At 70.2% G+C, this 57,671-nt stretch carries 47 protein-coding genes and 2 pseudogenes (2 of these 49 cut by a window edge); 21 read left to right on the plus strand and 28 right to left on the minus strand.

Annotation, left to right across the window (positions count from 1 at the left end):
* The 3 genes from ACGF5O_RS07910 to ACGF5O_RS07920 all read right to left on the minus strand — a co-directional run.
* Positions 1-363 carry the 5' portion of a carbohydrate ABC transporter permease gene (locus ACGF5O_RS07910; protein WP_393809041.1) on the minus strand. It extends 114 nt beyond the left edge of the window, so 363 of the gene's 477 nt are visible here — the first part of the coding sequence; the start codon lies at positions 361-363; its stop codon lies off the left edge, out of view.
* A 54-nt stretch (positions 364-417) separates the two neighbouring features.
* Complete coding sequence (locus ACGF5O_RS07915; RefSeq protein ID WP_393809042.1) at positions 418-1,716, minus strand: ABC transporter substrate-binding protein; 1,299 nt, start codon at positions 1,714-1,716, stop codon at positions 418-420.
* 306 nt (positions 1,717-2,022) lie between these two features.
* On the minus strand, positions 2,023-3,021 hold the full coding sequence (locus tag ACGF5O_RS07920) for a LacI family DNA-binding transcriptional regulator (protein ID WP_393809043.1): 999 nt from the start codon (positions 3,019-3,021) through the stop codon (positions 2,023-2,025).
* Between the two features lie 586 nt (positions 3,022-3,607).
* On the opposite strand from ACGF5O_RS07920, the gene ACGF5O_RS07925 reads away from it, so the two are divergent.
* Positions 3,608-5,608: an RICIN domain-containing protein gene (locus ACGF5O_RS07925; protein WP_393809044.1), complete on the plus strand. Its 2,001-nt coding sequence runs from the start codon at positions 3,608-3,610 to the stop codon at positions 5,606-5,608.
* Between the two features lie 264 nt (positions 5,609-5,872).
* On the opposite strand, the gene ACGF5O_RS07930 is transcribed toward ACGF5O_RS07925, so the two are convergent.
* The 3 genes from ACGF5O_RS07930 to ACGF5O_RS07940 all read right to left on the minus strand — a co-directional run bounded on the left by ACGF5O_RS07930 (position 5,873) and on the right by ACGF5O_RS07940 (position 10,022).
* Positions 5,873-6,550 (minus strand): response regulator, encoded by a 678-nt coding sequence (locus ACGF5O_RS07930; RefSeq protein ID WP_393809045.1) that lies wholly within the window; start codon positions 6,548-6,550, stop codon positions 5,873-5,875.
* Positions 6,551-6,575: 25 nt separating this feature from the next.
* Positions 6,576-7,739: a sensor histidine kinase gene (locus tag ACGF5O_RS07935; RefSeq protein ID WP_393809046.1), complete on the minus strand. Its 1,164-nt coding sequence runs from the start codon at positions 7,737-7,739 to the stop codon at positions 6,576-6,578.
* A gap of 102 nt (positions 7,740-7,841) precedes the next feature.
* The gene (locus tag ACGF5O_RS07940) at positions 7,842-10,022 is read right to left on the minus strand and encodes an MMPL family transporter (RefSeq protein WP_393809047.1); all 2,181 of its coding nucleotides are present in this window, start codon (positions 10,020-10,022) and stop codon (positions 7,842-7,844) included.
* Between the two features lie 277 nt (positions 10,023-10,299).
* On the opposite strand from ACGF5O_RS07940, the gene ACGF5O_RS07945 reads away from it, so the two are divergent.
* A complete protein-coding gene (locus tag ACGF5O_RS07945) occupies positions 10,300-11,514 on the plus strand; it encodes a lactonase family protein (RefSeq protein ID WP_393809048.1) in 1,215 nt (404 codons plus the stop codon).
* 115 nt (positions 11,515-11,629) lie between these two features.
* On the opposite strand, the gene ACGF5O_RS07950 is transcribed toward ACGF5O_RS07945, so the two are convergent.
* Positions 11,630-13,255, minus strand: a complete 1,626-nt coding sequence (locus ACGF5O_RS07950; RefSeq protein ID WP_393809049.1) for a hypothetical protein — start codon at positions 13,253-13,255, stop codon at positions 11,630-11,632.
* Between the two features lie 1,640 nt (positions 13,256-14,895).
* Entirely contained in the window at positions 14,896-15,552 is a 657-nt protein-coding gene (locus tag ACGF5O_RS07955) for a hypothetical protein (RefSeq protein ID WP_393809050.1), read from the minus strand.
* Between the two features lie 94 nt (positions 15,553-15,646).
* Between ACGF5O_RS07955 and ACGF5O_RS07960 the strand changes: the two are divergent.
* A pseudogene (locus tag ACGF5O_RS07960) lies at positions 15,647-15,811 on the plus strand (pirin family protein); the annotation flags it as partial.
* Between the two features lie 175 nt (positions 15,812-15,986).
* Here the strand turns inward: ACGF5O_RS07960 and ACGF5O_RS07965 are convergent.
* From ACGF5O_RS07965 to ACGF5O_RS07995, 7 genes are all read right to left on the minus strand, one after another.
* Positions 15,987-16,562 (minus strand): hypothetical protein, encoded by a 576-nt coding sequence (locus ACGF5O_RS07965; protein ID WP_393809051.1) that lies wholly within the window; start codon positions 16,560-16,562, stop codon positions 15,987-15,989.
* On the minus strand, positions 16,559-17,953 hold the full coding sequence (locus ACGF5O_RS07970) for a hypothetical protein (RefSeq protein ID WP_393809052.1): 1,395 nt from the start codon (positions 17,951-17,953) through the stop codon (positions 16,559-16,561). Before ACGF5O_RS07970 ends, ACGF5O_RS07965 begins: the two co-directional genes overlap by 4 nt.
* Positions 17,950-18,759 (minus strand): ABC transporter ATP-binding protein, encoded by an 810-nt coding sequence (locus tag ACGF5O_RS07975; RefSeq protein ID WP_393809053.1) that lies wholly within the window; start codon positions 18,757-18,759, stop codon positions 17,950-17,952. Before ACGF5O_RS07975 ends, ACGF5O_RS07970 begins: the two co-directional genes overlap by 4 nt.
* 32 nt (positions 18,760-18,791) lie before the next feature.
* The gene (locus ACGF5O_RS07980; RefSeq protein WP_393809054.1) at positions 18,792-19,610 is read right to left on the minus strand and encodes a zf-HC2 domain-containing protein; all 819 of its coding nucleotides are present in this window, start codon (positions 19,608-19,610) and stop codon (positions 18,792-18,794) included.
* On the minus strand, positions 19,607-20,110 hold the full coding sequence (locus ACGF5O_RS07985) for an RNA polymerase sigma factor (RefSeq protein WP_393809556.1): 504 nt from the start codon (positions 20,108-20,110) through the stop codon (positions 19,607-19,609). Before ACGF5O_RS07985 ends, ACGF5O_RS07980 begins: the two co-directional genes overlap by 4 nt.
* A gap of 682 nt (positions 20,111-20,792) precedes the next feature.
* Positions 20,793-21,626 carry an oxidoreductase gene (locus ACGF5O_RS07990; protein ID WP_393809055.1) on the minus strand — a complete coding sequence of 278 codons (834 nt, stop codon included), beginning with the start codon at positions 21,624-21,626 and terminating at the stop codon, positions 20,793-20,795.
* 73 nt (positions 21,627-21,699) lie between these two features.
* Positions 21,700-22,515, minus strand: a complete 816-nt coding sequence (locus tag ACGF5O_RS07995; protein ID WP_393809056.1) for an SDR family oxidoreductase — start codon at positions 22,513-22,515, stop codon at positions 21,700-21,702.
* A gap of 198 nt (positions 22,516-22,713) precedes the next feature.
* Between ACGF5O_RS07995 and ACGF5O_RS08000 the strand changes: the two genes are divergently transcribed.
* The 3 genes from ACGF5O_RS08000 (at position 22,714) to ACGF5O_RS08010 (ending at position 26,121) form a co-directional block, all read left to right on the plus strand.
* Positions 22,714-23,718 (plus strand): AraC family transcriptional regulator ligand-binding domain-containing protein, encoded by a 1,005-nt coding sequence (locus ACGF5O_RS08000; protein ID WP_393809057.1) that lies wholly within the window; start codon positions 22,714-22,716, stop codon positions 23,716-23,718.
* 165 nt (positions 23,719-23,883) lie between these two features.
* Positions 23,884-24,006 carry a hypothetical protein gene (locus ACGF5O_RS08005; RefSeq protein ID WP_393809058.1) on the plus strand — a complete coding sequence of 41 codons (123 nt, stop codon included), beginning with the start codon at positions 23,884-23,886 and terminating at the stop codon, positions 24,004-24,006.
* Positions 24,007-26,121 (plus strand): hypothetical protein, encoded by a 2,115-nt coding sequence (locus ACGF5O_RS08010; protein ID WP_393809059.1) that lies wholly within the window; start codon positions 24,007-24,009, stop codon positions 26,119-26,121.
* A gap of 252 nt (positions 26,122-26,373) precedes the next feature.
* On the opposite strand, the pseudogene ACGF5O_RS08015 reads toward ACGF5O_RS08010, so the two are convergent.
* Positions 26,374-26,583 (minus strand): annotated as a pseudogene (locus ACGF5O_RS08015) (transposase); the annotation flags it as partial.
* Between the two features lie 54 nt (positions 26,584-26,637).
* Positions 26,638-27,564 (minus strand): NADP-dependent oxidoreductase, encoded by a 927-nt coding sequence (locus tag ACGF5O_RS08020; protein ID WP_393809060.1) that lies wholly within the window; start codon positions 27,562-27,564, stop codon positions 26,638-26,640.
* Positions 27,565-27,614: 50 nt separating this feature from the next.
* On the opposite strand from ACGF5O_RS08020, the gene ACGF5O_RS08025 reads away from it, so the two are divergent.
* Complete coding sequence (locus ACGF5O_RS08025) at positions 27,615-28,241, plus strand: TetR/AcrR family transcriptional regulator (RefSeq protein WP_393809061.1); 627 nt, start codon at positions 27,615-27,617, stop codon at positions 28,239-28,241.
* Positions 28,242-28,580: 339 nt separating this feature from the next.
* On the opposite strand, the gene ACGF5O_RS08030 is transcribed toward ACGF5O_RS08025, so the two are convergent.
* Positions 28,581-29,921, minus strand: coding sequence for an aminomethyl transferase family protein (locus tag ACGF5O_RS08030; protein ID WP_393809062.1), 1,341 nt, complete (start codon positions 29,919-29,921; stop codon positions 28,581-28,583).
* Between the two features lie 160 nt (positions 29,922-30,081).
* Here ACGF5O_RS08030 and ACGF5O_RS08035 point away from each other — a divergent pair, with 160 nt between their 5' ends.
* The gene (locus ACGF5O_RS08035; protein WP_393809063.1) at positions 30,082-30,579 is read left to right on the plus strand and encodes a MarR family winged helix-turn-helix transcriptional regulator; all 498 of its coding nucleotides are present in this window, start codon (positions 30,082-30,084) and stop codon (positions 30,577-30,579) included.
* A gap of 79 nt (positions 30,580-30,658) precedes the next feature.
* Here ACGF5O_RS08035 and ACGF5O_RS08040 read toward each other — a convergent pair whose 3' ends face one another.
* The 3 genes from ACGF5O_RS08040 to ACGF5O_RS08050 all read right to left on the minus strand — a co-directional run bounded on the left by ACGF5O_RS08040 (position 30,659) and on the right by ACGF5O_RS08050 (position 33,738).
* Complete coding sequence (locus ACGF5O_RS08040) at positions 30,659-31,591, minus strand: LysR family transcriptional regulator (protein ID WP_393809064.1); 933 nt, start codon at positions 31,589-31,591, stop codon at positions 30,659-30,661.
* Positions 31,592-31,780: 189 nt separating this feature from the next.
* A complete protein-coding gene (gene folE, locus ACGF5O_RS08045) occupies positions 31,781-32,386 on the minus strand; it encodes a GTP cyclohydrolase I FolE (RefSeq protein WP_393809065.1) in 606 nt (201 codons plus the stop codon).
* A gap of 419 nt (positions 32,387-32,805) precedes the next feature.
* Complete coding sequence (locus ACGF5O_RS08050; protein ID WP_393809066.1) at positions 32,806-33,738, minus strand: LacI family DNA-binding transcriptional regulator; 933 nt, start codon at positions 33,736-33,738, stop codon at positions 32,806-32,808.
* A gap of 349 nt (positions 33,739-34,087) precedes the next feature.
* On the opposite strand from ACGF5O_RS08050, the gene folP reads away from it, so the two are divergent.
* The 6 genes from folP (at position 34,088) to ACGF5O_RS08080 (ending at position 40,619) form a co-directional block, all read left to right on the plus strand.
* Complete coding sequence (gene folP / locus ACGF5O_RS08055) at positions 34,088-35,008, plus strand: dihydropteroate synthase (RefSeq protein WP_393809067.1); 921 nt, start codon at positions 34,088-34,090, stop codon at positions 35,006-35,008.
* 229 nt (positions 35,009-35,237) lie between these two features.
* On the plus strand, positions 35,238-36,584 hold the full coding sequence (locus ACGF5O_RS08060; protein WP_393809068.1) for an aminomethyl transferase family protein: 1,347 nt from the start codon (positions 35,238-35,240) through the stop codon (positions 36,582-36,584).
* A gap of 133 nt (positions 36,585-36,717) precedes the next feature.
* Positions 36,718-37,590 carry a methylenetetrahydrofolate reductase gene (locus ACGF5O_RS08065; protein ID WP_393809557.1) on the plus strand — a complete coding sequence of 291 codons (873 nt, stop codon included), beginning with the start codon at positions 36,718-36,720 and terminating at the stop codon, positions 37,588-37,590.
* On the plus strand, positions 37,587-38,495 hold the full coding sequence (purU, locus tag ACGF5O_RS08070; RefSeq protein WP_393809069.1) for a formyltetrahydrofolate deformylase: 909 nt from the start codon (positions 37,587-37,589) through the stop codon (positions 38,493-38,495). The genes ACGF5O_RS08065 and purU overlap by 4 nt, the downstream gene beginning before the upstream one ends.
* A gap of 131 nt (positions 38,496-38,626) precedes the next feature.
* The gene (locus tag ACGF5O_RS08075) at positions 38,627-39,490 is read left to right on the plus strand and encodes a bifunctional 5,10-methylenetetrahydrofolate dehydrogenase/5,10-methenyltetrahydrofolate cyclohydrolase (RefSeq protein ID WP_393809070.1); all 864 of its coding nucleotides are present in this window, start codon (positions 38,627-38,629) and stop codon (positions 39,488-39,490) included.
* Positions 39,491-39,566: 76 nt separating this feature from the next.
* Positions 39,567-40,619: a chorismate-binding protein gene (locus ACGF5O_RS08080; RefSeq protein ID WP_393809071.1), complete on the plus strand. Its 1,053-nt coding sequence runs from the start codon at positions 39,567-39,569 to the stop codon at positions 40,617-40,619.
* A gap of 116 nt (positions 40,620-40,735) precedes the next feature.
* Here the strand turns inward: ACGF5O_RS08080 and ACGF5O_RS08085 are convergent, their stop codons facing one another.
* The 5 genes from ACGF5O_RS08085 to ACGF5O_RS08105 form a co-directional block, all read right to left on the minus strand.
* Complete coding sequence (locus ACGF5O_RS08085) at positions 40,736-41,662, minus strand: LacI family DNA-binding transcriptional regulator (protein WP_393809072.1); 927 nt, start codon at positions 41,660-41,662, stop codon at positions 40,736-40,738.
* A 123-nt stretch (positions 41,663-41,785) separates the two neighbouring features.
* Positions 41,786-42,913, minus strand: a complete 1,128-nt coding sequence (locus ACGF5O_RS08090) for an MBL fold metallo-hydrolase (protein ID WP_393809073.1) — start codon at positions 42,911-42,913, stop codon at positions 41,786-41,788.
* A 233-nt stretch (positions 42,914-43,146) separates the two neighbouring features.
* Positions 43,147-43,800, minus strand: coding sequence for a hypothetical protein (locus ACGF5O_RS08095; RefSeq protein ID WP_393809074.1), 654 nt, complete (start codon positions 43,798-43,800; stop codon positions 43,147-43,149).
* 355 nt (positions 43,801-44,155) lie between these two features.
* A complete protein-coding gene (locus ACGF5O_RS08100; RefSeq protein WP_393809075.1) occupies positions 44,156-44,656 on the minus strand; it encodes a cupin domain-containing protein in 501 nt (166 codons plus the stop codon).
* Positions 44,657-44,692: 36 nt separating this feature from the next.
* The gene (locus tag ACGF5O_RS08105) at positions 44,693-45,637 is read right to left on the minus strand and encodes an NADP-dependent oxidoreductase (protein WP_393809076.1); all 945 of its coding nucleotides are present in this window, start codon (positions 45,635-45,637) and stop codon (positions 44,693-44,695) included.
* Positions 45,638-45,788: 151 nt separating this feature from the next.
* Here ACGF5O_RS08105 and ACGF5O_RS08110 point away from each other — a divergent pair, with 151 nt between their 5' ends.
* Positions 45,789-46,772 (plus strand): helix-turn-helix domain-containing protein, encoded by a 984-nt coding sequence (locus ACGF5O_RS08110; protein WP_393809077.1) that lies wholly within the window; start codon positions 45,789-45,791, stop codon positions 46,770-46,772.
* Positions 46,773-46,970: 198 nt separating this feature from the next.
* Here the strand turns inward: ACGF5O_RS08110 and ACGF5O_RS08115 are convergent, their stop codons facing one another.
* Complete coding sequence (locus ACGF5O_RS08115; RefSeq protein ID WP_393809078.1) at positions 46,971-50,168, minus strand: FG-GAP-like repeat-containing protein; 3,198 nt, start codon at positions 50,166-50,168, stop codon at positions 46,971-46,973.
* A gap of 400 nt (positions 50,169-50,568) precedes the next feature.
* Here ACGF5O_RS08115 and ACGF5O_RS08120 point away from each other — a divergent pair, with 400 nt between their 5' ends.
* The 6 genes from ACGF5O_RS08120 to ACGF5O_RS08145 are packed head-to-tail and all read left to right on the plus strand — an operon-like array spanning position 50,569 to position 56,811.
* On the plus strand, positions 50,569-51,828 hold the full coding sequence (locus tag ACGF5O_RS08120) for an NAD(P)/FAD-dependent oxidoreductase (protein ID WP_393809079.1): 1,260 nt from the start codon (positions 50,569-50,571) through the stop codon (positions 51,826-51,828).
* Positions 51,825-52,553 (plus strand): DUF1365 domain-containing protein, encoded by a 729-nt coding sequence (locus ACGF5O_RS08125; RefSeq protein WP_393809080.1) that lies wholly within the window; start codon positions 51,825-51,827, stop codon positions 52,551-52,553. Before ACGF5O_RS08120 ends, ACGF5O_RS08125 begins: the two co-directional genes overlap by 4 nt.
* Entirely contained in the window at positions 52,550-53,935 is a 1,386-nt protein-coding gene (locus tag ACGF5O_RS08130; protein ID WP_393809081.1) for a class I SAM-dependent methyltransferase, read from the plus strand. Before ACGF5O_RS08125 ends, ACGF5O_RS08130 begins: the two co-directional genes overlap by 4 nt.
* Entirely contained in the window at positions 53,932-55,227 is a 1,296-nt protein-coding gene (locus ACGF5O_RS08135) for a class I SAM-dependent methyltransferase (RefSeq protein ID WP_393809082.1), read from the plus strand. The genes ACGF5O_RS08130 and ACGF5O_RS08135 overlap by 4 nt, the downstream gene beginning before the upstream one ends.
* Positions 55,224-56,045, plus strand: a complete 822-nt coding sequence (locus tag ACGF5O_RS08140; RefSeq protein ID WP_393809083.1) for a DUF1295 domain-containing protein — start codon at positions 55,224-55,226, stop codon at positions 56,043-56,045. Before ACGF5O_RS08135 ends, ACGF5O_RS08140 begins: the two co-directional genes overlap by 4 nt.
* A gap of 22 nt (positions 56,046-56,067) precedes the next feature.
* Positions 56,068-56,811, plus strand: coding sequence for an alpha/beta hydrolase (locus ACGF5O_RS08145; protein ID WP_393809084.1), 744 nt, complete (start codon positions 56,068-56,070; stop codon positions 56,809-56,811).
* Here ACGF5O_RS08145 and ACGF5O_RS08150 read toward each other — a convergent pair.
* On the minus strand, positions 56,781-57,671 hold the 3' portion of the coding sequence (locus ACGF5O_RS08150) for a YihY/virulence factor BrkB family protein (protein ID WP_393809085.1). The gene runs 15 nt beyond the window's last position; only the last 891 of its 906 coding nucleotides appear in the window; its start codon lies beyond the right edge, outside the window; it ends in the stop codon at positions 56,781-56,783. The two genes, ACGF5O_RS08145 and ACGF5O_RS08150, sit on opposite strands and share 31 nt — an antisense overlap.

Consider the following 57,671-nt stretch of genomic DNA (forward strand, 5'->3'; position numbering starts at 1 on the left):
CAGGGCCACGGCGACCGTCGGCAGGATCACCGGGAAGAACACGAGCGTGCGGACGACCGCGGACGACTTCCGCAGGACGAAAACGTAGAGCAGGGCCAGCAGGTAACCGCAGAGCACCTGCCCGACGGTGACGACGATCCCGTACTTGAACGTGAACCACAGGGCCGAGTGCGCCTGCGGGTCGTGCCAGAGCTTCTCGAAGTTGCCCAGCCCTCCGAAAGCGAAGCCCTCGATGACGTTGCCCTTGAAGAAGGTGTAGCCGAGGGACCAGCCCATCGGCACCAGCATCACCAGGGTGTACACCAGCAGCGCCGGGCCCAGCAGGACGGCGATGGCACGGCGGTCTCCCAGAACTGAACGCATGACGGCTCTCTCACGAAGGGATGGGTGCGGCGGATCGCGGTGGGGCGGGAGGGGTCAGCCGTTGTCGAGGTCGCTCTGGACCTTCTTCATGAAGTCCTTGGCCGAGAGGGATCCGGTGACGAGCGGCGCGGCGTTCGTCTGACTGGTCTCCGTCGCCTTGGTGTTGAACAGCGCCTCGAACCACAGGGTGCTGGTCTTGGTCTTCGTGATGGTGTCCTGGACCGTCTGGGTGAGCGGGGGCAGGGTGCCGGTGTCGCCGTTCGGCTTGAACCCGGAGACCGTGCCCTGGTCCTTGAGCGAGGCGGCGCCGTAGTTCTTGGTGATGCAGGAGAGCCAGTCCCCGACCTCGGCGTTGTACGACTTGGCGGAGACGGCGACCGGGAGGCCGACGTTGGCCGGGATCTGGTCCGCGCTGCCCTTGCCGCCCGCGACGGTGGGGAACGGCATGAAGCCGACGTTGTCCGCACCGATCTTGTTCTTGGTCTTGTCGTTGAAGTCGACGAGTTCCCAGCTGCCCATGTAGAACATCGCGGCCTTGCCGGTGAGGAACTGCTGGACCGCGGTGTCGTAGTCGATCGAACCGACGCCCTTGCCGAAGTACCCGGCCTTGCCCAGGTCGGCGATGGCCTGCGCGGCCTTCACATAGGCGGGATCGGTCAGCTTGGCCTTGCCGTCCGCCACGGCCTGCATGGCGTCCGGGCCGAGTTCCCGGTAGAGGTAGCCGCTGACCAGGCGGGTGAGAGGCCAGCCGTCCTTGCCGTCCGCGGCGAACGGGGTGACACCGGCACCCTTCAACTTCCCCGCCGCCGCGACCAGTTGCTCGTAGGTCGTCGGGGTGGCGATGTGGTGGTCGGCGAAGAGCTTCTTGTTGTACCAGATGCCCTCGATGTTGAACTGGTAGGGCATGACGTTGAACTTGCCGTACAGGTTCTCGACGGTCTTGACGGCCGCCGGCTGTATGTCGCCCCAGACACCGAGGTCCTTGAGCGTCTTCTCCAGATCGAGGACCTGCCCGGCCTTGTCCAGGGTCTTGGTCAGCTGCGGCGTGCCGCCCGCCGCGAACTGCACGGGCAGGGCGTTCTGACCGGCGAGAAGCTGCACCTTCTGGTCGACGTTGCCGATCGGCAGCGTCTGGATCTGCAGCGGCAGGGCCTTGTCCTGCGACGCGCACGAGCCCTTGCCCAGTGCGGTCAGCTCCTGCTGCACGATGTGGTTGTCGTCGTTGATGGTGAGGGTGAACGCCTTGACGTCACTGCCCGAGGCGCTGCCGCCGCCGCAGGCGCTCAGCAGCAGGCTCGAGGTGGCAGCGGTCGCCAGGAGGGCGATACGGCGGGTTCTGAGGGTCTTGTGCACGGGTACTCCTCGGCACACAGAGCGTTGAAACGCTTCAATTGAGGGATGCCCGGAACCTATGACCCGTTTCGGCATGTGTCAAGGATCTGTCGCGGATGTTTCCGAACCGCGCCCGAGCGATGCGGAACGGATGTCCGGAGTGGGTACGCCAAGCCTGAGGCGACGAACAGCTGGTCAGCACGGCGCGCCTGCTCGGAAGCGCACGATGACTGGTGGATCCGGAAGTACCTCAGCGGCGGGCGGCCCCGGAAGGTCAGGGAGTCCGGCGGACGCGGGCGATCAGCGCGACGGAGCGGGCCGAGGCGGTCAGAGCGACGCGCTGGCGCGGACGATCAGCTCCGGCTCCAGCACCACGGTGGCATGGCGGTGCTGCTTGCCCGCGGCCACCTCGTCCATGAGCAGCCGGATCGCCTCCTGCCCCATCATCCGGCCCGGCATGTCCACCGCGGTCAGCGGCACCGCTGCCGTGCCGGCCCCGCGGTTGTTCTCGCAGCCGACGATCGCGACCCGGTCAGGCACCCTGATCCCCGCCACGGTGTGCAATTCGTGGATGATGGCGTTGGCCAGCGCATCGGTGACGACGACCAGACCGTCGGGCAGATCGGCGGGCGCCCGCCGCGCGAGATCCCGCCCGACCACGTGCCCATGGGATGCGGCCAGCCCGACGCTGTCGATCTCCTCCAGGGTGACGCCGGGCCCCGACTCCTCGACGGCCGCGCGCACCCCTCTGCGCCTGTCGCGCACGGGCTGGTAGTCGTCGTGCGCGACCACGTAGGCCAGTCGCGTACGCCCCATCTCGATGAGATGGCGCGCCGCCAGGTATCCGACGTGCTCGTTGTTGACCAGCACCGAGCAGCACGTACCCGGTTTCGGGGCGTAGTTGAGGAGCACGACCTGGCGCCCGTGCGAGCGGATGCGCGCGATGCCGACCGAGGAGTCCTCCATGGGGGCCAGCAGCACGCCGGTCACCCGTGACTCGTCGAAGAGGTCCAGGTAGTCGTCCTGCAGCGTCATGTCGCACGCCGTGTTCGCGAGCAGCAGGTTCTGGCCGATCGCGCGCGCGGCGTCCTGGGCGCCGTGCGCCATGTCGATGAACAGGGAGTTCTCGATATCGGCGAGCACCATGCCCACGCTGTTGGTGGAGCCCGACACCAGCGAACGGGCCGCGTCGTTGCGCACGAATCCCAGCCGGCCGATGGCCTCGCGGACGCGTTGCGCCGTCGCGGGGCTCACTTTCGCCGGATGATTCAGGACATTGGACACAGTGCCCACCGAAACACCCGCGGCATCGGCGACGTCCTGCATGCTCGGACCGGCATGCCCCTGTACTCGCGGACGGGCGGTTGCCACTGCGCTCCTCGACCTCCGGTCTCTTCCGGCCCGGGACCGTAGGACACTCACGTGACCAGGCCGTCGCGGGCAAGCGGCACAATACATGACGCACGTTGAAGCGCTCCAAGCATAGCGCCCAATCGCCCACGCGGCTCCGAAGCCGTCGATCGATAACAGCTGGTCACAGGACATAGGTCAGTCGACTGCCTCCCGCGCGCCCCGGCGGGCCCGCGCGGGCGCCAGTCGGCTGTCACGATCGGTCGGCGCGTGTCGGCACCAGAGCGATCACGGATTTGATCTGGAAAATCGCGGCAGCCGGTCTTGACGGCCCCTTGGAGGCATGTAAATCGCCCACCGCCGACCTGATTGAAACGCATCAATCACGTGGGTACCGATCGATCAGCTCCACGGCATGCGACAGCGACCTGCAGAACCATCGCGGCGGCACGCCCTCCGTCCTTCCATGGACAGGGCCCGGCCGGTGCCGGCCGACGCACGTGATCCCGTCCGCACGCGGCCCTCACACATCACCTCTCGACGGCGAGGGAGTCCCGAAAACATGCGCAGAAGACGAAACGCACTGGCGAAGGCCGCCGCCATCGGCGCGGTCGCCGTGCTGATGTCGTTCACGACCTCGACCTCGTCCGCCGACGCCGTGACCTACAGCGGCGGCACCATGTGGCAGCCGCCGGGCGGAGCACCGTCCTACGGCTCGCTCTACGCCCACGCGATCAGGCTTCAGCACAGCACCGACTCCAACGGCACGCTCCTCGCGCCCTTCGAGCAGTACTCGGGCAACGGCATGCCGGTGTATCGCAGCACCGACTCGGGGCACACCTGGACGCAGATCTCCACGATCAACGACCAGGTGAACTCGTGGAACAACATCCAGCTCGAACCCGTGCTCTACGAGCTGCCGCAGGCGATCGGCTCGTTCCCGGCCGGAACGATCCTCGCCGCCGGCGACTCCATCCCCACCGACAATTCCAAGACCAAGATCGACATGTACGCCAGTACCGATCACGGAGTGACCTGGAGCTTCGTCAGCTCCATCGCCACCGGCGGCAAGGCCGTCGACACCAACGGGAACACTCCGGTGTGGGAGCCGTACTTCATGGTGGCGAACAACAAGCTCATCGCCTGGATCTCGGATCAGCGCGACCCGGCCCACGGCCAGAAGCTCGCCCACTTCACGACCAACGACGGCGTCAACTGGTCCTCCGAGGTCGACGACGTCGCCTATCCCGCCTACGCCGCCCGGCCGGGCATGGCGATCGTCGCCCGTCTCGGCAACGGCAAGTACATCCTCACCTACGAATACTGCAACGCACCAAGCGGCGGCTGCCCGGTCTACTACAAGATCGCCGACGACCCGGAGAGCTTCGGCTCGGCCACCGGCGTTCAACTCATCACCACCGACAACAGAAAGCCGGACGGCGACCCGTACGTCACCTGGCTGCCCACCGGCGGCCCCGACGGGACCATCGTCGTGCAGGCATACAGTGACCAGCAGCTCTACGAGAGCACCGACAACGGTGCGACATGGGTGCGCATGTTCTCCAACACCGTCCAGGGTTACAGCAGAGGTCTGCTCCCCCTCGCCGACGGCAAGAGCCTGCTCGTCACCCGAGGCGGCGCCCTGGTGACCAATGGCACCAACAAGGTGACCTACGGCATCGACGACTACGGCGGCGGCATATCGACCGGCGCCGCCTACAAGATCCAGAACAACCTGAGCTCCCAGGTGCTGGGCGTCCCCAACGCCAACACCGGATCCCAGGCCGTCCAGGCCCCGGACAACGGAACCCCCGACCACAACTGGCAGTTCCAGCTCCAGAACAACGGGTACTACCGCATTCTCAACACCTTCAGCGGCAAGTACCTCGCCGTCCCCAGCGGCTCCCTGTCCGCCGGTACCGGTGAGATCCAGTGGACGTCCACCGGCGGCGCCGAGCAGGACTGGTCCGTCGAGCCCTCCCCCGCCGGCGGGTACACGATCACCAATCGCCGCAGCGACCTGGCCCTGACCATGGCCACCGACTCAGGAGGCCAGACCTCCACGAACGAGCAGGTCACCCAGGCGCCGCTCACCTCGGCGGCCAACCAGCGGTGGAACCTCGTCCAGACCGCGGCCCCGGACTTCGGCAGCGGCCAGTACGTCATGGCCAACGTCAACAGCGGGAACTACGCGGAGACGGTCGGCAGCAGCAGCGGCACCCAGGCCGACCAGTACCGCGACGTCAACCACCCCGACCAGTACTGGACGTTCACCCGGAACGGCTCCTACTGGACGATCACCAACCTGAACTCGGGTGACGTCCTGGACTCGGCGGGGAACACCGCCGGCGGCAGCGCAGTGGTCCAGAACCCGGCCTCCGGTACGACCCCTCAGCAGTGGTCACTGGTCGACACCGGTGCGGGTAGGTACCGGCTCGTCAACCGCGCCAGCGGGCTGGCGCTGGCTGTGGTGGGCGCGTCGACCGGCAGCGGAGCCCTGCTCGACCAGGAGACCTCTTCGTCGGGGCCCTCGCAGCTATGGACGATCACCAAGATCAACTAACCCGTCTCCCAAGCAGGCCGCCTGGGCAGATGTCCGGGCGTGCCTGCCGACGGCGGCAGGGGAGGCCGGGCCGGATGCGGTCCACTCGGAGAGCCGCGGGCCGCGCAGGGGGCGGATCAGGGTCCCTGGCCGTGAAGGCCGATGGCACCGACGAAAGCGGTGATCTCCACGGTCCGGCCCGGTCGTACCGCCGCGCCGGCACCGGGCAGGAGACGGCCGGTTGCCTCCCCGAGCCGCGAGCGCGACGCCGTGGGCGGGCCGTGCTCAGGGCTGTGTTTCCCCGGCGCGGACCAGGCCTCTCTCGTAGGCGATGACGACGAGCTGGGCGCGGTCCCGGGCGCCGAGTTTGGCCATGGCGCGGTTGGCGTGGGTCTTGACGGTGACGGGAGTGACGAAGAGTCGTTCGGCGATCTCGGCGTTGGACAGTCCGGTGGCCACGAGGGTCATCACCTCGCGTTCCCGTGGGGTGAGCGTGGCCAGACGCGCGGAGTCGGCGAGTACGCCGGGGGACGGCTGGGCGAGGAACAGAGCGATCAGTTTCTTGGTAGCCGTGGGAGAGAGCAGCGCCTCGTCCGCCGCGACCAGCCGGATGGCATCGAGGAGTTGGGCGGGTTCGATGCCCTTGCCGAGGAAGCCGCTGGCGCCGGCCCGGAGCGCTTCGACGACGAACTCGTCGACCTCGAAGGTGGTGAGGACGAGCACCTTCACTCCCGCCAGGTCCTCGTCCCGGCCGATGAGACGGGTGGCCTCGATGCCGTCGATCCCGGGCATGCGGATGTCCATCACCACGACGTCGGCCCGCTCCGACCGGGCCAGCCGTACGGCCTCGTGGCCGTTGGACGCCTCCGCGACGACCTCCATGTCCGGTTGCGCGTCGATGAGCAGCCGGAAGGTGCCGCGAAGCAGGGCCTGGTCGTCGGCGAGCAGGACGCGAATCGTCATGGGCGGCGGTTTCCTCACGGGTGTGTCAGACGGTGGTGGCGGAAAGGGTGAACGGCAGTGCGGCGCTGACCCGGAAGCCGCCCTCGGGCCGCGGGCCGGCGGTGACGGTCCCGCCGATGGCGGTGGCGCGCTCGCGCATGCCGATCAGGCCGTGGCCGGTGCCGGGTCCCTTTTCCGCGTGGGGCGGGCCGTTGTCCGTGACGGTGACGCGCAACGCCGTCGCGCCGTAGTCCAGGGCCACCTCGGCGCGTGCCGCACAGGCGTGTTTGTGGGTGTTGGTGAGTGCTTCCTGGACGATGCGGTAGGCCGTCAGTTCGGTGGAGGGAGCCAGTGGGCGGCAGATGCCCGTGCGGACCACTGTCACGGACAGACCGCCGTTGCGGACACCGCTGACCAGGGTGTCCAGGTCGGCCAGGCTGGGGACGGGGGCCCGGGAGTCGGGCGCGTCGTCGGGCTGGCGCAGCAGGCCGACGGTGGTCCGTAGTTCGTCGAGGGCGGCGCGGCTGTTGTCCTTGATGTGGGCCAGCACCTCGTACGCCCGATCGGGGTCGGTGCGCATGAGGTGGTGGGCCACTCCGGCCTGGGCGTTGACCAAGGTGATGTGGTGGGCGACCACGTCGTGGAGCTCACGGGCGATGCGCACGCGTTCCTCGGTGACGCGGCGGCGGGCCTCCTCCTCCCGAGTGCGTTCGGCGCTGTCCGCGCGTGCTTCGACCTGTGCAAGGTGCCGGCGGCGGCTGCGGACCGCGTCGCCCAGCGCGGTGGCCGCGATCGCGAAGTCGAAGCGCAGCAGGCTGGTGCCCACGAGGAGCGGCTCGTGGTGGGTGGCGGCGTAGACCCCCGTGATGGCGACGGAGGCGGTGACACCGGTGATCCAGGCGGTGCGCCGACTGCTGCGGGTGGCGAGCGTGTACAGGGCGACGAGGCTCGCCGCCGGGGTCGAGGCGTGGTCCGGGTCCAGGGCCATGCCCGTCAGATCGACGGCCAGCGTGAGCACCACGACGGGCAGCGGCCAGCGGCTCCGGAACACGAGGGGGACGCAGGCCAGTGCCGTCCAGGCCGCCCCCGCCGCCCGGGGTGCGTGCCAGCCGGACTTGCCCGCGGCCGTCGCGAACAGCGCGATGACGATCAGCACCGCCGCGGGGAGCGCGTCCCTGATCCGGTCGTGCCGGGCCAGCCACCGCCTCATCACTGTCACCTGCGTTCTCTCAATGTACGAAGCGCGGGCCGGCGACGGGCCGGGTCCGCTCCGCCCGGTCGCCTCGCCGTCGTCCCGCGGGTGCGCCGGGTCTCAGTCGACGAGTCCGGCGGGCTGCGGCTCCCGCGCCGGGTGCCGCGGCCACTCCGGTCCGTCCGGCGGTCCCTCCACGGACACCCGCGGCAGCGCCTTGTCCAGCCGCCGCGGCAGCCACCAGTTCGCCCGCCCGCACAGGTGCATGAGCGCGGGGACGACGACCATCCGGATCAGCAGCGCGTCCAGGGCGACGGCGACGGCGAGGCTCACGCCGAACTCGGAGATCACCCGCATGCCGCCGAAGACGAAGGAGCCGAAGACGCAGAACATGATGGTGGCGGCAACCGTGATCACCTTGCCGGTCTCGGCTTGGCCGACGCGGACGGCCCGGCGGCTGTCGCCGGTGTGCGCCCACTCCTCGCGCATCCGGCTGACCAGGAAGACCTGGTAGTCCATGGAGAGACCGAACATGATGCCGACGACCAGGATCGGCACGAACGACTCGATCGGTCCGGCGGCGCCGAGTCCGAGGAGCGAGGCGCCGTAGCCGTACTGGAAGATGACGACGATCGCGCCGAAGGCCACCCCGATGCTCAGGATGTTCAGTACGGCTCCCACGGCGGGGATGAGCAGGCTGCGGAAAGCCACGGTCAGCAGCAGGAAGCCGAGCGCGGCGATCACCAGCACGAACAGCGGGAGCTTGCCCGTCAGCACCGACGCGAAGTCGTCGTTGCTCGCGGTGACACCGCCGACGTAGACCTTCATCGACGTGCCCCGCTCCGCCTGCGGGATCACCTTGTCCCGCAGGCGGTCGATCAGGTCGGAGGTGGCCGCCGACTGCGGGGAGGTCGTCGGGACGACGGAGACCACGCCGACCGTCTGCCCCTGCACCATGGGCGCGGCGGTGGCACCGGCGACGCCGTCGACCTGCTTCAGAACCGTGACCAGCTTCACCTCGGCCGCCCTGTCGGCGGCGGTGGGGGCCTGGACGGCGAGGACGAGCGGGCCGTTGAAGCCGGGGCCGAAACCGTCCGCGATCATGTCGTACGCCTGGCGGTTGGTCGAGGTCGTGGGCAGGTTGCCGTCGTCGGAGGCGCCGAGGCGCAGCGACAGGGTCGGCAGCGCGAGTGCCGCCAGGACGGCCAGGGCGACCAGGCCGAGGGCCTTTGGGCGGGCCTGGACCCGCTCCGCCCACCGGCCCCACCAGCCGGTCCCGTCCGCGCCGCCGGCGGGTGCACGGCGTTCCCTGCGGCCGAGGACCCGTGGTCCGATCAGGCTGAGCAGCGCCGGCAGCAGAGTGATGGCCGCCAGCACGGTCAGGACGACGGTGACGGCGGCGCCGACGGCCATGCCGTTGATGATGCCGACGTTCAAGGTGAGCATGCCGAGCAGTGCGACGACGACCGTCAGCCCGGCGAACATGACGGCCCGGCCGGAGGTGTCCAGAGCCTTGGCGATCGACTCGGCCGTGCCCATGCCCGCCTTCAGGTTGGCGCGGTGCCGGTTGACGATGAACAGGGCGTAGTCGATGCCCACGCCCAGGCCGATCAGCGAACCGAGGGTCAGCGTCGTGCTGGACAGCGAGATGACATGGCTGAGCAGGATCAACGCGACCGCGGAGGTGCCGACGCCGACGATCGCCGTGACGATGGGCAGCACCGCCACCCACACCGCGCGGAAGACGAACAGCAGCACGACGAAGGCGAGCGCGATGCCCATCGCGTCGGCGACAGGATTCGGCGCCGGGTTGACGGTGAACGCCTGCCCGTTCAGGGCGATGTGCAGGCGTGCCGACTCCGGCGCGGTGGCGAGTTCCTTGACATGCTCGATCTGGCCGTCCGCGACGTCGCGGACGAACGCGACCGTGGCGTAGGCGGTCCTGCCGTCGTTGCTGACCTGCGCTCTGCCGCCGGCCGTGTAGGGGCTGGTCACGGTGGCGACTCCCGGCGCGTGGGCGATCCGCCCCAGCGCTTCGGTCATCGCCCGCTCGGCCGCGGGCTCGGTGACCTTGCCGTCCTCCGGCTGCCAGACGATCCGGCCGCTCTTGCCCGCCGCGCTGTTCGAGGCGTGCTGGAGCAGGGCCGTCGCCCTGGCCGAGTCGGTGTTCTGCGAGGTCGGGCTGTTGCCGAACGCGCTGCCTGCCGCACCGACCCCGGCCCCCAGACCGATCAGCAGGCCCACCCAGACCAGGAGGACGACGAGCCGGTGCCGGTGGCACCAGCGGGCGAGAGGGGACATGGACGAGCCTTTCCGGGGATACGCCACATGATCGGGCCGACGAACCCGGCCCACGCTCACGCTCGCATCCCCGGGATCCGACGGCGTCGGGCGTCCGCAGACACTTGCCCCTACTGCGATCGCAGCAGACGAAGGACCGTCCTCAAGACCCGTCTCCGGGCTCTCCTTACGAGAGGGTGACGCGCCGTTCGAACCACTGATGCCTCCTCGTCCCGTGAACCACTCTGGCCTCGCGGCCACCGCCGTCGGTGGCAGGCAAGGACTGGAGGATCACCGCATGAGCAGGCACACCAGGCGCAGGTCGCCCAGGAAGACCCGGCTGACCATCGCCGGAGCAGCACTTCTCGCATCGGCCGCGGCAGTCGGGACCATGACCATCGCCTCGGCGGACGAGCCCGCCCGCCGACAGGTCACCTCGGCGCGTGCCGGCGCCGACCACGCCGTGTTCGTCCAGGGCGACGAACTGGCCGGCAACACCATCCACGCCTTCAGGCGGGGCGAGGACGGCACCCTGTCCGCCGCGGGCAGCTACGCGACCGGCGGAAAGGGCGGCGACCAGGTCGACGCCCCCACCGACTCCCTCGCCTCCCAGGGCTCGCTCGTCTACGACAACCGGTCCGGGCGGCTGCTGGCGGTCAACGCGGGCAGCGGCACGGTGACCTCGTTCCGGGTCGAGGGGCAGCGGCTCACGGACCGCCAAGTGGTGGGCTCGGGAGGCGACTTCCCCTCTTCGATCGCCGTGTCCGGCACGCTCGCGTACGTGATGAACGCGGGCGGCGCGGGAAGCGTCCAGGGCTTCCGGATCACGGCCGGGGGCCTGGTGCCGCTGGGCGGCTCGCACCGCTCCCTCGGCCTGCACAACAAGAAGGTCCCGCTGTTCAGCAGTTCGCCCGGTCAGGTCGCGTTCACACCGGACGGACGTGACCTGGTGGTCACCACCAAGTCCGCCAACACCATCGAGGTCTTCCCGGTACGGCACGACGGACGCCCCGCGCGCCGGGCGGTGATCAACGACTCGGCCGGCGGTGTCCCGTTCGCGATCACCTTCGACAGGTCGGGCCGCATGCTGGTGGCCGAGGCCGAGAAGTCCACCGTCAGCACGTACCGGGTCCGCCGCGACGGCACCCTCAAGGTCGTCCAGGAGCCCCTTCCCAACGGCCAGAAAACGCTGTGCTGGCTGGAGCGCGCGGGCGACTTCTTCTTCGGCGGCAACACCGGCAACTCCACGGTTACCGGCTACCGCACCGACCGGCGCGGCAAACTGGCGCTCACCAACGGCGACGGCGTCGCCACACCCCCTTCGGCACGCTCACAGGGCGTCATCGACCTGGCGGTGACGCAGGACCAGAAGTTCCTGTACGTGCAGAACGCCACCTCCGGCACGGTCGACGGCTTCAGGATCGGCGGGAACGGGTCACTCAGCAAGGTCACCACCGTCACCGGGCTGCCCCCCTTCGCCGAATCCGGTATGGAGGGCATCACCGCGGTGTGAAGAAGCGGCCGCCCCGGAAAAGCAGGTGATGGGAACTCGGGCTGCTGCGGCCGGCACGGTGACTCATCCTCGTCGGGGACGAGAGGTGTGGCTGCCCGCCGGTGGACAGAGGTGCTCAGGTGCCGTCGGCGGGCTGGGTGTACGTCCGTGAACCGACCGTCGTGGTGAGCGAGCCGATCGCCCGGAAGACGGTCTGCCAAAGATCGATCGTCGGGTGGAAGCCACCGACACCGGTCTTCTTGGTGGCCAGTACCTTCCCGCTCCGTCCGGTCTTCACCAGGTCCGAGTACCAGTCCAGGGTGGTCAGGGTGGGGCTGGTGCTGGTGCGGGTGACGCTCTCGGAGCCGTCGAGGAAGCTGCCTCCGTCGTCCGAGTATTGCGTGTAGCGCACAGACACGGTTCTCACCGCGGTCCTGGCGTCGTCCCAGAGGATGTCGACCAGGGCGCTGCCGGACGCCTTCCCGCGCAGGGTGTACGTGCCCTGTGGCGGGTAGGGCCGTTGCGGGGCCGTGGTGCCCGGGACGTAGGCCGTGCCCCAGGGCACCACGTCGGACACCGGCTCGACCGGCCGCCGGTGCACCGGCTTGCACTCCACCAGCCGAGCGATCATCAACCGGGTGCGGCGGCCGCCCGGCTCGGCGGAGACCGGGCACGGCAGGGGGTTCGCTCCGCCGCAGGAGGGGGCCGAGACCAGCCGCTCGTGGTAGACGACCGCCGTACCGTCCGGGGACCAGCGCGGGTCGGCGCCGGCGTTCCAGTCCGCGGAGGCGTTCGCGTAGTTGAGCTGCTGGCCCCGGTAGGCGCCGCGGTCGCCGTAGCGGTCGATCAGATACGGCTGGAAGAAGCGCCGCTGGCCGTTGTTGCGGACGGAGGAGACCACCGAGGTGGACAGCAGGTCCGTGATCGCCGGGATGCCGGTCATCCCTGAGACGAAGGTCATCCGGTCGTAGGCACGGGTGTCCAGGGCCACGATCCACCGGTCGTCCGGGGAGGCGTCCACGGGATCGGCGTAACCGGGGTCGGCCGTCATCCGGCGGACCCGGCCCGTGCGCAGGTCGACGGCCATCAGGTCGATGTTGGACGACTCGACCGGATAGCCGACGTAGAAGGCTTCTCTGCCGTCCTTGGAGAAGCCGCGGAACTCTCCGACTCCGGGCAGCGAGGGGTCGAACACCAGCTTCGACGGGTCCCGCGGGTCGACGTGCACCGGCTGCGCGCCGGGCGAGGCGTCGAAGAGCCGCGTCACCTTCTCCAGCTCGTACCGGGGGACGAGCGGCTCACCGGTCTTCGGGGCGGGGTCGAAGCGCAGGCGGCCGAAGTAGCCGTACTGGTCGAGGCGTCCGCCGGTGACGGAGACGCTGTTGAAGCCGAGGTGCACCTGGTCCGGATGCAGGCGCAGCTCCCGGACGGGGGTTCCCGGTCCCGAGCCGTCGGCCGACGTGTTCCAGCGGATCGGATAGATGTGTATGCGGGCGGGTGTACAGGCCGGTGAGGCGAGTCGGTAGGGGCCGCAGTCGACGACGTTCGTCCCGTACAGCACCCGCCTGCCGTCGGCGAACGGCTGGGGGTAACTGGTGTCGTCGGTCATGCCCCGCCGGTTGGCGGCCGGGGTGCCGCAGGTCAGGCACTTCCAGGCATCGCCGCCCGGGAAGGTCCCGCCGTCGGTCCTGACCAGGATCAGCTGGGTCCCGCTGTAGACACTCGCCGACTCGAGCGCGGCGGGGGCGCCGGCGAAGGTCACACGGGCGGTGACCGTACGGCCGTCCGGAAGGAATCCGCCGCTTTGCAGGGCGTTCCAGTCGGCCGAAATGCAGCCGGTGCCGTGCGGGTTGACCGTCCGGGTGCACGACCCGGCTTCGTTCGAGGGTGCGGTCGGCGGCAGTGGCAGCTCCGCGACCCGGATCCGCTCGGGAGCCGGCGGGCGGGGCAAGGACCCGGTTACCGCCGTCGGCGGTAACGAGACAGCCAAGCCCACCAGGGTCAGCGAGCCGAGCTTCCAATTAGCATGAGCATGACAATTTGACTTCCTTCCTCCTGCTTCATGTGGGGAGTATCGCCATCGTTCCGATGCCCCGATTCGGCGTTGAGGCAGTCGCGCTTCCGCAGAGGTCGGGCGATCGCGGGTAACTCCTCCGGGGCTGCCCACGCTGACACGGCTCCGGCCGCTCGTCGTCAGCCGATCGCAGACATCCGCGCCTGCTGCGATCGCAGTAGCCAGCCGAACCCGTGGCCGTGTCGGGGCCGCCGCGACGCCGGAGACCATCGACCGGTGCGGCGCCATCGACGCTGCCCTGCACGCCTCGGGAGAACGGCCTGGACCGCGTCGACGATGCCTCATACATGGGTCTCGAAACTCTTCCCGCACCTGCAGCTGTCTCATCAGGTTGCCAACACGGGTACTCGAGCAAGCGCCCACGTCACCACCCAGCGACCAAGGTCCGGACCGTACCCGGACCGGATGCCGCCTCTCAGCGACCGCGTTGACCAATTACGCCGGTCAGCGGTTCGCGAACGATGTACTCCCAGCAGACGAAGAATCTGCTGGTCGGCCGCCCTTGCGGCGGTGCATGCGCCGTGACAGCGCAGAGCTCTAGGCCACCCGCCTCACCCCTTGAAGAGGCGGAAGCCCTGACCAGTGGCGTGTGCAAGCCAGCGAGGCACACTCGGCGCCTTCGCGTCCGGTCACGCCACGAGCAGCCTTCGAGAGAAGAGGGCCCGCAACATAGCCCAGGATCGCCGGTTGGCCAAACCGGCGAACATGCGCACCATGGTGGATGCAACGAGATGCCACCGACGGTCCAGAATAGCTGCAACAAAAATAATTGTGCCGACACCCGGAGGAAAATGTCTGGAGAATTTACGACCGCCCAAGAAACTGCCGAATATCTAAATGTATCGACTTCCTGGATATATCGAAATGCCACCCGCTCCGGGCTCACGCCTTACAGGTTCGCTGCAGGCGCCAACGCAAAATTCGTTTCAGGGTTTCGGAGGTCGAGGCTTGGATTCGACAACAACGCTCGCGCTAGGGTCGCACCGAAGACAAACGGGAATTCGGGTCGCCGGAACTGCCATTCAGGTGGGCCACATTGAACGGATTTTACACTTTTGCCTTCTTCACTGATTCGCGGGATGGGGTCATTCTTCAAGGAGTGCGGGCATCCGCAATCCCGATGACCAAAATGCCCCCACCTCTACAAGGTCCGCTATCTTCCGACGGCAGGAAAACAGGTACCTCAAGGCAATTCTGCTAGACGCCCAAAGACTTGGGTTGTTCGACGAGAGCCCCTTGGCCGGCGTGAAGGCCCCGATCTACGACCCAAAACGCGCAGTAATCCCATCTCCCGGGCAACTACAAACGATACGCGCCGCCGGCGATGATCAATTTCGGCTGATCACCGACTTGATGAGCGGCTGCGGCCTGCGTAACGCCGGCGGTACGTATCCCGCGCAGCTGTTCCGGGAGGGGATGACAGCCCGCGCGGGGTCGTACTGCGGCGCCTTCACCCCCGCCACAGGATTTTCGGGGTAGATACCGAGACGCTGGGCATCGAGGAGGATGGCGCGCAGTTTGTCGAAGGCGTTGGACTGGGTGGCCAGCCCGGCACCGTTGCGCTCCATGGTGCGGATGAAACCGTCGACGACCTTGTGGTCGAAGGAGTTCATACGCCGGCTGCCGAGCGCGGGATAGAGGTAATGCTCCAGCAGCGAGTCGAGGTGCTTGACCGACTGGGCGGCCAAATGCCGCTGGCCGGCCTTCCACTCCTCGGCATAGTCCGCGAAGCGCATCGCCCCGTACCTGCGGATGCGCTCCGCTCTCGGCTGCCCCTGCTTCGCCGTCTTCTTCTCATTGCAGACCTCCGTCAAACGCTCGATGGCCAAGCCCTTGTTCGCGAACCCGGACTCCTCCACCTGTTTGCCGGCGGCCGACCGGTACCGGATCGCGTAGGGGTGGGGGCACTTCGCCCATCGCGATTGCGGAAGCCCGCACTCCTTGAAGAAAGACCCCATGCCCCTGGGCAACGAACTCTGTGCCACGTCGAACCGACTCCCCACGACCGATGCTGACCTTTTGCTGACCAGCAGGGGTCTCGATCCCGCCTGACCAGCAGGAACAGCGATGGGGTTCGATATGTGGTGGAACGTCGTCGCCCGCACCCAGCAGGAGATCGAGCAGGCCCGCGAGGACTGGATGACCGGGTCGAGTTTCGGCGAGGTGAAGGGTTACGACGGCTCCCCGCTGCCGGCGCCCGCGCTGCCCCCGACCCCCCTCAAACCCCGCGGCCGGACGCGCTGACCTGCGCATACGCCAGCTCCCCATCGGCGACCAGCCGACGCCGGGGAGACGGGCGGCGTCGAACGCCTCCCAGCTCGAAGCGGCGGTCTCGAACGCCGCCGGTCCGGGCGGGAGCGTAAGCCACGACCTCGGCCGGGGCCGGTCCGGTGCCGGACCGGCGCGGCATCGCCACCCGTTACCGCCTCGGTCCCGCGACGGCGTAGGCCGCGCTGCCGACGACCGTGAGGACCAGGGCCGTCCAGGTGCCCGCTGCCGTGCCGGGAGGCAGCAGCAGCCACATCGCCGCCTCCATCCGCGCACTCGTCGGGGGCGGGGCGACGAACGAGAACGAGAGCCAGGCGAACGGCAGCGTCCATGCGTACTGGCCGCCCGAGAGCGCCGCGCCCAGGGCGACCAGTCCCATCAGGCCCGCGCTGTCCCGGACGACGAACGCGGTGGTGGCCATGGACGCGCCCATGGTCTGCAATGTCAGCGGCGCCGCGGCGACGACCGCGCCGGCGAGCAGCACGTGCGCCGTTCTGCGGGGTACCCAGCGGATCGCCGCCGTCCGGTCCAGCGCGAGGTCCTGCCCGCCGAGCCCGATCGAGAAGGCCATCGCCCCCGTGGCGAGGACGAGCACGGGCAGCCGTGGATCACCGGGGTCCGCGCCCTCGTCCCGGGCGAGTGCCCACACCGCCACCACGCCGATCACCAGCGCGGCGAGCGACGCGGGTACCTGACGCGAGCGTGCGTACAACGTCAGCCATCTCACCGGGACGCACCGCCGGACAGCACCTTGAACGGGTCGCCCTCGCAGGAGAGCGCGGCGGCGCGCATCGCGTTGATCCGCGAGAGCTGCTCGGACCGGGGAAGCGCCTTGAGTTTCTGCCACACCGGGCGGGTCTCGGATTCGACCTCGCGGCGCACACTTGTCGGCGTGCCGGGGAGCGGTTCGAGGTCCCCGAGGACCCAGCCCACCGCGATGGTCTGCGCGTACTGATCTCCCCCGAAGCTGCTCCAGCCGACAGGGGTGCACCCTGGCACCATGCCTTTGGCGATCAGAGCCCGGGTGAGCTCCTTGCCCTTCGCGGCGGCGACGATGTTGTCGTCGAAGTCGAGGAGCACGGTCCTGCGGGACCACTGCGGCGTGGAACCCTCCGGCAGTACGGCGGTGTTCTCCCGGACCGAGACCGGCGCCTGATCACCCAGGGCACCGTGCAGCAGCCGCAGCGCCTCCTTGCCGGGACCCGCGAGGTCCGCGAGTCGTGCCCGCTGCGTCTTCGTCACGCACACCGGGCCGTCGCACACCAGCTCCGCGGCGGCCTTGTCGACGACGTACATCCGGCGCGCGTCGGCGGGGAGGACGGGCAGGGCGATCGCCGCACCCGCCAGGACGGGCGCCAAGGCGGTCAGCCGGGCGCGCGGGGTCGCGGCGACGAGCAGCGCGAAGCCGGTCCCGGCCATGCCGAGCAGCCAGATCGTCTGCCCGACGTGCACGGAGGCGGAGAGCGTGACGAACGCCTCGCGCACGTCGTCCACCGTGGGTGCCAGCAGCGAGACCCGGTTCGGCTCCGTGCTCGGGAACCCGTCCGCCGTGTTCGTCTGCGTCCGGCCCAGCGACATGTGCATGACGGCTGTGAACACGAAGGCGCCCATGGCCAGCGCGGGCGGGGTGAGCGGGGACGGCAGGGTCCTCCCGGCCCCCATGCCCAGCACCGCCCCCGCGACGAGGAAGAGTGCCCCCACCAGCGAGATCGGCAGCCACCCGAAGTGCGTGTACTCGGTGTGGGCGAGCACCTGGACCCCACCCACGAGGACGAGGAGCGCAAAGGCCGAGGCCAGCGTGATCGCCGTCGCGCCCGCCAGGACGGCCGCGCGGTGCCGGGCGGGCCGCGGCGCGCTCGTCAGCAGCTCGGACATCTTCGAGCGGTGATCGCGCAGTCCCTGCAGCGCCCCGAGCCCCACGGTGAGCGGCCACAGGTAGAACAGCAGGGAGCGGGTCCACAGGGCCAGTGGTGTCCACTGGGCCGTCCACGCCGTGGTGCCGCTCCACCAGGCGCCGTTCACCAGGTACAGGAACGCCAGCGCCGGTACCAGGACCACGACACCGGCCCACGGGGCGACCGAACGCCTCAACTCGATACGCAGGACGCGGGCGTTCACCAAGTGCCCCTTCCCTGCTCGGGGTTGAGCAGCAGGGCCGAGTAGCCGCGCTCCAGCGGGCTGTCACCCACGTGTTCGGGGCCGCCCACCGAGGCCAGCTCGTCCGGAGGGCCCTGGAAGACCAGCCGGCCCTCGGTGAAGAGCACCACGTCGGTGCAGGCGGCGGCGACGTCCTCCACCAGATGGGTCGAGACGAGCACGCAGGCGTCCGTACCCAACTCCTGCAGCAGCTCGCGGAAGCGCAGCCGCTGCGCCGGGTCCAGGCCGACCGTCGGCTCGTCGAGCAGCAGGATCGCCGGATCGTTGACGATGGCCTGGGCGATACCGACCCTGCGCACCATGCCGCCGGACAGGGCCTTCATCCTCTCGTCGGCGCGGTCCGCCAGACCCACCCGCTCCACGGCACGCTGCACCGCAGCGGGGATGTCCGCTTTGGGCACCTCCTTCAGCCACGCCATGTACTCGACGAACTCGCGCACCGTGAAGCGCTTGTAGTAGCCGAACTCCTGCGGCAGATAGCCGATCCGGCGGCGTACCGCACGGTGCTCGCCCATGCCGCCCACGGACTCGCCGAGCAGCTCCAGGCTGCCCTCGGTGGGGCGCAGTACGGTGGCCAGCGTCCGGATGAGGGTGGTCTTGCCCGCCCCGTTCGGGCCGAGGAGTCCGTGGACGCCGGTGCCCAGCGACAGGTCGAGGCCGTCGACGGCCATCCGTTTCCTGCCGACCCTGACCTTCAGTCCGGTTGCCTGGATCTCCCAGGCGTAGGCCGTCGGTGCGATGTCGGCCGCGCTCACGGCGGACGTCATACGGTGTTCCTTTCCCCTGTTCCTTCCGATGGTCATCGATGAGCTCCCAGCACGGTGTACGCGCCTCTGCGGGCGATCACGACACCGATACCGATCGCGAGGATCAGCCCCCACGCGGGCAGACCGCCCGTCTGCAGAGCGAAGGCCGTACGGCTGGTGGCCAGGGTCGGCGCCACGACCACGGCGGCCCAGACAGCGGCCAGCACGACGGCTGCGCGGGTCACCCCGACGAGACCGCCGAGCGCCAGGGTCGTCGAGGTGAAGGCCAGACAGGGCATCAGCCACTGGGCCACCATCACCCCCGTCGCCCAACCGCCCACCAGCAGCACGGGGACGACCACGGCAAGCACGGACGCGGTGCGGCGCAGCACCAGATAGAGCCCGGCCCTGGGCACCGAGGCCGTCAGTTCGTACGCGGGGTCCAGACCACGCGACCAGGACGCCGCGACGCCGAGCACGGGCAGGACCGGCGCGAACAACAGCACCAACGACACCCCGCCGGAGCCCGTGTCGGACAGATCGAGCAGCAGGGCCAGCAGCGTCACGCCCACGACCATGGCCAGCCACGGCACCATCGTCGGCGTCATCCACCTCGACAGCGGCGCCGACCAGCCCCGTCGGCGCGGCATCGTGGCAGTGACCGCGAGTCGGGGTTCCAGGCCGGACCACACGGTGTCGACCAGCGACGCCACGGCGGGCACCCCGGCACCGACAGCGGCGGACAACCGGTCACGGCACACCCGGCACAGCTCCAGATGCGCCTCCACGGCCCACACCTCGTCGGCGGAGAGGCCCGCGCCACCGCGCGCATACCCCTCGATGATCCGCTTCGACGCGTGTTCGACACTCATGCCAGCGCCCTCCGCATCTCGATACGGGCCCGGCGGGCACGGGTCTTGACCGTGCCCTCGGGCAGCCCGAGCAGCACCGCGGTCTCACGGACGGACAGCCCGTCGAGCACCATGGCCTGCAGTACCTGTCTCAACTCCGGCGCGAGGCACCTCAGTGCGTCCCCGACATCACCGTCGACGGTGCCCGCGAGCGCCAACTCCTCGGCGGCGGGCGCCGCCTCGGGCACGACTGCGGCCGGCGGCGGGTCCGCGTGGTGCGCCCTGCGCCGGAACGCGTCGACGAGGCGGCGCGCCGCGATCGTCCACAGCCAGCCGGTGGCCGTCCCTCCGACCGCGGTCCCGGCGAAGGCACCCGCCGCGCGCCAGACCGCCAAGTAGGTCTCCTGCATGACCTCCGCGACGATCTGCTCGTCCACACACCGGCGGCGCAGCCGCACCGCCATCCACGGCGACGTACGCCGGTACAACTCCTCGAACGCGGCACGGTCGCCCTTTGCCACCAGCCGGACGAGACCCTCCTCGTCCACCTCGTGCAGCGCTGCTCCGACTGATCTCACACCTGCTAGACGCCCGGCCCGCGCGACAGGTTTTCCCATTGCCGTGATCCACGTCACACAGAGAGCCATACCGTCTCGGCCTTCGGGCGAGCTCGGTCGTCTTCGCCCGCGGCGGCTCCAGCCTGCCGCGCACCGAGGCGTCCAGGCCCGTCCCCTCGCCGACCGGCCTGACCTGCACCGGCCCGTCGGCCTCCCGCACGGTCGCCGGGATCCTGCGGCAGTCGCCGGGCAACGCGCCCTCATCGGCCGCGTCGCCGCGGTGCGGTGCGGTGCGGGATGAGCGGCACTGCCCGCCCTGCCACCTTCCGACGCCCCGCTGCGTGATCCCCGCGCTCGGCCACGACGCGTTGCCGGCGGACCCCGGAATCATGCGGGCGGTGGCCCGCGATCATCGCGTCCCCGTGTTCGCCCCGGGCCGCCTCTCATGTCTGGGCGTGTACCCGGACGTGCTGGAAGCGGGGACGGTCCGGGTGGGCGACACGATCACGCTGGACGCAGCGGCATGGTCTCTTCCCGCGGACAGACACCCCGGATGCAGGTGAGCTGTTCATCGCGGGCTGTAGTGAGGTTGACGCAGATGGCCCGCGCTACAGCGGCCGGGGCGCGCCGAGCAGGGGCGGGGCGGTCAGCGGGGAAGGTTCATGGCGCGGGACATCAGGGCGTCGAAGGCGCGATCGGACAGGACGCGCCGCAGGCCGATGAGAGGGCGGGCGCTGAAGCCGGTGGCGTAGCGGGTCCTGGGCCGGCGTGCTGTGACGGCCTTGCCGACGGCGTCGGCGATGACGGTGGGCGGGGACATGCGCTTGGCCATGGTCTCGGAGCGCAACGAGGCAGCGACGGCCTTGGCCTGGCCGGAGTAGGCCCCCGAGGCCGAGGACTTCTCCAGATGGTCGGCGGCGATGCCGCCCCACTCGGTACGGATGCCGCCGGGTTCGATGACGACGACGTCGATGCCGAAGGGCTTGACCTCCAGCCGCAGGCAGTCGCTGAGAGCTTCGAGGGCGAACTTCGTGCCGTGGTACCAGCCGCCGAGCGGGGTGTGGATCTTCCCGCCCATCGAGGTGATGTTGACGACGGTCCCGCTGCGCCGGGCGCGCATGTGGGGCAGGACGATCTGGGTCAGGCGGACGGCGCCGAAGACGTTGACGTCGAACTGGCGGCGAGCCTCGTCCTGCCCGACATCCTCCAATGCCCCGTACGAGCCGTATCCGGCGTTGTTGACCAGGACGTCGATGCGGCCCGTCTCGGAAATGACGCGGTCGACGCCGTTCCTCATGGAGTCGTCGTCGGTGACGTCCATCGCCAGCGGGCGCACGCCGTGTTCGGCGAGCCTGGCCAGGCGGTCGGTGCGGCGGGCCGCTCCGTAGACGGTGTAGCCGAGGCCGATCAGCTTGAGGGCGGTCGCTTCGCCGATGCCGGAGGAGGCGCCGGTCACGAGGGCGGTCTTGGTGGTGGTCATGAGGTCCTCAGAGTCAGAAGAGTCAGAAGGGGAGGGTGGGCTCGTCGGTGCCCACTGGTCAGATGGCCGCTGGTCAGATGCCGAACTGGGTCCTGATGCCGCCGATGAAGGTGGCGTCGTCGGTGGCGGTGCGGTGCGCGATCAGCTCGGTGGCGCCCTGGCCCGCGGGGTAGCGCAGCCGGTCGGTGCCGTCGGTCGCCGCCCGGTAGACGGTCTCGGCGACGACTTCGGGCTTGTCGGCGCCGGCGGCCACCTGCGTCTGCGCCGTGCGGAATGCCCGGACGAACTCCTGGTACTCGGCGAGGGACTCGTCGTTGGTGAAGTCGAAGGAGCGGCCGCCGAAGTCGGTGTCGACGATGCCCGGCTCGACGATCTTGACCTTGACGCCGATCTCGGCGAGCTCGTAGTGCAGGGCCTCGCTCAGCCCTTCGACGGCGAACTTGGTGCCGTGGTAGAGGGTGCCGAGCGGGAAGGTGACCTTGCCGCCGATCGAGGAGATGTTGATGACGGTGCCGCTGCCGTTCGCCCGCAGGTGCGGCAGGACCGCCTTGGTCGTCTCCAGCAGGCCCAGGACGTTCACGTCGAACTGCCGGCGGGCCTTGTCCATCGGGATCGCCTCCAGCAGTCCGTAGGCGCCGTAGCCCGCGTTGTTGAGCAGCACGTCGATCCGGCCGAACCGCTCCAGGCCGGCCGCGACGGCCGCGGTGATCGAGGCGGAGTCCTGCACGTCGAGGCGGGTGACGAGGACGTTGTCGAGCGCGGTGAGCTCGGTCTCCCGCTCGGGGCCGCGCATCGTGGCGATCACGTTCCAGCCCTGCTCGTGGAAGTGCCGCGCGCTCGCCCGGCCGATGCCGCTCGAGCTGCCGGTGATGAGGATGGTCCTGGTCATGGCCGTCTCCGGTTTCTTCGTCGTGGCCACCTCTGCGGTGGGCTCGTGGCTTCCACGCTAGGCGGGGAATCGCGACAAAGAACTAGCGGAAGACGCCTGCCTTCTTGCCATTCGCGCCACCCTGGGGTGGCGTCTTCTGCGTGCCGATTGGCGCCCATGGCATCTCGGCCTCCGCGCGCGGGCGCCTAACCTGGGGGCATGGCATCGAAGCAGTCGTTCACCCTGGACCCGGGAACCCGTGCGCTCCTGCACGACCTCGGGATCTCCGTCGCCCGCGTGCTGCGGCGGGCGCAACTCCCGGCCGGCTTCTTCGCCCACGGCGCGGTCACGATGACGACCGAGGAGTACTACCGGTTCTGGGGCGCGCTCGACGCCGAGGCCGCGGACCCCGACTTCGCGGCGAGGATCGGGCGAACCCTGTCCGCCGAGGCGTTCAACCCGCCGATCTTCGCGGCGCTGTGCAGCGCGAACCTGCGCACCGCGGCCGACCGCATCGCCACCTTCAAACCGCTCATCGGCCCGGTCGGCCTCGATGTCGCTTCCGGCCCCACCGGGCTCACGATCGCGTTCCACTGGCCCGAGGGGCCGACACCTCCCCCGCTCCTCGTCTCCGGCGAACTCGCCTTCTGGGTGGCGCTGGCGCGCATCGGCACCCGGCACGAGGTGATCCCGACCCGCGTCGCCATGCGGCACGCCCCGCCGCCGTCGGCCGAGACGACCTCCTACTTCGGCACGCGAATCCGCGAGGGCGAGACCGACGCCGTCACCTTCTCCGCCGAGGACGCCGCGCTCCCGTTCCTCACCGAGGACGAGTCCATGTGGAACTTCTTCGTACCGGAACTGCGCCGCCGGCTGTCCGAGCTCGAAGCCTCCGCCACCACGGCCGACCGGGTGCGCGCCGCGCTCCACGAGCGCCTGCCCGCAGGCGAGAGCTCCATCAACGCCATCGCCGCCCAGCTCATGCTCAGCCCCCGCACCCTCCAGCGACAGCTCCAGGCCGAGGGCACCAGCTACCAGGCCGTCCTCAGCGACACCCGGGAGAAGCTCGCCCGCCGCTACCTCGCGGACCACTCCCTCCCCACCTCACAGGTCGCCTACCTCCTCGCCTACGACGACACCAATTCCTTCTACCGGGCCTTCCGCCGCTGGACCGGACTCACGCCGGAAGCCGCACGCACCGGCAACCGCCTCACCCCCGCCTGACCGGCGAACCAACCCTCGCCCCACGACCGGACGCACGGTGGTGACCCATGTGCAGGGTTGAGCATCAGAACTGTCGGTTCGGGCCAGCCACAGCGCTCAGTCACCACAGCTGAAACGCGGCGCTCATGCGGGTGCGCCGACGGTGAAGGACGGCCACGTTCCAGCGTGTCGGCCTGGGTGAAGCGCCTGCCCCCGCCGGACTCGGGCACCCCGGCCCGCTCGAAGACGGCGGTCGACCGGCTGATCGTGCGCTGTGAGGTCTCCCTCCGGGAGCCGATGCAGTGGTGAATGCCTTACGAGACCGTCGCGCGAACCGAGGAAATCCTGGGCATCGACGTCGACGAACTGAACCTCGCCGGGCGCCGGGCCCAGGTGAGCGCCAAGGGCGCGGTCGTGGGCCGCCGGGGCGGCCAGGCGCGCGAGGACTTCGCGCTGGAGACCGTCCCCTGGGACGCCGGCACTGCCCCGGCTGCTGCCCTGCGGCCGATCGAGGACATCTTCCCGGGTATCGACTGGCGCGACATTTCACCGGTCTGCGCCCAGACCCGCCTCACTTCGGTCGAAACGGTCGCCTTGGCAGGTGATATCTGCCAGCCTGATGGCGGAACTTGGCCAACTCGGGCCGAATTCATACTAGTTGGACGTCTCGCAGGGGGGACGATGGCGACACCGCAGGAGCCGCAGGTTCAGAAGGAGAAAAAGCGCAAGGCGCTGGACTCGGACCAGTCCGTGGTCAAGCCGGACAAGCCGGCCAAGCGCCCGAAGGCAGCCGCGCCCAGCGGCATCTCGCTCGCAACGGCGCGGACCTTGAGTCTGCTTCCCAAGGCGCTGCCGAGGTCGGTACGAGGGTACGTGGCCGATCAGGCCGAGGCGCTGTGGACACTGCTGGAGAGCGACGACGACCGGCCGGAGCTCGTCGCCCGGCGCACCGCGTACGACTTGTTCCCGAGGGAAGTGATCACTCTCGGGAACCCGAGGCTGCGGATGACGGAGCCGCCGACCAAGCTCGTCAAGAAGGAGACCACGAAGGGCCTCCAGGAGTTCCGGGGCGAGCAGAACTTCATCCTCGTCCCGCACGCCGGCGCCTGGCACCAGACCCTGATCAGCTCAGGTCAGGCGCTGAAGGTGGCGCGCCGGGACCTGCAGTTACTCAACCACATCTCGCAGTCACTCCTCGTCTACGTGGCCGAACGCAAGGCGCCGACCCATGAGATCGAGGCGATGGCCGTCAACAACCGGATCCTGGTCAGCGCCAACGACCTGCCCGCCTTCGAGGAGCTGTGCGGGATCGACGACCTGGCGGAGGTACTGACGCACATACCGGCCGGTGGCGACGCGCAGATCCGGGGGAAGGCACGCAAGCTCGCCGAGCTGATGGAGGCGCTGGCCACGAACGTCCGCCCCGACGGCTTCGACGACGCCCGCGCCGCCCGCGGGGTGCAGCGGCTGGTCCAGCTCGCCACCGACTGCCTGGTGGTCGAGGAGCAGCGCGACCCGGTGCGGGCGATCCTGGCCACCTTGCACAGAGCCCGGACCGGCGATCCAGCTGCCCGGAAGGTGATCGACGTCCGGAACCCGTCCGGTGCGCCCGCAGCCACCGGTCCGACCGATAAGAAGGCCGAGGAGCCGACGCCGGACTTCGCGCGGCTCCTCACCTCCCCCGAGTACGAGGGACGCATTCTCGCGGTCCCGCCGATCGAGGGCTCCCACGCCGAGCAGAACCTCGTGCTCGCCCTGATCATGAGCGGCCGCAAGATCCAGGCCTCCGTAGCCGGCGGCAAGCGCCCCTGCACGGTGTGCTGGCTGACGCTGAGCCTGACCCGCTTGCACGGATTCCAGCTCTGCTTCGGCAACCGCCCGGGCGGTTTCTGGAACACCGTCACCGAGAAGGGCCTGCACCAGATCGCCGAGCAACTCGGCATCACCGACACGGAAACCCTCCAGGCGAAGCTCACCGAGATCGCCAGCGGCTCGCTGGACGTCCCGAAGCTACGCCAGTACGTCACCAGTCTGAGCGCCGCCGTGCCGGGGGTGGTCGTCGACCTTGACGAGGAGGTCGACCGGCACGCGATCCGCGAGCCGGGATTCTCGACGGCGCAGCTGACGCAGTCGTACGGCGACGAGATGAACGAGGATCCGAGCCCGCCGCGGCTGTTCCCGACCGACGCCGAGGCGGACACGGGCACTGCCGTCTCCTTGCCGTCGCCAGATGTCCTGAAGAGCGAACTCGTGCGGCTCGCGGGCGAAGTCGACGAGGACGACCTGGAGGAGGACGACCTCAGCGACCTGAGCGAGGAGGAGAAGCCCCGAGAGACGGCGTCGGCGCCGGATGACCCCGGTGAGCGCCTCCGCATCGACGGTGAGACCTCGGACGACGAGGGCGAGTCGATGAGCGAGGGCTGACGCCCTTCCGGGGGTACATCCTGCACAAGGAGGGTGTCGAGGTAATCAGCCTCCTGCACAAGGACATCGGCCCGATCGTGAGCCGGTCCATAGACCCGCGCACCGTCTTCAACGACCACCCGGCTGCCTGGTCCTCCCTCGGCACCCCTCCCTCCATCCGGACACCGCGCGGCCGGCAACCCCGAAGCACTCCTGCCGCGGCGCCGGCGAAGGCCGGTACTCCGCGTACCGCCGCCCGACGCCAGTGCCGCATCAGGCAACGTTCGCTCTGGTGACTACGTCGCGGAGGCGTTCGTCGGCGGCGTGCTTGTTCCGCCAGATGACGCAGCGGCGGATCATGCTGCCCTGCTCCTTGTGGCCGGCGTGATCCGTGCCGTCCAGCGCGAAGCGGCGCGGGGCGGTGAACCGAGCCTCGATACGGTTCAGCCAGGAGCTGTTGGCCGGCGTGCAGGCGAACTCGACGAGCATCCGAACGGCGCGTCACATCACCACAGTGCACAGGTGCTCTGATGCACACTAGAGGGTAAGTACGATCTTTCCCCGGGCGTGGCCGGTCTCGCTCAGCTGGTGTGCTGCAGCCGCGTTCTCGAGGGTGAAGGCGGCTGCCACCGGCACAGTGAAGCGGCCCTGCCGGGCGAGAGTGGCGGCCACGGCGAGTCCTTCGACGGCCTGCGGGTCCGCGCCGGGGCCCGCCGAGCGGGACAGGTGTACCCCGTACTTCGCGGCGTTCAGGTCGGCGACCGTTATCACCCGGTCCGGGCTTCCTGCGAGGTCCACCAGATCGGGCAGCGAGCCGGATCCGGCGCAGTCCAGGACGACGTCGACTCCGTCCGGAGCCAGTGCGGTGACCCGTTCGCGCAATCCGGGGCCGTAGCTGGTCGGTGTCGCCCCCAGTCCCGCGACGAACGCGTGGTTGCGTGCGCCGGCCGTACCGAAGACGTGCGCGCCGCGGGCCGCCGCGAGCTGGATGGCGACAGTGCCGACCCCGCCCGCGGCGCCCTCGATCAGCAGGGTCGTGCCGGCCGTGACCTGTAGCCGGTCGAGGGCACGCGTGGCGGTTTCGATGTTCGCGGCGGCGCCGGCCTGCTCCCAGCTCAGCGCGTCCGGCTTCGGCGCCCAGGCTGCCAGGACGGCGTACTCGGCGTTCGCACCGCCGCGCTCGGCGAGATCGACGATGCCGAAGACCTCGTCGCCCGGCCGGATACCGGTGACGCCTGGGCCGACCTCGTCGACCACACCCGCAGCGTCCACGCCGAGGACGTGGGGCAGGCGCAGCGGCATCATGTCGCGGAACCGGCCTGAGCGGAGGTAGCAGTCGGCGGGAGTGACGCCAGAGGCCTTTACGGCCACCCGGATGCGGCCTGGCCCCGCGTGCGGTTCCGGCATGTCGGCGACCTCGAGGACGCTCGCGGGACCGTACTCGGAGAATTGCAGTGCTCTCATGGCGCCGGACGCTATCGGAGCGCCCCGTCCGCTTGGCTAAAGTGAGAGCGGTGACGAACCGTTTGCCTCACTCCCTGCGCGCCGATGCCCGGGACAACCGCGAGCGCATCCTCGCTGTGACGCGCACCGTATTCGCCGCGGAGGGGCTGGACGTGGCGATGCGCGAGATCGCGCGGCGTGCCGAGGTCGGCCCCGCGACCCTCTACCGGCACTTTCCGACCAAAGAGGCGCTGGTCACCGAGGTATTCACCGAGCAGATGGCGGCCTGCACCGCCATCGTCGACGAGGGGCTGGCCGATCCGGAGCCATGGCGCGGCTTTTGTCGGGTGATTGAGAAAGTGTGCGAACTGCACGCACAAGACCGGGGCTTCACGGCTGCGTTCGTCTCGGCTTTCCCCCGCGCGATCGACTTCGCTGCGGCCCGGGAGCGGGCACTGGGCAAGGTCGCCGAGCTCGCCCGCCGGGCCAAGGCGGCGGGCGGACTGCGCCCGGACTTCGTCCTGGACGACCTGATCATGGTGCTCATGGCCAACGGCGGCATCCGAACCACATCGCCGGCCACTGCGGTGGCCGCCTCTCGGCGCTTCGCCGCGCTGCTGATACAGGGCATGCAGGCCGAGCCGGCCATGCCGCCGCTGCCTCCCGCGGTCCGGCTGCCACTGACAGTTGTGACCTAGCGCGCACCGGGCAACACCGGGAGAGCCCTCGGCGGGTGGCCACTTCTTCACGCGGGCGCCAACTCCCGCCGGGGTGCCTTGTGTTATGACCGTAACCGGCCGGACCGTAACCGGCCGGACCGCAGCCGGTGAGCGGCGTAGGGTATCCCGCCAGCCGCCCCGTCGCGCAGCCGATCGGTGAACCGCCCGGCACCCCGCACAGCACGTGATGCCCGATGTGCGCCGCCACCTTCGGATCCAGGCCTCCCACTCCAGCTGCCCATCACCGAGCGGGAGGCCAGGCGTGTGCCGAGACCGAGTCGGCTTGGCGCACGCACACGAGGGAGTTGCGTCCGAAGGTCAGTGCTTGTTCGGGAAGGGGCGTGACATGACCGTGCCGCGGATTCGGGTCTGGGTGTGCCGCTCGACGGCCGGGTTCGGAGAGCCCCCGTCAGGCTCGCCCCAGACGATCTCCACCTCGTCGCCGACCGCCGCGCTCGGATCGATCGTGCCCAGGGAGATCCAGCCGCGCACGTTCGAGGAGTACACGGTGAGCATGGCCGCGCCGACGAGCTCCCCGCTCTTCTCCACACGGTCGAACTGGCAGGCCGTGTAGAACGCCGCGGGCATCTCCAGGTATTTGAAGCGGTCGTTGCCCTGCTCGTACATGCTCGCGAAGATGCCCGCCACGTCGTCACGGTTCCAGAGCACCCACGCCTTGCGACGGTGCGGCTGATCCTTGATCTGTTCGAGTCCTTCGCGACCGATGAAGTCGTGGTCGAAATTGACGATGTGGCCGTAGCCGAGGTCCCAGGGGGTGGTGTAGTAGTCCTCGATCCGGTCCGAGACATGACTGCCGGCGAGCGTGAGGTTGCCCTCGAAGGAGCGTGCGGGCATCCAGTCCCGGAACGCCTTCATGTCCTCGCCGGTGTAGGTCGCCGGCAGGGTGTTGGCGATCCATCCGGACTCGGTGGCCACGGAGGCGTAGGCACGGCCGCCGATCTGGCGCAGCCCGTACTCGGCGCCGGCCTCCAGGATCCGGTCCCGGACCGCCTCGAAGTCAGCGTAGGGCCCGGTGAATTCGTAGCCGGGGAAGCCGGACATCCGGTGGTTGAGGGCCCTGACCTCGTGAGGACCCACCTTGAAGCGCCCCATGTGGAAGAAGGGGATGTCGGGCATCGGGCCGCCGTTGACCTTCTCGAAGACGGCGGCGGCGTAAGGCCCCTGGAGCTGGAGCCGGAACAGGTCCCGGCCCTTGGGGTTGTTCACGGTGCGTTCGTCACGCCGGACCGTGACGTCCCAGCCGCCCGTGGCCGCGTGGAACTCGACCCAGTTCAGGGCCGGCGGCCTGCCGACGATCCGGACATCGTGGTCGCCGACGCAGAAGAGAATGCAGTCGCCGATCATGTAGCCGTCAGGCCGGACGGCGATCAGCTGCTTGGCGCTGTCCGGCCCGAAACCCTCGAAGCTGTTCGCGCCGATGGACTCCAGCAGCTTGTAGGTGTCGGGCCCCTGGAGCACCAGGTCGGTCATGTGATGCGACAGGTCCATCAGCGCCGCGCTGTTGCGCCACGCCTCCTGCTCGTCGCGCCAGTTGGTGAACTCGGGCTTGATGGGGAACGGGTACGCGCCGGAGCGCCCCTGCCGGAGCAGCGCGAGGGCTCCTCCAGCGTTGTTGATCTCTTCTTCGAGACTGGCCATGGCAGTCCTCCCGCATCACTGTCGCGCGGCCTCGTCGCCGCACTGACGGGGCCAAGCTATATCAGATGACTGAAGACTTTGAAGATGCCTGAAACAATGGCTTCAGGTCGGCCGTACGAACGGGGTGGACAATGGAGCCCTCGCGAAATGGAGGTTGTCGATGGCGTCGGCGACGGGCGGGCCTGGTCCCGCATGGCAGGACGGGTTCCCACATGCGCTCTGGCGGGCCCAGCAGGCGGTGCACCGCCACACCCAGTCCGCGATCGAGGGCCTGGGAGTCACGCTGACCCAGCTCGGGCTCGCCGTCCACCTCGACGAACTCGGCCTCATGTCCGCGTCGGACCTGGCCCGCCTCTTCCGCCTCACCCCCCAGAGCGTGACCACGGCGCTGGCCCAGCTGGAACGCCTGGGCTGGGTCCGCCGCCTGCCGCACCCCGTGCACAAGCGCGTCATCCTCCACGAACTCACCGAGACCGGGCTCACCGGCGTCGCCGACGGCCGGGCCCGCATCATCCGGGCCGACGCCGCGCTCACCGAGGTCCTCGGCGCCGAGGACCGGGCGGCGACCATGGCGACCCTCCGGAGGCTGACCGTCGCACTGGAAGGCGAAGATCCGTCACCGGCCGCCCTGTGGCCCGTGGCCCGTACGACCACGTGACCATGCGGTGCCGCACCTTCGCCGGCCGGCACCTCGGGCCCGGTCCGCGGGCAGACGGCGCCGCGGCGGCAGCGCGGGGTCAGAACCCGGGCGGCGCGTCCTCGGCCGCCGGCACGGGTGCGGGATGCTCCTTGTACCAGCGGGCCAGGTAGTCGAGGAAGACGGAGATCTTCCGGGGAGTGAGCCGCCCCGGGCCGTAGACCGCGTACAGCGGCCGCTCGGGAACACCGTGGCCGGGCAGCACGATGCGCAACCGGCCCGCCAGCAGGTCCTCGTGCGCCGACCGTACGGGGAGCAGGGCGACGCCGCGTCCGTGCACCGCCGCCTTCTGCAGCGCGAGGTAGGAGTTGGAGGTGTAGGCGACGTTGCGGATCTTGTGCAGCGTGGAGGTGTGCCCGCGGCCGAACCGCCACACCGGCTCGTTGCTGTGCACGAGGCAGTCGTGCGACGCCAGATCGTTGGGGTGGGTGACAACCCCCCGCGCCGCGAGGTACCCCGGCGCTGCACACAGGACGAAGGGCAGTGACGTGATCTTCTTCAGGTGCACGCTGGAGTCACGCAGGTCCCGGGTGTGCAGCGCGACGTCGAAGCCGCTGTCCAGGAAGTCGTAGGTACGGTCGGACAGTCCGCCCAGTTCGAAGCGTACGGAGATCTTGGGATGCGCGGCGGAGAAGGCGGCGATCGCGTCCCCCAGGTCGAGGCTGCCGATCCACTTGGGAGCGACCACCCCGAGGTGCCCTTCCGCGCGGTCGTGGATACCGGCGATGTTCGCGTCCTCCGCCTCGATCTCCTTGAGGATGCGGGTGGCGAACTCGGCGTAGCGCAGTCCGGTCTCGGTGAGGCTGACGGAACGGGCGGTTCTGTTGACGAGACGGACGCCGATCTGCCGCTCCAGCTCCGCCACATGGCGCGACACCAGCGATCCCGAGGAGCTGAGATTCTTGGCGGCCCGGCTGAAGCTGCCGACCTGCGCCACGGCGACGAAACTGCGCATCAGAAGCATGCGGTCCATGAAGTTCCTCCCGTCGGCCCGGGCGCCGGCATCCCTCCGCCGCCGGGTCGGGTGTGGGGTGATGAGCGGGTGCGGCTCTGTCGGATCCCTTACGGGACAGCGCTCGACGGGACACTACTTAATCGTTCTAGTAACGTAACAGAGACAATCCCCCTTGGCGACGGCCGGTCTCGTGGAGCATCACACGGTTCAGCGGGACAGGATGAGGCTCATCGCCTCGGCGCGGGTCGCGGGGTCGCGCAGTTGTCCCCGTACGGCGGATGTGGTCGTTCGCGCGCCGGGCTTGCGTATGCCCCGGGCTGACATGCACATGTGTTCGGCCTCGACGACCACGATGGCACCCTGCGCCTCCAGGATGCGGGTCAGCGCGTCGGCGATCTGGGTGGTGAGGCGTTCCTGCACCTGGGGGCGGCGGGCGAAGACGTCTACCAGGCGGGCGAGCTTGGACAGCCCCGTGATCTTCCCGCTGGCCGCCGGGATGTAGCCGACATGGGCCACACCGCGGAACGGCAGGAGGTGATGTTCGCATACGCTCACGATGTCGATGTCCTTGACCAGCACCATTTCGTCGTGGCCCAGGTCGAAGGTCGTGGTCAGGACCTCCTCAGGCGACTGGCGCAGGCCCACCAGGAGTTCGTGGTACGCCCGCGCCACCCGGGCCGGGGTGTCGCGCAGCCCCTCCCGGTCCGGGTCCTCGCCCACCGCGATGAGGAGTTCGCGGACGGCAAGCTCGGCGCGGTGGCCGTCGAAGCGGGTGTCCGCGTGCCCGTTCAGGGCCGTTGCCAGGTCAGTCATCGGTTTCTCGTCTCCGTGGCCGCGCGAACGCACGGGTGGGCAGGGCCGGGGTGGGCGTCGGGGGTCCGGAATCAGCAGGGCCGTGGGTCTGTGGCGGGCGACCGTACGGCCCCGAGCGGGGCATCCGCCGTGCGCGGCTTGTCCGTCCCGGGGCCCGCGAGGTCCGCGGACCGCTCCCGGACATCGCTGCGAGGGCACACCGTCGCGCTGCCCTCGACGAGCGGGACCGGGGCTCCATGGCCGAGTCGCCTGCCTGCGGTGGCGTGGACTGTACCCGGACGCCACCGTTCCTGGAGGACGGCCGAGCGCACGGTCTCCACACACAATGTTGCCGACACCGGTCGCCCTGACTGGTCCTCGCCCGCCCCCTCTCCGGGAGCTCCCGACACGGCCGCACGTCCCTCGCGGACGCGCCTCGGTCAGACCGACTGGCGCACGATGATCCTCGCCGGTACGGGCCGCAGGCCGGCGGTGTCGAGCCCCAGGGCGATTCGTGCGCCGAGACGCCCGTGGGCCTCCGCGTCGATGTGCACCGTGGTGAGCGAGGGAGCGGCGAGTTCGCCGTACTCGGTGTCGTCGAAACCTATGACGGCGAGGTCACCCGGCACACTGCGGCCGAGTTCGCGCAGGGAAGCCAGGACACGCAGGGCGACATCGTCGTTGAAACCGGCGATGGCCGTGACCTCGGGCGTGCCTGCGAGAAGAGTCGCCACGGCGCCGTCGCAGGCCGACCGGCTCTCGGGGACGACGAACGAACCCGGGACGGGAATCCCCAGTTCCCGTGCCGCCTGGCCGGTGAAGCGCAGGCGGGCCGCACCCAGGGGTGACCCGTCGGCCGGAAGGGCCAGGGCCATGTGCGTGTGACCGCGTTCGGCCAGGTGCCTGATCTGCAGGGCGCAGTGCGCCGCCAGTCCGTCCTGCCAGCCACGCCCTTGGTCCTCCAGTTCATGGCCCGTGAGATAGGACTCGCCGAAGTGGATGACAGCGCGGGGCACGATGGCGTCCAGCACCCTCTGGGTGGCACTCGGCGTATCCCGGCCGTGACGGACGAGCAGAACATGACCATGGGCGGCGAGTTCGTCGTCGAGCCCCTGGACGTAGCTGCGGGAGTAGTTGCCTTCCATGCTGGAATCGATGGTGAGGATCACCACGCGAGAGGCCCCCTCGCGCAGGGCCCGGGCCACGCCGTGGGGTACGTAGCCGAGGTCGCGCGCGGCCTGCCTCACCCGGTCCCGGGTGGCGGCCGAGATCGTCTGACGAGGATCGTCGTTGAGGACGAAGCTGACGGTGGCGCGGGACACTCCGCTGGCCGCCGCGACGTCATTGAGCGTGACCCTTCGGGAAGCGCTCATCCCCCTCCTCCCATACGGTTGCGATCGCCGACCTGCTGCCATCGCCGACGCGCCCACATTGTAGGAGCCTCACCAGGACCGATGACTGGCCGTCACCGTGTGGGAGCCGGTGGGGCCATGGGAGGCGGCCCGGCTTCGGGCCGAAACCCCTCCTGCGTGGCCCCCTCGGTATCCGGAGCCGTCGTCGCACGCAAGGTGAGTTTTCGGCCCGTGCGCGGTGAACGACCCTACGATCGGTGACGCATCGGGCTAGAACGATTGAGCGCGAGCCTGTGATGTCACCGCACCATCGACCCCGTTGTCCAGGGCGCGCGCTCGGCGCCCCGCGGCCCGAGGAGGTCACCTCGTCATGACCGCAATCCCCACGAAGTCGTCGTCCGCCGCCGCACCTCCCTTCGGCGGGGCGTCCCGGCGGAACCGGTGCCTGGTGATGGGCATCCTCAACGTGACGCCGGACTCCTTCTCCGACGGAGGGCACCACACGGACGTTCGCCAGGCGGTCCGGCGGGGGATCGCGATGGCCGAGGAGGGCGCCGACCTCGTCGATGTCGGCGGGGAGTCGACCCGTCCCGGCGCCCGGCCCGTGCCCGTGGCGGAGGAGCTGGCCCGGGTCGTGCCCGTGGTGCGGGGGTTGGCGCGCGCGGAAGTGCGGGTCAGCGTCGACACCATGCACGCGACGGTCGCCCGGGCGGCCGTCGAGGCCGGCGCCTGTCTGGTCAACGACGTCAGCGGCGGCCTCGCCGACCCGGACATGGCGGCCACCGTCGCCGTTGCCGGCGTGCCGTACGTCGCCATGCACTGGCGCGCGCCGAGCCGGGACATGGACCGGCACGCGGTGTACCAGGATGTCGTGGCCGAAGTGACGGCCGAACTACTGTGCCGCGTCGAGAAGTTGACTGCGGCCGGGATCGCCCCGGAGCGGATTGCGCTCGACCCGGGGCTCGGTTTCGCCAAGCGACCGGCCCATGACTGGGAACTGCTGACAAGGCTGCCGGCACTCTGCGCCCTCGGCTTCCCGGTCCTGGTGGGCGCGTCCCGGAAGCGGTTCATCGGTGCCGCCCTCGGCGCCTACGGCAGCGGCGAGCCACCACCACCGGGAATGCGGGACGCGGCCACGGCCGCCGTGTCGGCCCTCGCCGCCACCGCCGGGGCCGCGTGCGTGCGCGTTCACGACGTTCCTGCCAGCCTCGACGCGGTCCGCATGGCCGCCGCCTGGTCCGGCAGCCAGCCCGATGCACCACACCCCGCACCGTTCGCCGTACGCAACTAAAGCGTGCGCCGCACAGACCTCGCCAAGCCGAGAACCCTGCTGCTAACTTCCCGCTAGATCGATTAAGTTACCCGCACATGTCAGCCCTGGATCATTTCGATCAAAGATCAATCGACCCACGGGCCGTTTCCGTCAGATCGCCCCAGCAAACCCACCCCGAACCGATTCCAGTGCGGCAGGACGCCGTGACTAAATCGATTAAGCCAAGCGGGTGGCCGGAAGGAGCCGCATGACCATCCCCAGCCTCCAGGACGGCATCGACAAGGCCGGTTCGCCCGTCGGGCTGTTGTGGAAGCCCGGTGCCGAGCCGTGGACGCCCGAGGTCGTCGCCCGCGAGTACACGGGCTGGCGGCAGGAGCAGGCGGCGTGGCACGAGGGCGTCGCCCTGCTGAACCTCTCGCACCACATGTACGACATGTGGATCGAGGGCCCGGACGCCACCCGGGTGCTGGCCGATCACGGCGCCAACAACTTCGAGAGGTTCGCGATCGGCCAGGCCAAGCAGTACGTACCGGTCACCCGCAGCGGCCATATCGTCACCGACGGGATCCTGGCCCGCGAGGCCGAGAACAGGTACCTGCTCAGCGGCATCCCGGCGGCGCAGCACTGGGTGCAGTTCCACGCGGAGCAGGGCGGTTACGACGTTGTCTTCGAGACCGACGCCTCCAGCGCCTTCCGCCCCGGCGGCGGCGACCCGAAGCTGTTCCGCTACCAGATCCAGGGCCCGCTGGCCGTGGAACTCATCGAACGCGTCTTCGGCGGCCTGCTCCCCGAGACCAAGTTCTTCCACTCCACCCCGGTCACCCTGGACGGCCGTACCTTCAGGGCTCTGCGCCACGGCATGGCCGGCCAGGCCGGGTTCGAGTTCATCGGACCCTGGGAGCACGCCGCCTACGTCCATGAGGCGTTCCTCAAGGCCGGCGAGCCGCTCGGCCTGATCCAGGTCGGCGCGCTGGCCTACGCGACGCCCAGCGTGGAGAGCGGCTGGATCCCCTCCCCCGTACCCGGCATCTACAGCGACCCGGAGCTCGCGGACTACCGCAAGTGGCTGCCCCTGTACGGCATCGAGGGCCAGCGCCCGCTGAGCGGCAGCTGCTACTCGCCCGACATCGAGAACCACTACGTCTCCCCGTACGAGCTCGGCTACGGGAAGATGATCCACTTCGGCCACGACTTCCTGGGCCGGGACGCCCTGCTGAAGGCGAAGGACCGGGAACTGCGCCAGAAGGTCACCGTGATGCTGGACGAGGGCGATGTGCGCCGGGTCCTCGGTGACGGCGCCGACCCCGGTTTCGTGCTCAGCTACGCCCGGCACCGGGTGGAGAACGGAGCGGGCGACCTGGTGGGCGTGACCATGCAGTCCGCGTCGATCGACCCGGTCGGCACCGTGCTGGCGCAGACCCTGATCGAGGCCTCGCACGCCGCGCCCGGCAGCCGGGTGAGCATCGCCTGGGGTGAGCACCCCGGTGCCGGCACCGACCCCGACGCCGACCTCGGCTTCCCGCGGATCCGCGGCACGGTCCACCCGAGCCCGTTCAACCAGCACGCCCGCACCCTGTACCGCCGCAACGCCTGATCACACCGAACCCGGCGGGAGCGTCCGGGACTTCGCAAAGCCCGGCCGGCGCGGCCGGGGCGAGGTCTCCCGGACGCGTCCGTTCACCCCCTGGTGTCCGAAAATCGGCGTCAAATGTTCGACAAGGAGCATGATGACCCCCGTCAACTCGACCTCGGCGGCGGTGAGTACATCACTGCTGGAGGACTTCTCCCTGGAGATGACCGGCAAGGACGTCCCCAAACTGGAGGAGGCCCGCGACACCATCCCCCAGGGCACCCGCATCAACGTCACCTTCCTCGGCAACGAGGACCTGCGGATGCGACTCGACGCGGCCCGCACGGTCAAGCGGCTCGGATTCGTGCCGGTGCCCCACTTCTCCGCCCGGCGGCTGGGCTCCCGCGCCGACTTCGAGCAGTTCCTGACGGGCCTGCGCACCGACGGCACCTGCGACAACGTCTTCGCCGTCGGCGGTGACCCGGCCCGCCCCGAGGGCCCCTACGAGGACTCCCTCTCCCTGATCGAGTCCGGCCTGCTCCAGGAGTACGGCGTCCGGCACGTCGGCATCGGCGGCTACCCGGAGGGCCACCCCGCCATACCCGGCGACGTCCTGTGGTCCGTCCTGCGCGACAAGGACGCCGCGCTCGCCGCACAGGGCCTGGACGGCAGCGTCATCACCCAGTTCGGCTTCGACGTCGACCCCGTCCTCACCTGGATCGAGCGGGTCCGCGCCGAGGGCATCGCCCTCCCGGTCCGCATCGGCGTCCCCGGCCCGGCCGGCGTCCGGCGCCTGATGGGCTACGCCGCCCGGTTCGGCGTCGGCACCAGCGCCTCCATCGCCAAGAAGTACGGTCTCTCGCTCACCAACCTGATGGGCACCGCGGGCCCCGACAGGTTCCTGCACGCCCTGGCGGAGGGTTACGACCCGGCCCGCCACGGCGAGGTGAAGATCCACTTCTACACGTTCGGCGGGCTCAAGGCCACCTCCGAATGGATCAACCGGTTCAGGAAGGAAGCTCTCGCATGACGATCACGCAGACCGGGCCCGCCGGCGATGCCAAGAAGAGCCGGGAGGCGGACCCTCAGGCGTCGCTGATCGTCCAGGGCGCCGACGCCACCGGCATCGTCGCCGCGGTGACCTCGGTGCTGAGCGAGCACGGCGCAAATATCGTCTCCCTCGACCAGTACTCCGACAACCCGCAGGGCGGCGCCTTCTTCCAACGCACCGTCTTCACCCTCCCCGGCCTCCAGGCCGTCCTGCCCGCGCTGCGCTCCGACCTCGACGCGCACCTGGCGGACAGGTTCGGGCTGCGCTGCACCCTGCGCGACATGTCGGCGCCCAAGCGCGTCGCGATCTTCGCGTCCAGGTCCGACCACTGCCTGCTCGACCTGCTCTGGCGCCACCGGCAGGGCCAACTCCCGGTCAGCATCCCCATGGTGATCTCCAACCATCCCGATCTGGCCGAGGAGGTCCGCTCGTTCGGGATCCCCTTCTTCCACGTCCCCTGCCAGGGCGCGGACAAGTCGGCGGCCGAGGCGGAACACCTGCGCCTGCTCAAGGACAACGTCGACTTCGTCATCCTGGCCCGCTACATGCAGATCCTCTCCGGCGACTTCATCGAGAAGGCGGGAGTGCCGATCATCAACATCCACCACTCCTTCCTGCCGGCCTTCATCGGCGCCGGACCGTACGCCAAGGCCAGGCAACGGGGCGTGAAGCTGGTCGGGGCCACCGCCCACTACGTCACCGAGGACCTCGACGAGGGCCCGATCATCGAGCAGGACGTCGTCCGCGTCACCCACGCCCACACCGCCGCCGACCTCACCCGGCGCGGCGCCGACGTGGAACGCGCGGTCCTCTCCCGCGCCGTGCTCTGGCACGCCGAGGACCGGGTGATCCGCGACGGCAACCACACCATCGTCTTCGCCTAGCGGCCCCTCCCGTTCCGGCACGAGAACCGCCCAGTACGGGAGACGCGCCCGGGCCACGGCTGTGCCCGCAGGGCCCGGGCGGGGCCCTGCGCGCCGAGCGGTTCCGCACCAGCAGAAGGAGGTTCGCCACCATGACCAGCACCATCGACGGTTCGAAGATCGCCCGGCGGATCCGGGACGGGGTCGCCCACCGGATCGCCGAGACCTTCCGCACCGGGCAGGTGCCCGGCCTCGCCACGATCCTCGTCGGCGACGACCCGGCCAGCGCCGTATACGTCGCTGCCAAACGGCGCGCCGCCCGCGAGGCCGGCATGGGCGAGTTCCACCGGCACCTGCCCGGCGACGCCTCCCAGGACGGCGTGGCCGCCGTCATCGACGAACTGGCCCACGACCCCGGTGTCTCCGGGATCCTGCTCCAACTGCCGCTGCCCGCCCATCTGGACGCGGCCGCCCTGATCGACCGCATCCCGGTCACCAAGGACGTCGACGGGCTCACCACCGCCAGCGCGGGACTCCTCGCCCGCGACGAGCGCGGACTGCGCCCCTGCACCCCCAGCGGCGTCATCGAACTCCTCGACGCCGAGAGCGTTCCGCTGCAGGGCGCACGCGTCGCCGTGGTCGGCTGGGGCGAACTGGTCGGACGCCCGCTGACCCAGCTCCTGCTGCGCCGGGGCGCCACCGTGACCGTCGCCCACGAACACACCACCGACCTGGCCGCCGTCACCCGGCCCGCCGACATCGTCGTGGTCGCGACGGGAGTACGGGGACTGATCGGCCCCGAGCACATCATGCCCGGCGCCACCGTCGTCGACGTCGGTATCCATCGCACCCCGACCGGCCTCACCGGAGACGTCCGCGCCGCCGAACTCGACGGCATCGCCGGGCGCATCACCCCCGTACCGGGCGGGGTCGGTCCCATGACCATCGCGATGCTCATGGTCAACACCCTGCACGCGGCCGAGTGGGGCGCCGAACAGGCGACCGTGCCGGCGTGACGCACGATCCGGCCGGCGCCCGGTGCGGCCGGCCCGGAGTCCGGACACCTCCCCGAACGCCGAGGAGTCGTACGCCATGACAGCTCTTCCGCCCCTGGCACGGTTCGGGGGCCGGGTCGCCACCGGCCTCATGGACGTCACCCATGACGCCGCGGCACTCGACTCCCGGGGATTCTGGGCCGTGGTGGCCGACTTCGAAGGGCGGCCGACCTGTGCCCGCTTCCGGGACGTGCGCGCGCTGCCGGCCCGTGCCGGCCGTGCCGCCCGCTGGTCGGGCCCCCGTCCTGACCAGTGGGTCACGTCGCTGGATCACGGTGCCTACACCGCGGGGGTGCGACGCATCCGTGAACACATCGCGGCCGGTGAGGTGTACCAGGCCAACCTGTGCCGGATACTGTCCGCCCCGCTCGGGCCGGACGCCGACGCCGAGGCGCTGGCCGACCTGCTGGCGGGCCGGCACAGGGCGCCGTACGCGGGCCTGGTCAGGCTGCCCGGGCACGGGCCGGACGTGGTCACGGCATCACCGGAGCTCTTCCTCCGCCGGACCGGCCGGATCGTGGAGTCGGGCCCCGTCAAGGGCACCGGGCGCAGCACCGCGGACCTGCTGCCCAAGGACCACGCGGAGAACGTGATGATCGTGGACCTGGTCCGCAACGACCTCGGCCGGGTCTGCGCCACGGGTACCGTGTCCGTCCCGGACCTGTGTGCCGTGGAACGCCATCCGGGGCTGGTCCACCTGGTGTCGACCGTCCGCGGGGAGCTCCGGGACGACGCGGGCTGGGCGGACCTGTTCGCGGCCGCCTTCCCACCCGGGTCCGTGACCGGCGCGCCCAAGAAGAGCGCTCTCGACATCATCGCCGCGCTGGAAACGGCACCCAGGGGTCCGTACTGCGGCGGCATCGGCTGGGTCGACGCCGATCGGCGCAGGGGCGAACTCGCCGTCGGCATCCGCACGTTCTGGCTCGATCACGAGCTGGGACGGCTCAACTTCGGTGCGGGCGCCGGGATCACCTGGGACTCGGATCCCGAACGGGAATGGCACGAGACCGAGTTGAAGGCCGAGCGGCTGCTCTCCATCGCCTCGAACGGAAGACCGGCCACGACCGCGACCTCGGCACCGGCGACCTGACCAGCGCTCCGACAGAGCATCGAGCGCGTCACCAAATGCGCCGCCCGGGCCGCCCTCGACGGCATCCGGTCTTCAGAACCGGTTCGGCCGAATCCCGGGCCGGTGGCCGCGGGTCGTCATGCCGACTCGCGCACCACGATCCGGCCGGGTACCGGGGCCAGGCCCGCGGTGTCCAGGCCGAGGGCCTCTCGTGCCGCGATCCGCCCGAGGACTTTCGCGTCGACATGAACGGTGGTGAGTGCGGGAGTGGACAAGGAGCCATGCTCCGTCTCGTCGAAGCCGATCACCGCCACGTCGTCGGGCACCCGCCGTCCGAGATCGCGCAGGGCCGTGAGACTGCGCAGCGCGATGTCGTCGTCGAACGCGGCGAGAGCGGTCACGTCCGGATGTGCCGCCAGCGCCTCCGCCACGGCGGACCTGCCGGCCTCTCGCGGTCGCGGCACGACGAATCGCTCCAGGGGCGGGAGCCCCAGACGCCGGGCGGCCTCCCGGGCGTATCCGAGACGGGCCTCGGTCAGCGGGAAGTCGTAGTCCGGCATGGCCATGGCGATGTGGCTGTGCCCATGGTCGGCGAGGTAACCGATCTGAAGGCCGGCGTTGAAGGCGAACCCGTGCTCCCAGTCCGAGTCGTCGGGCTCGTGACCGTGCATGTAGGCCTCACCGAGCCGCAGGACCGCCCGCGGGGCGATGGCGTCGAGAACCTTCTGCAGGTTCTCCGGCGCCGCGCGCCCGTGCCGTACGAGCAGCACGTGGTCGTGTTCGGCCAGTTCCTCGTCCAGGCCCAGGATGTAGCTCCGGGAGAAGTTGCCCTCAAGACCGTGGTCGACGCTGAGCACGACGATGCGCGACGCCCCCTCACGCAAGGCCCGGGCGATCCCGTGCGGGACGTATCCGAGCTCGTGGGCGGCCGCCATGACCCGTTCGCGGGTGGCGGTGGAGATGGTCTGCCGCGGGTCGTCGTTCAGCACGAAACTCACCGTCGCCCGCGACACGCCGGATGCCTTGGCCACATCGGTCAACGTCACCCGGCCAGAACGGACCATGTCGGTCGACTCCCTCTCCTCTGCGGCTGACCACCAACTCTACGTAACCGGATCGCCTCGGCCTGGGGTATTCGATTCTCTTCTCGCGACGCCTGGCGGTGTGATGATCTTGTCGCGGTCGATTCACCCTCTGACGGGAAGGGTCAGCAGGTCCTTGCCGAGGACCGTCGAGCCGGTGAAACCGCTTCGCCGTGCGCTCTCCTTGAGCAGCCGACGCCAGGTCGCGTCCGGCACCACTTGTGGGTCGCCGGGGCCGAGGTGCGTGGCGACCAGCGTGGTCACATCGGCCTCCGCCGCGATCCTGCCGAGGTCGGCGACGTCCGTGTGGGTCGCCAGGATGTGGTCGATCAGGGCTTGCGGGAGCCCAAGTCCCGCCAGGGCGGCAGGGTAGAGGGCCTCGTGGACCAGGACGTCCGCGTGCCGGGCCAGCCGGACCAGGTTCGGGGTGGGCGCCGTGTCTCCGGAGAAGACGACGCTGCCGTGTTCCGTGTCGAACCGGTAGGCGTAGGCCGGGAACACCGCACCGTGCGCCACCAGCACAGCCGTGACCTTGACGTCGTCGTCCTCCATGACGGTGAAGGGGGTCATGTCCGGAGCCGTGTCGCTCGCTGACGCGAGGCTGCCCGACGGTGGCAGTACGTCGTGGACACGCAGCAGTGTCATGGGGTCCGCCCCGGTGTGCTCCTTCATGAAAAAGGTGGGCGACGCGGCGTACGCCCGCGCCGCCAGCTCCGTCATTTCCGCGGTGCCCGGAATCGGACCGGGAGCGACGGCCACGGTCGAGTCGATGCCCGCCGGACCCGGCCCGTAGACGTTGACGGGGGTGGTAAAGCCGGCGGCGCCCGCAGCGCCGGCGGAGAGCAGCGGGAAGGCGAAGTAGTCCACGATGTGGTCCGAGTGCAGATGGGTCAGGAAGATGCCGGTGAGCGACGGCATTGACAGCCCCGCCCGCAGGTACTGGCTGACCGCTCCGCGGCCGCAGTCGACCACGTACGTCCTGCCGTTGACGACCAGGGCGGAGGAGATGCCGTACCGGGTGGCCAGCGGCGGCGGACCGCCGTTGGTACCCAGCAGGGTCAGGGACAGTGGCGCGCCAGACCGGGACGCCGATGGCGACGAGGCCGCGGCCGCGGTCCGGGCACCGCTCCACTGGGCCACGGTCGCGGCGGTGGAGGCGGCGAGTCCCGCCAGCACCGTCCTGCGGCTGGCCGTCTGAAACGACCCAGGACCGGTTTCTGCGGCGTCACGCATGGTCGGGAACACGGAATCTGCGGCTCGGCACATATTCGGCAGCTTTCTTCGGCTCATCGAAGCAGGCGCAAGAGTGGAGACACCCGATATCTCTCGCGTGCTGTGACACGGTGTCCTCAAGTCCGGGACGTGTCCACAGCCCCGCCCGAATCGGCCCTTCCGACAGCGCAACATTAGGTACCGGGATTTTCCCTTGCGCCCGCGAGACGATGCGCCGTTCGCCTTCGTGCTCCCTACGCTGTATCCAGTGCGGACGAGCCGGCGCGGCTGAGCTCCACCATGACCGCCTCGGTATCTCCGGGGCAGCGGGGAGCGATTGCGGAAGGTGACGGTATTGTTCGATTGCGGGGTGGCACCGGCAAAGCGCGGCAATCGAATTCCTCATCGATGCGCGTGATCAGTCGCCCCAAGTCCCGTCTGGCTCCGGAAGGAAGGTGCAGCATTGCCTGCTCCAGATCGTCACCGGCGTCTTCCACCTCTATCCCGGGCGAACAGACTTCAGATGCGTTCGGATATCGCCCAGGTTGTCTGAAAGCCCACTCGAAGCGAGAGAGCGCATGCGCGACCGCGTTGGGCCACATCTCCTCGTCTTCGACCTGACGGATGGCTGCACGAGTCCGCGCGGAGACACCGCGGACCTTCAGGACCGGATACTGCCATCGTGGCCACCACTGCTCTGCACGGACGGCCTTGGGCCGCCACAGATGGAACCGGTCGGCGACCTGCGGAGCGTCGGGGGCACCGCGCCGGGCACCCTCTGCACAGGCGGCCAGCGGCCCGGCTTCACGGGTCGGGAGCACATCGACCACGTGACGGCCTTCGACGCTGGTCAAGACGGTGGAGCAGGTCTGGCCGCGACGGATCGCGAAGTCGTCCACGACCAGCACACGCGGTGTACTGAACTGCGGATCGGGCTAGGCCATGACCCTGCGTAACAAGGTCATCCGTCCCGCGCCGAAGCCCAGCTGGGCAGCCAGCCGAGCTCCGGCCCGCCCGGCCAGCGCGAGCGTCGGTGCCGGGAATGCCGGAGGAGCGGGATGCGGCTGCCCGGGCGCGGGTGGAGGGCCTGCGGGAGGAAGCCGCGCGGTTGGCCGAGGCGCTGGGAGCTGCGGAGATCGAGCTGGATGCGAACGTGCGCTCTGCCACCCAGCGTCCGGGGAGCGCCACGAACCCTGTCGTGTCGTCGGTGTGCTTGACGATCTCCGAGGTCAGGGCAAGTGCCGTGCTTGCCGGGCCTGCGCGCTACAGGAACTCGCTTCGGTAGGTCGAGGCCAACTCGGCCGCGAGGCGGCGGCGTTGCGCGAGCTCGTCTTCCGACAGCTTCGGCGGCGGCGCATTCTTGCCCGCGACGACATCGCCGATGCGCATGAAGTACTCGTCCTGGCCCGCGGGGGTGCACATGCACAGCATGCGGGCCGGTGCGCCCGAGGCGTTGCGGAAGTTGTGCGGCGCGTTGGCCGGGATGTTGATCGTGGACCCGGCCTGCACGGTGTGCTTTTCGCCACGGAAGGTGAACTCGATCTCGCCTTCGAGGATGGTGAACATCTCCTCGAAGTCGTGGCGGTGCGGCGGCGGTCCTCCGCCGTCGGGCACGCGCATGTCGATCAGGCAGTATCGGCCGTTGGTCTGCTCGCCCGTGACCAGCATGGCGTAGGTGTTGCCGACCAGTGAGACGTACGTCGTGCCGGGGTGGTCGGGGTTCGCCACGGTCAGCGAGCGCGACGGATCGTCGTCGGGGATCATCGTGGTTGTCTCCTTCACAGGTCGGTCAGGTGGGCGTCAGGCGCCGGGCGTGACGACGACCTTGCCGCCGGGCAGTGCGCCCGCGGCGGCGTCGGCGTGCAGGGCCGGCAGCTCGGCCAGCGGCACCCGCCGTGCGACTTCGACGCGCAGCTCGCCGCCGTCGATCAACTCCACCAGATGCGACAACTGCCCCGCGTCGCTGCGGACAAAAAGGTCGATGCCGCGTACGCCGCGCTCCTCGTCGCCGGGCGCGGGCATCCACACAGTGGTGTTCACCAGCACACCGCCGGGGCGGATCAGGCCGAGGAACGCGTCCAGTTGTGCCGGTTCGACCGGCGCGAGGTTGAGCACGACGTCGACCGGCCGGCTCACCGCCGCGACGACGTCGGCGGTCGTGTGGTCGATGACCTCGTGCGCACCCGCCGCCGTGACGCGCCGGCTGCTGCGCGGACCGGCTGTGGCGATCACGAAGGCGCCGGCGTGCTCGGCCAGCTGCACGGCGTAGCCGCCGACCGCTCCGCCCGCGCCGTTGACGAGCACGCGCTGCCCGGCGGTCAGCTTGGCGTGCTCGAACAGCGCCTGCCACGCGGTCAGTCCCACCAGCGGCAGCGCGGCCGCGTCGGACAGCGCAACGCTCTTGGGCGCCGGCGTCAGGGCCTCGGCCGGTGCCAGGACATACTCCGCGGCGGCACCGGGTCCCGCCATCGGCAGGAAGCCGACGACCTGGTCCCCGACCTGGATGCCGGTCACGCCCTCGCCGAGCGCGTCGACCGTGCCGGCGACGTCGATGCCGGGCGTGTGCGGCAGCGTCACGGGGATCGGCCCCCGCATGAAACCGGCGCGGATGTTGGCGTCGACCGGGTTGAACGACGTCGCAGCGACACGGACCAGCACCTGCCCGGCACCTGGAACCGGTTGCTCCACATCCTCATGACGCAGAACGTCGGGGTCGCCGTACTGGTGGAAACGCACTGCCTTCATAGTTTTGCTCTCCTTCGCCCGACAGGCAGACGGTAGATCGTGATGGAGGTCGAAGCGCCAGCCAAGCGTAGGAAAAGCCCTGCGCAGAAAGGGTGTACCTTCGCGACGCAGGATGGGATCCAGGCGACATCCTCATCGGGGCGGAGGAGACATGACGAGCAGGCCGCGTTTGCATGGCCCGGGCGACAAGGTGGGCACGTTCACCGTCGACGCCGACTCCACCGGTACCGGCCGGAGAACGTGGGAGCCGTTCATCGAGACCTGGAACGAGCGCATGGGAGACCAGTACCCACTGCCGGAATTCAGTGCTTCCACGGTCGACGGCTTCCAGGGAACGATGCGCTCGGTGGCCCTGGAAGACACCGCCGTCAACGAGCTCTGGGGCTCCTCGCCCGTGAGCACCCGGGCGGTCGGCAGGTACGAGCACGATGAGATCAGGCTGTACGTCGGGCTGCGCGGCGCGGTGGCCCTGCAGGATCCGCACGATCAGGGCGGTGACGCGTACGTCTCGGCCGGCACCTATTTCATGCACCATGTCGTGGCGGAGAACCACTTCCGCACCACGCCCGTGATCGGCACCCGCATCTTCATTTTTCCCGGCGATGCTCTGCGGCCCTTGGTCGCGGGGAAACCACGCGCCGGTCAGGCCGCCTCGCCCGCGGCGCAGATCCTCATGGCGCACACCAGCATGGTGCAGCGGACCGTGAGCGGCCTCAGCCCGGCGGGAGCGCACGCGTCCCGCAACGCCCTGCTCGAACTCGCCAGAGGGCTGATCCTCGACCACTTCGACGACCGCGAGCCCACCTTCACCCCGGCCCTCGCTCAAGCGGCCAAGGACCTGGCCGATGCCCGGCTCACCGACGCCGGGTTGTCGCCTACCGCGATAGCCGCGCAACTGCACGTGTCGGTACGCACCCTGCAGCGGGCCTTCGCGAGTCTGGACGAGTCGTTCAGCGCCTACATCCGCCGCCGACGCCTGGAAGAGGCCGCCGAGGCGCTCACCGCCTCCGGATCACGGCTCAGCGTCTCCGAGGCCGCCGCGCTCTGGCATTTCACCGACAGCAGCCACTTCATCCGCGCTTTCAAGAAGCAATACCATGCGACACCAGCGCAATTCGCACGCCGCCTGACCTGACGACCCGGCCGGCCGCCGCGCGAAGCGGTACCGGAAAGGCCGCGGCATTGTCCACCGTGTACTCCCGTGCGACCACGCGGATACCCATCCCGCCACCCATCCCGCAAGGGCCAGGTCGTCGCCGTCTGCGGAGGGCAGACCCGCCTCGCCCGGTGGGAACGGTGTTGTCAGGGGTCGTTCCCACCGGGCGGTTTTGCGTTATGGAGTGGCCTGGTTGCCTCCGTTGTTGAGCCAGGCGCGGGTGGCGCCGTTGGTGGGGGCCACGACGAGGTAGTCGTCGAGTCCGTCGCCGTCGAGGTCGGCGAGGTGGATCTCCACGGGGAAGCTCATGGCGACGCCGTAGGCGACCTTCTTCTTGGCGGTCCACTGGTTGGCGAAGCCGCCGAGGTTCGTCCAGCCGTAGAGCGCGTTGTTCTCGCCGGGATCGCGCAGGACGTAGTCGGCGAGCTTGTCGCAGTTCATGTCGGCGAACACGGTCTTCTGGGTGACGGCGGCTTCCTGGGGCTGGGCGAGGAGGCCCTGTGCGGCCCAGCCGCCCCCGCCGGGTGCGTTGGTGCCGTTGTTCTTCCAGGCGGTGACGGAGTGGTCGAAGGCGACCAGGAGGTAGTCGTCGTCACCGTCGCCGTCGAGGTCGGCGAACTGGACCTCGTGTTCGGGTGCGGTGGAGGGGCCCGCGGCGATGACGCCGACGTTGGTCCAGGCGGTGATGCCGTTCGTGAAGGGGCGGTCGTTGCGCCAGCCCCGCACCCGGCCGTCGGTGTCGTCGACGACGAGGTAGTCGTCGCGTCCGTCGCCGTTGTAGTCGGCGAACACGACACGTTCGTTCTTGCCCGGGGAGACACCGTCGGCGACTCTGCCGATCTTGATCCAGGCGTTCGTGCCGCGCGGCGCGACGTCGTCGTTGCGCCAGGCCTCGACTTCGCCCTTGGGGCCGACGAGGAGGTAGTCGTCGTCTCCGTCGCCGTCGAGGTCGGCGAAGGTCACGCTCCTCGCGTTGTTCGAGGCGTCGAGCTTGTGGTCGCCGTAGACGCCCACTTCCTTGAAGCCGTTCTCCTTGTCCGAGCGGGTGGCCACGGCGTCGTTCTGCCACCAGGTCGCGGTGCCGGCGGAGCCGATCACGAAGTAGTCGGCGTCCCGGTCGGCGTCGGCGTCGGCGAACTGCACCGCCTCACCGCCGGTGCCGGTGCCCGCGGCGATCTTCCCGATCGACTTCCAGCCCTCTCGCAGGTCCTTGGCCACGGTCTTGTTGAGCCAGGCCTCGGTCGACCCGTCGCTGTGCACGATGAGGTAGTCGGACTTCAGGTCACCGTCCAGGTCGGTCAGGCGCACCTTCTCGCCGGGGTATCCGACACCGCCCGAGATCCGTCCGAGCTTCGTCCAGGCGCTGTGGCCCGCGGCGAAGACGTCGTTGTTGATCCATGCGTCGATCGACCCGTCGTCGTGGACCACCAGGTAGTCGTCGTCGAGGTCGCCGTCGATGTCCGCGAAGTGGATGTCCGTGCCGCCGCCCGTTCCGGTGCCCTCGGCGATGACGCCCTCCGCGTGCCAGGCACTGCCACCGTTGATCCACACGTCGTCGTTGCGCCATGCCTCGACCGACCCGTCGCTGTGCACGACCAGGTAGTCGGCGTCGTGATCGCCGTCGATGTCGGCAAACCGGACCTGGGATCCCCGGCCGGCCTCGCCGTTGCCGTCGGCGATCTTCCCGCGGTTCACCCAACCACCCGTGATCTTCGTCCACAGGTACACGGCGCCCGTGTCGGTGACGATCGCGTAGTCGGTTTTGCCATTGCCGTCGAAGTCCGCCAGCCGGACATCACCCTGCACCCCGGCACTGGAACTGTCCGGATTGATCGAACCCTTCGCGATCCGGCCCAGCTCCTGCCAGCCCCCACCGGGGACGGCCGTGCACATCCCGCTGCTCGGATTCCCGTTGCCGGAGTCCACTGCCGCGGGCTCGTTCACCCAGCCCTTGTAGACCATCGTCATGACCGCATCGAAGAACTCGTCGGCCATGAAGTCGTAGCCGATGTCGTTCGGGTGCAGACGGTCGTCGAGCATGGCGTCGGTCATCGGGCCCATCTCGGCCAACTCGACCTTCTCACCCTCGTTCTGACGCTCCGACACGAGGGCCCGCACCTGCTCGTTGTATGCCTCGCGCCGGGCTTCCGCCGGTGCGTCGTTCTTCACCGGCACCAGCGTCGCCACCGCGATCGCCACCCCGGGCGAGCCTGCCTGCACCCTGTCGATCAGAGCGCTCAGCCGGTCGGGCGCGGTCGCCACCTCATGGTCCTTCTGGATGTCGTTCGTCCCGGCCATCAACGTCACGACGTTCGGGCGCATCGACTGCGCGTCCGCTGCCGCCGGACCCGCGATCTCGTTGATTACCGCGCCCCGGTTGCCCTCGTTGTCCGGGTCGGACATGGTTCCCGACTTCACCTGTCCCACGAAGTCCGGGTCCAGTTGCTGCTGGTCCAGGTCGTTCCAGAGGTCGCCCCGGTAACCGTTGCCGTCCGAGGACCCGATGCCGTACGTGATCGAGTCGCCCACCGGCAGCAGGCGAACCGTGCGCAGCCCTCCCCAGTCCCTCGTCGCCTCGTCGATCAGGTTCGTCAGTTCCTCGAGTTCCTGGCCGAGTTGGTCGATCCCTTCGCCGGCCGAAGCCCCGAGCCAGTTGTTGATCCAAGGCACTTTGCCCCTGATCCAGGTACCGAGGTCCTTGATGTGCCTGGCGAGATTGGCCTTCGCCCACGGCGAGAGGTACTTCTCCCACAGGATTCCCCCGGAGAGGCCGAGCAGCCCTCCGATGATGATGTCCCGCATCGCCTTCGGGGTGTCCAGGGTCTTGTTCAACGCGTGATACACGAGTGGGGTCACGCTGCCGGTGACGACACCCTGGAGAGGGGTGCAGATCAGCGGAATCGTCGCGGCAGCCAACCCGAGGGCCCCGAAGAAGCCCATGCACAACATCCTGAGCCCGTATCCCGAGGTCCAGCCGATCAGTGCGGCGGCGATCTGCGTCCACCAGCCCGCGGTGGTGACCTCGCCGGCCGGGATGGTGAAGGCCATGCCGGCATCGTCGGCGGTCATCGCCACGGAGCCGTCGAAGTTCGACCACTGCGAGGTGTCGATGACTGTGCTGCCCACCTCTTCGTTCATGGCCGCCCTGAGAGCGTTGCCGAGGCCGCCGTGGTCCGCGATGTCTGCCTGTATCTCCGGTACGACCTCCCGCATGACGTCGGGATCTATGCCGAGGTCCGTGGCGTTGAGGGTGAGCACGAGGTCCGCGGTGAGCCCTCGGTCGTCCGCCGTCGCCGGGGATATCAGGCCGACGAACAGTGCCACCACGATGGACAGGATCAGGGCCGCACGACTGGTCGATCTTCGCGTGTTCACGCATACCTCCGAGTCGGGGAGGCGATGCTGCCCAGCGAGGACGAGCGCGCTGTGAATGCCTCATGAACCTTGAGGATCAAGGCACTTGCTGTCGTTCCGATCTTGGGGGATGCGGAGCCGACTGCCGCGGTGATCGACTCGCAGCCGGTCAAGACGGATGCTCGCCCGCGGAGGTCCATTGCCGGAGCCGTGACGGCCTGGGGCGTGGGCGGGGAGCCTGGCACCGAGTGATCGAGTCCCGTACGCCCCTGCAGTCCCGTACGCCCCTGCCCCTTGGCCCCGCGGCTCGCCGACCGTGCCCGTGCGGCTTCTCGGTATCTGATCCGCTCCCTCGCCAATCCGCGGCGCGACCTGCTCCGGATTACACGTGGACCTGATCGCGAGCGTGGGAGGAATGAGGATGAGGCGGACAGCGGTGGTGGGCTCTGGCGTGGCGGGGCTGACCGCCGCGTACATCCTGGGCCGGACCTGCCACGTCACCCTGTACGAGGCCGACGACCGGCTCGGCGGGCACGCGCACACCCATGAGCTGACCTCGTCGTACGACGGGCGGGTGCACCGCGTGGACTCCGGGTTCATCGTGCACAACCGCCGCACCTATCCGCATCTGCTGCGTCTGTTCGACGAGCTGGGTGTCGCCACCCAGGAGTCGGAGATGAGCATGTCGGTGCGGTGCGAGGGATGCGGCCTGGAGTACGCCGGAGCCCGCGGCCCCGCCGGACTGCTCGCCCGGCCCCGCAGCGTCCTGCGCCCGTCGTACCTGCGGCTGCTCGCCGAGGTGCCCGCCTTTCACCGGGCGGCCCGGAAGCTGCTCGCCTCCGAGGAGCAACTGGACCTCACCTTGGGCGAGTTCCTGGACCGGGAGGGCTTCTCGGCCTACTTCCGCGCCCACTTCATGACGCCGGTGGTGTCGGCCGTGTGGTCCTGCGACGCCGTCACCGCCCAGCGCTACCCGGCCGCCTATCTCTTCCGCTTCCTGGAGCACCACGGGATGCTGTCGGTCGGCGGCTCACCGGTGTGGCGCACGGTCACCGGCGGTTCCCGCGAGTACGTCGACCGGATCGCCAAGCACGTCGGCGAGGTCCGCACCGGCACCCCCGTCCGGGCCGTGCGCCGCCACGCGGCCCATGCCGAGGTGACCGCCGCCGACGGCAGCACCGAGTCGTACGACTCCGTGGTGATCGCGGTCCACCCGGACCAGGCGCTGCGGCTGCTCGCCGATCCGACCGACCGGGAGCGGGAGGTGCTCGGCGCGTTCCGCTACTCGCGCAACACCACCCTCCTGCACACCGACACCCGGCTGCTGCCCCGCACCCGCGGCGCCCGGGCCTCCTGGAACTACCTCATGCCGTCCTGTACGGCGGGCGCCGACCGTGTGCGGGTCAGCTACGACATGAACCGGCTGCAACGCCTCGACGCCGCCGAGACGTTCGTGGTCACCCTGGGCGGCGAGGACCGCGTCGACCCCGGCCGGGTACTGGCCCGCATGGTCTACGAACACCCCGTCTACACACCCGAGTCGGTGGCCGCCCAGCGGCAGCTCCCCGAACTGGTCGGCCCCGTCTGTGTGTTCGCCGGCGCCTATCACGGCTGGGGGTTCCACGAGGACGGCTGCCGGTCGGGTGTCGAGGCAGCGGCGGCGTTGGGAGCACACTGGTGAGCGCCGCCCTGTACGCCTGCACGATCCGCCATGTGCGCACGACCCCTCGGCGGTACGTGCTGCGCCACCGCACGTACATGTGGCTCATCGACCCCGACCGCCCGCCCCGACTGCCGCTCCCCCTGCGGCCGTTGGCCCGGTTCGATCCCCGCGACCACTTCACCGGCGACCAGCGGTCCATCCGCGCGGGCCTCGACGCCTTCCTCGCCGGACACGGGGTCTCTCTGGAGGGCGGTCCGGTGGTGATGCTCACCCACGCCCGGGTGTTCGGGTACGTGTTCAACCCACTCACTCTCTACTGGTGCCACGGCCCCGACGGCGACCCGCGCTGCGTGGTCGCCGAGGTCCACAACACCTACGGCGGCCGCCACAGCTACCTGCTGCACCCGGACGGGACCGGGACGGCCCACGCCGACAAGGAGTTCTACGTCTCGCCGTTCTTCCCCGTCGACGGTCGCTACCGCATGCGGCTGCCGCGTCCGGGACCCCGGCTCGACCTGACTCTGCACCTGGACCGCGAGGACGGCCGCGCCCTGACGGCCACCGTCCACGGCATCCGCCGCGCGGTGACCGTCCCGAACCTGCTGCGGCTGGCCCTGCGCCACCCGTGGTCCACCCTCGCCGTGTCGGCCGCGATCCGCTTCCACGGCATCCGCCTCTACCTGCGGGGCCTGCCCGTCCAGCCCCGAACCGACGACCACCGCGCCCCGGAGAACGTGACATGAGAACTGCCGAGCCCCGAAGCGCCGCCGCGCCCGCCGAAACCCCCGCTGACGTGCAGGTCGACGTGCCCGCTCAGATCCCTGCCGGCGTGCCGGCCGACGCGTCCGCCGAAACCTTCGCCGGGCCGGCCGAGGCGCACGCCGACGCAGCTGCCCACGCTGCCCGTTGGCCGGCCGTGGCCGCCGTACCCGCCTCCTCGTGGCCGCGTACCGCCGTGACCGCCGCGCTGGTCCGCCGGGCCCTGAGCGGACTTCCGCTGCGGGCCCGGTTCGCCGGCCGTGACGACATCGGCGCGGGCGGCCCGCTCCTGGAGGTGCACGACCCGGCGGCCTTCCACGCCCGGATCGGCACGGCCGGTCTGGTCGGGTTCGGCGAGTCCTACATGGCCGGCGAATGGGACGCCCCCGACCTGGTCGCCGCCCTCACCGTGCTCGCCGGACACGCGGCCGACCTGATCCCGGCCCCGCTGCAACGCCTGCGCCGTCTGTGGGCCCTGCGACACCCGCACGAGGAGCGCAACACCCCCGACGGCTCCCGCGCCAACATCAGCCGCCACTACGACCTCTCCAACGACCTGTTCGCGCTGTTCCTCGACGACACGCTCAGCTACTCCTCGGCCGTCTTCCGTGGTTTTCCGGCGAGTTGGGATCGCATGGCGGCCGCCCAGCACCGCAAGATCGACCGGCTGCTCGACCTCGCCGGCGTCGCTGAGGGCACCCGGCTGCTGGAGATCGGCACCGGCTGGGGCGAGCTGGCCCTGCGCGCGGCGGCCCGAGGCGCCCGCGTCACCTCGCTCACCCTCTCCGCGGAGCAGCGGGCCCTGGCTCTGGATCGCGTGCGCGCGGCGGGAGCCGAGGGCCGCGTCTCGATCGAGCTGTGCGACTACCGGGAGGCGGGCGGGGAGTACGACGCCGTCGTCAGCGTGGAGATGATCGAGGCGGTCGGCGCGGAGTTCTGGCCGGACTACTTCCGCACCCTCGACGAACGGCTCGCCCCGGGCGGCCGGGTGGCGCTCCAGGCGATCACCATGCCCCACGAGCGGATGCTCGCCTCCCGTGACACCTTCACCTGGATCCACAAGTACGTCTTCCCCGGCGGCCTCATCCCCTCCACCGAGGCGATCGAGGACACCGCCCGCGACCACACCCGGCTGCACCTGTCCCGCCGCGACGCCTTCGGCGCCCACTACGCCGAGACCCTGCGCCTGTGGCGGGAGCGGTTCACCGAACGCGCCGACGAGGTCGGGGCCCTCGGTTTCGACGAGACCTTCCGCCGCCTGTGGACCTTCTACCTGGCCTACTCCGAGGCGGGGTTCCGCTCCGGCTACCTCGATGTCCAGCAGTACCTGTTCACCAGGGAGAACAAGGAGAATCCCGCCCGATGAACACCATCGCCCGGCCCGGTGCCGCCCGCTTGCTCACCGCCCTCGTCGAGGACGCGCTCGGCGGCCCCCTGCCGCTCCGCCTGCGCGCCTGGGACGGCAGCGAGACCGGCCCGGCCGGCGCACCCGTCGTGGTGGTGCGCTCCCGACGCGCGCTGCGCCGACTGCTGTGGCAGCCCGGCGAGTTGGGCCTCGCGCAGGCGTACGTCACCGGCGAACTCGATGTCGAGGGCGACCTCGCCGAGGGGCTGCGGACGATGTGGGCGGCCCAGCGGGAGCGGGGTCTGCGCCCGCCCCGGTTGACGTCCGCCGACCGGGCCCGCGCGCTCGTCACCGCCGTACGCCTCGGTGTCGTGGGGCCCCCGCCGCCCGCGCCCGCCTCCCAGGCCCGGCTGCGCGGCGGCCTGCACAGCCGGGCCCGCGACCGGGCCGCCATCAGCCACCACTACGACCTGTCCAACGACTTCTACGGCCTCCTCCTCGACGAGACCATGGCCTATTCCTGCGGCTACTGGGCGAGCGACGAGCCCGGCTTCACCGCCGTCGACGCCCAGCGGGCCAAACTGGAGCTGATCTGCCGCAAGCTGGCCCTGGAGCCCGGTGCTCGGCTGCTGGACATCGGCTGCGGCTGGGGCTCGCTCACTCTGCACGCGGCCGAACGGCACGGGGCACAGGTCACCGCCGTCACCCTGGCACGGGAACAGGCGGCCTACGTGCGCGACCAGGTGCGCGAGCGCGGGCTCACCGAGCTGGTGGAGGTGTTCTGCCAGGACTACCGGGACATCCAGGGCGGCGGATACGACGCCGTCTCCACGGTGGAGATGGGCGAGCACGTCGGCGACGCCGGGTATCCCGCCTTCTCCGCCGCCCTGCACCGGCTCGTCCGGCCGTGCGGGCGGGTGCTGGTGCAGCAGATGTCGCGGGGCCCGGGCGCCCCGGGCGGCGGGGCGTTCATCGAGGCGTACATCGCCCCCGACATGCACATGCGGCCCCTCGGCGAGAGCGTGGTCCTGCTGGAGGAGGCCGGTCTGGAGGTCCGGCACACGGAGTCGCTGCGCGAGCACTACGTTCGCACCGTCACCGCCTGGCACCGCACCCTGGAGGAGCGCTGGGACACGTTCGCACGGCTGGTCGGTGAGGAGACGGCACGGGTCTGGCGGCTCTATCTGGTCGGCGGGGCACTGGCGTTCGAGGAGGGCCGGATGGGCGTCGACCAGATCCTCGCCGTACGGCCGGGACCCGGTGGTGCGGCCGGTATGCCGGCCACCTCGAGCGCCTGGTACGAGGACCTGTGAACACCTTCCCCTGGAGCGTGTTCGCGCTCGGCCTGGCCTGGGCGGCAGGCGCGGCCCTGGCGGTCATGCTCGTCACCTTCGCCGTCGCGGTCCGCGCGGGCCTGCACCGGATCGTGGACGTCGCCTGGGGGCTCGGCTTCACGGCGGTGGCGGCCGTGACCTTCGCGGCGTCCGCCGGGCACGGTGATCCCGTACGGCGGCTGCTGGCGACCGTGCTGACGGCGGTCTGGGGGCTGCGCCTGGCGGTGCACATCGCCCGCCGGGGCCGGGGCCACGGGGAGGATCCGCGCTACGAGGCGATGCTCGCGAAGGCGCCCGGCAACCGCAACGCGTATGCCCTGCGCATGGTCTACCTGCTCCAGGGCGCCCTGGTGTGGCTGGTGTCCCTGCCCGTGCAGGCGGCGCAGTGCGTGCCCGGCCGGCCGTCGTTCGTGACCTGGGCCGGAGTCGCCCTGTGGGCGGTCGGGGTGGGTTTCGAGGCGGTCGGCGACGCCCAGCTGGCCCGGTTCAAGGCCGATCCCGCCCATCGCGGACAGATCATGGACCGGGGGCTGTGGGCGTGGACCCGGCACCCCAACTACTTCGGCGACTTCTGTGTCTGGTGGGGTCTGTTCCTGCTCGTCTGCGACTCCCCGGCGGCGGTCGCCGTGTCCTTCGTGTCGCCGCTGGTGATGAGTCTGCTGCTGACCCGGGGCAGCGGAAAGCGGCTGCTGGAACGACACATGGCCGACCGGCCCGGCTACGCCGAGTACCGGGCCCGCACCAGCGGTTTCTTCCCCCGGCCGCCGAAGCGGGGCACAAACCGGGGGCGACGGTGACGGGCCGGTCGAGGGAGGACGCATGAGTGCGGCTCACGGCGGCAAGGAGCTGCCGTTCGTGCCGCGGGACGACACCGAGTCCCTTCCGGAGCCCGCGGTCCTGCTGCCCCGACGGTATCCGTCACTGCCCCGGGCCGCCGTACTCGTCCTGCACGGCGGGCAGGAGACGAGCGACACTCCCACCAGCCCCCGGCAGCTCGCCGCCCTGCGGATGGACCCGGTCCTGCGGGCCGTGACCGCCGCGCTGCCCCACGAGGACGTCCTGGTCGCCCGGGTGCGTTACCGTCGGCGCGGCTGGAACGGCACCCGCGCCGACGCCGGGCGGGACACCCTGCGGGCCCTGGACGACCTCACCGCGCTGGTGGGCCCCGTCCCCACCGTGCTGCTCGGCCACTCCATGGGCGGCCGGGCCGCCCTGCACGCCGCCGGGCACCCGCGGGTCACGGGCGTCCTCGCGCTCGCGCCATGGTGGCCGCCGGGCGAGCCGGTCGCGCAGACGGCGGGCCGGCACATCGTGGCCCTGCACGGCGCGCGGGACCGTGTCACCTCGCCCGCCGCGACGGCCGACTGTGTACACCGCGCACAGGGCACCGCCGCGCGCGCCGGGATGGCCGTCATCGGCGGCGGCGACCACGCGATGCTGCGCCACCACCGCCTCTGGCACCGGACCACCGCGGCCGTCGTCGCCCACCTGCTCGACCCCGACGCCGTACCGGATCCGCTGCCCGAGGAGTGCTACGGCACGGGCACGTTCCCCGTGCTCTGAGTACGGGGCGCGAGTTCCGCGGCGAACTGCGCCCCGGTGAGCAGGGCGAGGTTCGACAGCCACAGCCACACCAGAAAGACCACCACGCCCGCGAGGGAGCCGTACAGCCTGCTGTAGGCGCTCAGCGTCCCGGCGTACACCGAGAATCCGGCGGAGACCGTCAGCCACAGGGCGGCGGCCAGAATCCCGCCGGGCAGACTGCGCTCGCGCCGACGGGCCGGGGCGGGGCCGGTGTGGAAGACGACCACGACCAGCAGGGCGACCAGGCACAGCAGCACCGGCCAGCGCAGCAGGCTCCACGCCCAGGCCGCCGTGGTGTCCACGCCGAGGATCCGGCCGACGGCCTCCGCGAGCGGTCCCGTCAGAAGCAGGGTGAGCGAGCCGACGAGCAGCAGGCCGAGCAGCCCGAGCGCGGTGAGCACGATCCGATGCCCTCTGCGCCAGGTCGAGCGCCGGTCCTCGACACGGTGCATGCGGTGCAGGGCCCGTCGGAATACGGCGAGGTAACCGGAGGCGGACCACAGGGCACTGGCCGACCCCGCCGCGAGCAGGGGCCACGCCGTCCGGTCGGCGCCCAGTTCCCTGCTCAGGACGTCGTGCAGCGGAGCACCGGACTCGGCGGGCGCGTAGGCCGTCACGTGGGTGACGAAGTCCTCGGCCGTCTCCGGGCTGATCATGCCGAACGCCAGCACGGTGACCAGCATCGCGGGCAGCACCGCCAGGATCGCGTAGTACGTGAGGGCCGCCGCGTAGTCCGAGACGTCGTCGTGCCACAGCGACATGGGTGTGCGGCGCAGCGCGGGCCACCAGGCCGCGGGCGGGCGGGGCAGCCGGCCGATCCGGCGCAGGCGGCCCGCCCA

The sequence above is a fragment of the Streptomyces sp. NPDC048291 genome (assembly GCF_043201715.1).
Classification (GTDB): domain Bacteria; phylum Actinomycetota; class Actinomycetes; order Streptomycetales; family Streptomycetaceae; genus Streptomyces.

Excerpts from the sequence above, each read along its gene's own strand:
- ACGF5O_RS07935 (WP_393809046.1), bottom strand. The coding sequence starts at position 7,739 with ATGAGGCGGTGGCTGGCCCGGCACGACCGGATCAGGGACGCGCTCCCC.
- ACGF5O_RS07920 (WP_393809043.1), bottom strand. The coding sequence starts at position 3,021 with ATGCAGGACGTCGCCGATGCCGCGGGTGTTTCGGTGGGCACTGTGTCC.
- ACGF5O_RS08040 (WP_393809064.1), bottom strand. The coding sequence starts at position 31,591 with ATGGACCGCATGCTTCTGATGCGCAGTTTCGTCGCCGTGGCGCAGGTC.
- ACGF5O_RS08100 (WP_393809075.1), bottom strand. The coding sequence starts at position 44,656 with ATGATCCCCGACGACGATCCGTCGCGCTCGCTGACCGTGGCGAACCCC.
- ACGF5O_RS08110 (WP_393809077.1), top strand. The coding sequence starts at position 45,789 with ATGACGAGCAGGCCGCGTTTGCATGGCCCGGGCGACAAGGTGGGCACG.
- ACGF5O_RS08050 (WP_393809066.1), bottom strand. The coding sequence starts at position 33,738 with ATGAGCGCTTCCCGAAGGGTCACGCTCAATGACGTCGCGGCGGCCAGC.
- ACGF5O_RS08065 (WP_393809557.1), top strand. The coding sequence starts at position 36,718 with ATGACCCCCGTCAACTCGACCTCGGCGGCGGTGAGTACATCACTGCTG.
- folP (WP_393809067.1), top strand. The coding sequence starts at position 34,088 with ATGACCGCAATCCCCACGAAGTCGTCGTCCGCCGCCGCACCTCCCTTC.
- ACGF5O_RS07980 (WP_393809054.1), bottom strand. The coding sequence starts at position 19,610 with ATGAGTGTCGAACACGCGTCGAAGCGGATCATCGAGGGGTATGCGCGC.
- ACGF5O_RS08090 (WP_393809073.1), bottom strand. The coding sequence starts at position 42,913 with ATGCGTGACGCCGCAGAAACCGGTCCTGGGTCGTTTCAGACGGCCAGC.
- ACGF5O_RS08085 (WP_393809072.1), bottom strand. The coding sequence starts at position 41,662 with ATGGTCCGTTCTGGCCGGGTGACGTTGACCGATGTGGCCAAGGCATCC.
- ACGF5O_RS07940 (WP_393809047.1), bottom strand. The coding sequence starts at position 10,022 with ATGTCCCCTCTCGCCCGCTGGTGCCACCGGCACCGGCTCGTCGTCCTC.
- ACGF5O_RS08000 (WP_393809057.1), top strand. The coding sequence starts at position 22,714 with ATGGCATCGAAGCAGTCGTTCACCCTGGACCCGGGAACCCGTGCGCTC.
- ACGF5O_RS07975 (WP_393809053.1), bottom strand. The coding sequence starts at position 18,759 with ATGACGTCCGCCGTGAGCGCGGCCGACATCGCACCGACGGCCTACGCC.
- ACGF5O_RS08060 (WP_393809068.1), top strand. The coding sequence starts at position 35,238 with ATGACCATCCCCAGCCTCCAGGACGGCATCGACAAGGCCGGTTCGCCC.
- ACGF5O_RS08130 (WP_393809081.1), top strand. The coding sequence starts at position 52,550 with ATGAGAACTGCCGAGCCCCGAAGCGCCGCCGCGCCCGCCGAAACCCCC.
- ACGF5O_RS08010 (WP_393809059.1), top strand. The coding sequence starts at position 24,007 with ATGCCTTACGAGACCGTCGCGCGAACCGAGGAAATCCTGGGCATCGAC.
- purU (WP_393809069.1), top strand. The coding sequence starts at position 37,587 with ATGACGATCACGCAGACCGGGCCCGCCGGCGATGCCAAGAAGAGCCGG.
- folE (WP_393809065.1), bottom strand. The coding sequence starts at position 32,386 with ATGACTGACCTGGCAACGGCCCTGAACGGGCACGCGGACACCCGCTTC.
- ACGF5O_RS07995 (WP_393809056.1), bottom strand. The coding sequence starts at position 22,515 with ATGACCAGGACCATCCTCATCACCGGCAGCTCGAGCGGCATCGGCCGG.
- ACGF5O_RS08145 (WP_393809084.1), top strand. The coding sequence starts at position 56,068 with ATGAGTGCGGCTCACGGCGGCAAGGAGCTGCCGTTCGTGCCGCGGGAC.
- ACGF5O_RS07990 (WP_393809055.1), bottom strand. The coding sequence starts at position 21,626 with ATGACCACCACCAAGACCGCCCTCGTGACCGGCGCCTCCTCCGGCATC.
- ACGF5O_RS07945 (WP_393809048.1), top strand. The coding sequence starts at position 10,300 with ATGAGCAGGCACACCAGGCGCAGGTCGCCCAGGAAGACCCGGCTGACC.
- ACGF5O_RS08020 (WP_393809060.1), bottom strand. The coding sequence starts at position 27,564 with ATGAGAGCACTGCAATTCTCCGAGTACGGTCCCGCGAGCGTCCTCGAG.
- ACGF5O_RS07930 (WP_393809045.1), bottom strand. The coding sequence starts at position 6,550 with ATGACGATTCGCGTCCTGCTCGCCGACGACCAGGCCCTGCTTCGCGGC.
- ACGF5O_RS08075 (WP_393809070.1), top strand. The coding sequence starts at position 38,627 with ATGACCAGCACCATCGACGGTTCGAAGATCGCCCGGCGGATCCGGGAC.
- ACGF5O_RS08035 (WP_393809063.1), top strand. The coding sequence starts at position 30,082 with ATGGCGTCGGCGACGGGCGGGCCTGGTCCCGCATGGCAGGACGGGTTC.
- ACGF5O_RS08080 (WP_393809071.1), top strand. The coding sequence starts at position 39,567 with ATGACAGCTCTTCCGCCCCTGGCACGGTTCGGGGGCCGGGTCGCCACC.
- ACGF5O_RS08030 (WP_393809062.1), bottom strand. The coding sequence starts at position 29,921 with ATGGCCAGTCTCGAAGAAGAGATCAACAACGCTGGAGGAGCCCTCGCG.
- ACGF5O_RS08120 (WP_393809079.1), top strand. The coding sequence starts at position 50,569 with ATGAGGCGGACAGCGGTGGTGGGCTCTGGCGTGGCGGGGCTGACCGCC.
- ACGF5O_RS08135 (WP_393809082.1), top strand. The coding sequence starts at position 53,932 with ATGAACACCATCGCCCGGCCCGGTGCCGCCCGCTTGCTCACCGCCCTC.
- ACGF5O_RS07925 (WP_393809044.1), top strand. The coding sequence starts at position 3,608 with ATGCGCAGAAGACGAAACGCACTGGCGAAGGCCGCCGCCATCGGCGCG.
- ACGF5O_RS08105 (WP_393809076.1), bottom strand. The coding sequence starts at position 45,637 with ATGAAGGCAGTGCGTTTCCACCAGTACGGCGACCCCGACGTTCTGCGT.